Origin of the sequence: Streptomyces sp. NPDC090025, from assembly GCF_044748125.1 — a bacterium.
Classification (GTDB): Bacteria; Actinomycetota; Actinomycetes; order Streptomycetales; family Streptomycetaceae; genus Streptomyces.
The window spans coordinates 256,484-312,690 of record NZ_JBIVFL010000004.1; the positions used below are offsets into that span (position 1 = coordinate 256,484).

Annotated in this window: 51 protein-coding genes and 1 pseudogene; 16 read left to right on the top strand and 36 right to left on the bottom strand. The window is 72.4% G+C overall.

Annotated features, from left to right (window positions below):
• Positions 1-131: 131 nt before the first annotated feature.
• From ACIPXM_RS13750 to ACIPXM_RS13760, 3 genes are all read right to left on the bottom strand, one after another.
• Entirely contained in the window at positions 132-866 is a 735-nt protein-coding gene (locus ACIPXM_RS13750; RefSeq protein ID WP_401655040.1) for an SseB family protein, read from the bottom strand.
• 70 nt (positions 867-936) lie between these two features.
• Entirely contained in the window at positions 937-2,109 is a 1,173-nt protein-coding gene (mycP, locus tag ACIPXM_RS13755; RefSeq protein ID WP_401655041.1) for a type VII secretion-associated serine protease mycosin, read from the bottom strand.
• On the bottom strand, positions 2,106-3,392 hold the full coding sequence (locus tag ACIPXM_RS13760) for a hypothetical protein (RefSeq protein ID WP_401655042.1): 1,287 nt from the start codon (positions 3,390-3,392) through the stop codon (positions 2,106-2,108). Before ACIPXM_RS13760 ends, mycP begins: the two co-directional genes overlap by 4 nt.
• A 116-nt stretch (positions 3,393-3,508) precedes the next feature.
• Here ACIPXM_RS13760 and ACIPXM_RS13765 point away from each other — a divergent pair, with 116 nt between their 5' ends.
• Positions 3,509-4,711: an amino acid deaminase/aldolase gene (locus ACIPXM_RS13765; RefSeq protein WP_401655043.1), complete on the top strand. Its 1,203-nt coding sequence runs from the start codon at positions 3,509-3,511 to the stop codon at positions 4,709-4,711.
• A 37-nt stretch (positions 4,712-4,748) separates the two neighbouring features.
• Here the strand turns inward: ACIPXM_RS13765 and ACIPXM_RS13770 are convergent, their stop codons facing one another.
• Genes ACIPXM_RS13770 through ACIPXM_RS13780 form a run of 3 tightly spaced genes read right to left on the bottom strand, consistent with a single transcriptional unit; the run spans position 4,749 to position 8,362 of the window.
• A complete protein-coding gene (locus ACIPXM_RS13770) occupies positions 4,749-5,579 on the bottom strand; it encodes a 3-oxoacyl-ACP reductase (RefSeq protein WP_401655044.1) in 831 nt (276 codons plus the stop codon).
• Entirely contained in the window at positions 5,576-6,985 is a 1,410-nt protein-coding gene (locus ACIPXM_RS13775; RefSeq protein WP_401655045.1) for an aldehyde dehydrogenase family protein, read from the bottom strand. Before ACIPXM_RS13775 ends, ACIPXM_RS13770 begins: the two co-directional genes overlap by 4 nt.
• A 12-nt stretch (positions 6,986-6,997) precedes the next feature.
• Complete coding sequence (locus tag ACIPXM_RS13780; RefSeq protein ID WP_401655046.1) at positions 6,998-8,362, bottom strand: glutamine synthetase family protein; 1,365 nt, start codon at positions 8,360-8,362, stop codon at positions 6,998-7,000.
• Between the two features lie 78 nt (positions 8,363-8,440).
• Between ACIPXM_RS13780 and ACIPXM_RS13785 the strand changes: the two genes are divergently transcribed.
• From ACIPXM_RS13785 to ACIPXM_RS13805, 5 genes are all read left to right on the top strand, one after another.
• On the top strand, positions 8,441-9,169 hold the full coding sequence (locus ACIPXM_RS13785) for a FadR/GntR family transcriptional regulator (protein WP_401655047.1): 729 nt from the start codon (positions 8,441-8,443) through the stop codon (positions 9,167-9,169).
• Positions 9,170-9,360: 191 nt separating this feature from the next.
• Positions 9,361-10,809 (top strand): ethanolamine permease, encoded by a 1,449-nt coding sequence (gene eat / locus ACIPXM_RS13790; protein WP_401655048.1) that lies wholly within the window; start codon positions 9,361-9,363, stop codon positions 10,807-10,809.
• A 28-nt stretch (positions 10,810-10,837) separates the two neighbouring features.
• Positions 10,838-11,515: a gamma-glutamyl-gamma-aminobutyrate hydrolase family protein gene (locus ACIPXM_RS13795; RefSeq protein ID WP_401655049.1), complete on the top strand. Its 678-nt coding sequence runs from the start codon at positions 10,838-10,840 to the stop codon at positions 11,513-11,515.
• A gap of 47 nt (positions 11,516-11,562) precedes the next feature.
• Complete coding sequence (locus tag ACIPXM_RS13800) at positions 11,563-12,231, top strand: TetR/AcrR family transcriptional regulator (RefSeq protein ID WP_401655051.1); 669 nt, start codon at positions 11,563-11,565, stop codon at positions 12,229-12,231.
• 108 nt (positions 12,232-12,339) lie between these two features.
• Positions 12,340-13,953 carry an amidohydrolase gene (locus tag ACIPXM_RS13805; protein ID WP_401655052.1) on the top strand — a complete coding sequence of 538 codons (1,614 nt, stop codon included), beginning with the start codon at positions 12,340-12,342 and terminating at the stop codon, positions 13,951-13,953.
• A 181-nt stretch (positions 13,954-14,134) separates the two neighbouring features.
• Here ACIPXM_RS13805 and ACIPXM_RS13810 read toward each other — a convergent pair whose 3' ends face one another.
• Complete coding sequence (locus tag ACIPXM_RS13810) at positions 14,135-15,139, bottom strand: LysR family transcriptional regulator (RefSeq protein ID WP_401655053.1); 1,005 nt, start codon at positions 15,137-15,139, stop codon at positions 14,135-14,137.
• 70 nt (positions 15,140-15,209) lie between these two features.
• Here ACIPXM_RS13810 and ACIPXM_RS13815 point away from each other — a divergent pair, with 70 nt between their 5' ends.
• Entirely contained in the window at positions 15,210-16,406 is a 1,197-nt protein-coding gene (locus ACIPXM_RS13815) for a TDT family transporter (protein ID WP_401655054.1), read from the top strand.
• Here the strand turns inward: ACIPXM_RS13815 and ACIPXM_RS13820 are convergent.
• From ACIPXM_RS13820 to ACIPXM_RS13835, 4 genes are all read right to left on the bottom strand, one after another.
• Positions 16,363-17,082 carry a helical backbone metal receptor gene (locus ACIPXM_RS13820; protein ID WP_401655213.1) on the bottom strand — a complete coding sequence of 240 codons (720 nt, stop codon included), beginning with the start codon at positions 17,080-17,082 and terminating at the stop codon, positions 16,363-16,365. The genes ACIPXM_RS13815 and ACIPXM_RS13820 overlap by 44 nt on opposite strands.
• 41 nt (positions 17,083-17,123) lie before the next feature.
• A complete protein-coding gene (locus ACIPXM_RS13825; RefSeq protein ID WP_401655055.1) occupies positions 17,124-17,675 on the bottom strand; it encodes a helix-turn-helix domain-containing protein in 552 nt (183 codons plus the stop codon).
• A gap of 195 nt (positions 17,676-17,870) precedes the next feature.
• The gene (locus ACIPXM_RS13830) at positions 17,871-19,679 is read right to left on the bottom strand and encodes an ABC transporter permease/substrate binding protein (RefSeq protein ID WP_401655056.1); all 1,809 of its coding nucleotides are present in this window, start codon (positions 19,677-19,679) and stop codon (positions 17,871-17,873) included.
• A complete protein-coding gene (locus tag ACIPXM_RS13835; protein ID WP_401655057.1) occupies positions 19,672-20,763 on the bottom strand; it encodes a glycine betaine/L-proline ABC transporter ATP-binding protein in 1,092 nt (363 codons plus the stop codon). The genes ACIPXM_RS13830 and ACIPXM_RS13835 overlap by 8 nt, the downstream gene beginning before the upstream one ends.
• A 250-nt stretch (positions 20,764-21,013) precedes the next feature.
• Between ACIPXM_RS13835 and ACIPXM_RS13840 the strand changes: the two genes are divergently transcribed.
• Positions 21,014-21,922 carry a 5'-3' exonuclease H3TH domain-containing protein gene (locus tag ACIPXM_RS13840; protein WP_401655214.1) on the top strand — a complete coding sequence of 303 codons (909 nt, stop codon included), beginning with the start codon at positions 21,014-21,016 and terminating at the stop codon, positions 21,920-21,922.
• 103 nt (positions 21,923-22,025) lie between these two features.
• Positions 22,026-22,862: a siderophore-interacting protein gene (locus ACIPXM_RS13845; protein WP_401655058.1), complete on the top strand. Its 837-nt coding sequence runs from the start codon at positions 22,026-22,028 to the stop codon at positions 22,860-22,862.
• A 111-nt stretch (positions 22,863-22,973) separates the two neighbouring features.
• Here the strand turns inward: ACIPXM_RS13845 and ACIPXM_RS13850 are convergent, their stop codons facing one another.
• On the bottom strand, positions 22,974-23,615 hold the full coding sequence (locus ACIPXM_RS13850) for a MerR family transcriptional regulator (RefSeq protein ID WP_401655059.1): 642 nt from the start codon (positions 23,613-23,615) through the stop codon (positions 22,974-22,976).
• Between the two features lie 209 nt (positions 23,616-23,824).
• Between ACIPXM_RS13850 and ACIPXM_RS13855 the strand changes: the two genes are divergently transcribed.
• From ACIPXM_RS13855 to ACIPXM_RS13865, 3 genes and pseudogenes are all read left to right on the top strand, one after another.
• Positions 23,825-24,709, top strand: coding sequence for a hypothetical protein (locus ACIPXM_RS13855; protein WP_401655215.1), 885 nt, complete (start codon positions 23,825-23,827; stop codon positions 24,707-24,709).
• Positions 24,706-25,170: an ABA4-like family protein gene (locus ACIPXM_RS13860; protein WP_401655060.1), complete on the top strand. Its 465-nt coding sequence runs from the start codon at positions 24,706-24,708 to the stop codon at positions 25,168-25,170. Before ACIPXM_RS13855 ends, ACIPXM_RS13860 begins: the two co-directional genes overlap by 4 nt.
• A 64-nt stretch (positions 25,171-25,234) precedes the next feature.
• Positions 25,235-25,869 (top strand): annotated as a pseudogene (locus ACIPXM_RS13865) (ADP-ribosylglycohydrolase family protein).
• Here the strand turns inward: ACIPXM_RS13865 and ACIPXM_RS13870 are convergent.
• The 13 genes from ACIPXM_RS13870 to ACIPXM_RS13930 form a co-directional block, all read right to left on the bottom strand.
• A complete protein-coding gene (locus tag ACIPXM_RS13870) occupies positions 25,866-27,281 on the bottom strand; it encodes a cytochrome P450 (RefSeq protein WP_401655061.1) in 1,416 nt (471 codons plus the stop codon). The pseudogene ACIPXM_RS13865 and the gene ACIPXM_RS13870 sit on opposite strands and share 4 nt — an antisense overlap.
• Before the next feature lie 171 nt (positions 27,282-27,452).
• A complete protein-coding gene (locus ACIPXM_RS13875; RefSeq protein ID WP_401655062.1) occupies positions 27,453-30,281 on the bottom strand; it encodes a DEAD/DEAH box helicase in 2,829 nt (942 codons plus the stop codon).
• A gap of 44 nt (positions 30,282-30,325) precedes the next feature.
• Positions 30,326-31,414, bottom strand: coding sequence for a diacylglycerol kinase family protein (locus tag ACIPXM_RS13880; protein WP_401655063.1), 1,089 nt, complete (start codon positions 31,412-31,414; stop codon positions 30,326-30,328).
• A gap of 41 nt (positions 31,415-31,455) precedes the next feature.
• Entirely contained in the window at positions 31,456-32,358 is a 903-nt protein-coding gene (tatC, locus tag ACIPXM_RS13885) for a twin-arginine translocase subunit TatC (RefSeq protein WP_401655216.1), read from the bottom strand.
• A gap of 104 nt (positions 32,359-32,462) precedes the next feature.
• Positions 32,463-32,753, bottom strand: a complete 291-nt coding sequence (tatA, locus tag ACIPXM_RS13890; RefSeq protein WP_401655064.1) for a Sec-independent protein translocase subunit TatA — start codon at positions 32,751-32,753, stop codon at positions 32,463-32,465.
• Between the two features lie 192 nt (positions 32,754-32,945).
• Positions 32,946-33,143, bottom strand: a complete 198-nt coding sequence (locus tag ACIPXM_RS13895) for a hypothetical protein (RefSeq protein WP_401655065.1) — start codon at positions 33,141-33,143, stop codon at positions 32,946-32,948.
• Between the two features lie 103 nt (positions 33,144-33,246).
• Positions 33,247-33,504: a hypothetical protein gene (locus tag ACIPXM_RS13900; protein WP_401655066.1), complete on the bottom strand. Its 258-nt coding sequence runs from the start codon at positions 33,502-33,504 to the stop codon at positions 33,247-33,249.
• A gap of 120 nt (positions 33,505-33,624) precedes the next feature.
• On the bottom strand, positions 33,625-34,587 hold the full coding sequence (locus ACIPXM_RS13905) for a helix-turn-helix transcriptional regulator (protein WP_401655067.1): 963 nt from the start codon (positions 34,585-34,587) through the stop codon (positions 33,625-33,627).
• Positions 34,588-34,603: 16 nt separating this feature from the next.
• Positions 34,604-35,560 carry a helix-turn-helix transcriptional regulator gene (locus ACIPXM_RS13910; RefSeq protein ID WP_401655068.1) on the bottom strand — a complete coding sequence of 319 codons (957 nt, stop codon included), beginning with the start codon at positions 35,558-35,560 and terminating at the stop codon, positions 34,604-34,606.
• Between the two features lie 222 nt (positions 35,561-35,782).
• The gene (locus tag ACIPXM_RS13915) at positions 35,783-36,163 is read right to left on the bottom strand and encodes an FKBP-type peptidyl-prolyl cis-trans isomerase (RefSeq protein ID WP_401655069.1); all 381 of its coding nucleotides are present in this window, start codon (positions 36,161-36,163) and stop codon (positions 35,783-35,785) included.
• Between the two features lie 130 nt (positions 36,164-36,293).
• A complete protein-coding gene (locus tag ACIPXM_RS13920; RefSeq protein WP_401655071.1) occupies positions 36,294-37,232 on the bottom strand; it encodes an FKBP-type peptidyl-prolyl cis-trans isomerase in 939 nt (312 codons plus the stop codon).
• A 141-nt stretch (positions 37,233-37,373) separates the two neighbouring features.
• Positions 37,374-38,735 carry a Pup--protein ligase gene (gene pafA, locus ACIPXM_RS13925; RefSeq protein ID WP_401655072.1) on the bottom strand — a complete coding sequence of 454 codons (1,362 nt, stop codon included), beginning with the start codon at positions 38,733-38,735 and terminating at the stop codon, positions 37,374-37,376.
• A 9-nt stretch (positions 38,736-38,744) separates the two neighbouring features.
• Positions 38,745-40,088, bottom strand: coding sequence for an MFS transporter (locus tag ACIPXM_RS13930; protein WP_401655073.1), 1,344 nt, complete (start codon positions 40,086-40,088; stop codon positions 38,745-38,747).
• A 133-nt stretch (positions 40,089-40,221) separates the two neighbouring features.
• On the opposite strand from ACIPXM_RS13930, the gene ACIPXM_RS13935 reads away from it, so the two are divergent.
• Entirely contained in the window at positions 40,222-41,241 is a 1,020-nt protein-coding gene (locus ACIPXM_RS13935; protein WP_401655074.1) for a LacI family DNA-binding transcriptional regulator, read from the top strand.
• Between the two features lie 84 nt (positions 41,242-41,325).
• Here the strand turns inward: ACIPXM_RS13935 and prcA are convergent, their stop codons facing one another.
• From prcA to arc, 6 genes are all read right to left on the bottom strand, one after another.
• Positions 41,326-42,078 carry a proteasome subunit alpha gene (gene prcA / locus ACIPXM_RS13940; protein WP_401655075.1) on the bottom strand — a complete coding sequence of 251 codons (753 nt, stop codon included), beginning with the start codon at positions 42,076-42,078 and terminating at the stop codon, positions 41,326-41,328.
• A 57-nt stretch (positions 42,079-42,135) separates the two neighbouring features.
• Positions 42,136-42,975, bottom strand: coding sequence for a proteasome subunit beta (gene prcB / locus ACIPXM_RS13945; protein ID WP_401655076.1), 840 nt, complete (start codon positions 42,973-42,975; stop codon positions 42,136-42,138).
• Positions 42,956-43,267 (bottom strand): endonuclease domain-containing protein, encoded by a 312-nt coding sequence (locus ACIPXM_RS13950; RefSeq protein WP_401655077.1) that lies wholly within the window; start codon positions 43,265-43,267, stop codon positions 42,956-42,958. The genes prcB and ACIPXM_RS13950 overlap by 20 nt, the downstream gene beginning before the upstream one ends.
• Before the next feature lie 42 nt (positions 43,268-43,309).
• Positions 43,310-43,522 (bottom strand): ubiquitin-like protein Pup, encoded by a 213-nt coding sequence (locus ACIPXM_RS13955; protein WP_015032443.1) that lies wholly within the window; start codon positions 43,520-43,522, stop codon positions 43,310-43,312.
• Between the two features lie 136 nt (positions 43,523-43,658).
• Complete coding sequence (gene dop, locus ACIPXM_RS13960; protein WP_401655079.1) at positions 43,659-45,179, bottom strand: depupylase/deamidase Dop; 1,521 nt, start codon at positions 45,177-45,179, stop codon at positions 43,659-43,661.
• Positions 45,180-45,355: 176 nt separating this feature from the next.
• Positions 45,356-47,122: a proteasome ATPase gene (gene arc, locus ACIPXM_RS13965; protein ID WP_401655080.1), complete on the bottom strand. Its 1,767-nt coding sequence runs from the start codon at positions 47,120-47,122 to the stop codon at positions 45,356-45,358.
• Positions 47,123-47,375: 253 nt separating this feature from the next.
• Between arc and ACIPXM_RS13970 the strand changes: the two genes are divergently transcribed.
• A complete protein-coding gene (locus ACIPXM_RS13970) occupies positions 47,376-47,687 on the top strand; it encodes a ferredoxin (protein WP_401655081.1) in 312 nt (103 codons plus the stop codon).
• Between the two features lie 99 nt (positions 47,688-47,786).
• On the opposite strand, the gene ACIPXM_RS13975 is transcribed toward ACIPXM_RS13970, so the two are convergent.
• The 3 genes from ACIPXM_RS13975 to ACIPXM_RS13985 all read right to left on the bottom strand — a co-directional run bounded on the left by ACIPXM_RS13975 (position 47,787) and on the right by ACIPXM_RS13985 (position 50,713).
• Positions 47,787-48,350 (bottom strand): hypothetical protein, encoded by a 564-nt coding sequence (locus ACIPXM_RS13975; RefSeq protein ID WP_401655082.1) that lies wholly within the window; start codon positions 48,348-48,350, stop codon positions 47,787-47,789.
• 266 nt (positions 48,351-48,616) lie between these two features.
• Positions 48,617-49,504, bottom strand: a complete 888-nt coding sequence (locus ACIPXM_RS13980; protein ID WP_401655083.1) for a tRNA (adenine-N1)-methyltransferase — start codon at positions 49,502-49,504, stop codon at positions 48,617-48,619.
• Between the two features lie 18 nt (positions 49,505-49,522).
• Positions 49,523-50,713 (bottom strand): site-2 protease family protein, encoded by a 1,191-nt coding sequence (locus ACIPXM_RS13985; RefSeq protein ID WP_401655084.1) that lies wholly within the window; start codon positions 50,711-50,713, stop codon positions 49,523-49,525.
• A 79-nt stretch (positions 50,714-50,792) separates the two neighbouring features.
• Here ACIPXM_RS13985 and ACIPXM_RS13990 point away from each other — a divergent pair, with 79 nt between their 5' ends.
• Together ACIPXM_RS13990 and ACIPXM_RS13995 are read left to right on the top strand one after the other, a co-directional pair.
• On the top strand, positions 50,793-51,821 hold the full coding sequence (locus ACIPXM_RS13990) for a RecB family exonuclease (protein WP_401655085.1): 1,029 nt from the start codon (positions 50,793-50,795) through the stop codon (positions 51,819-51,821).
• 64 nt (positions 51,822-51,885) lie between these two features.
• Entirely contained in the window at positions 51,886-52,557 is a 672-nt protein-coding gene (locus ACIPXM_RS13995) for a response regulator (protein ID WP_401655086.1), read from the top strand.
• A gap of 127 nt (positions 52,558-52,684) precedes the next feature.
• On the opposite strand, the gene ACIPXM_RS14000 is transcribed toward ACIPXM_RS13995, so the two are convergent.
• Positions 52,685-54,262 (bottom strand): ABC transporter substrate-binding protein, encoded by a 1,578-nt coding sequence (locus ACIPXM_RS14000; RefSeq protein ID WP_401655087.1) that lies wholly within the window; start codon positions 54,260-54,262, stop codon positions 52,685-52,687.
• Positions 54,263-54,331: 69 nt separating this feature from the next.
• Positions 54,332-55,921 carry an ABC transporter substrate-binding protein gene (locus ACIPXM_RS14005; RefSeq protein WP_401655088.1) on the bottom strand — a complete coding sequence of 530 codons (1,590 nt, stop codon included), beginning with the start codon at positions 55,919-55,921 and terminating at the stop codon, positions 54,332-54,334.
• Positions 55,922-56,207: the final 286 nt, after the last annotated feature.

A 56,207-nucleotide genomic window follows, 5' to 3' on the forward strand; every position in this document is an offset into this window, starting at 1 on the left:
CCCCCGGGGGGGGGCGGGGGGGGGGCGGGGGGGGGGCGGGGGGGGGGGGCGGGGGGGGGGGCCCCCCCCCCCCCCCGGGGGGGGGGTGGGGGGGCCCCCCCCCCCCCCCCGCCTCCTTTTGTCGTCTCCCGCTACGCCGCCACGTAGAACGGCTCCCCCGGCGGCGTCGCCGACGCCGGCAGCAGGGCCAGGTCCAGGCCGCGGACCAGGCGGGCCCGCAGGGTCTCGTCGGCGGCGAGAGCCTCGGCCACCCGCTGGGCGGCCGCCGCCGGGGCGGCGTCCTCCGCGAGGACCAGGACCAGGGTGCCGTCGGCCTCGCCGGGGCCCAGGTGGGCCCGGAGCACCGCGGGCTCGGCGGCGACGGCGGCGCGGACCGCGTCCCGTACCGCCGGGTCGTCCAGCGGATCGGTGCTGCTGCGGCCCTCCGCGAGGGCCAGCAGCGCGGACCCGGTCACCTGGTAGGGCACCGGTCCGGCCAGGTCGAGGACCAGGGTGTCGGCCTTCTCGTGGGCGAGCGCGGCGAGCGCCTGGTGCAGCGGTACGGCCACCGGCCGGGCGGCCGGGTCCCATCGGGCGAGCGCGGCGGTCGAGGTGAACGCGGGCAGCGCCCGCCGGTCGCCCGCGGTGAGCGTGGGCACCGCCATGTCGCTGGTCTTCTCCTGCTTGAGCCCGGTCACCGGGTCGGTCTCGACCTCGCCGAGGACGGCCACCACGGGCACGAGCAGCCGGGCGTCGGCGAGCGCCGCCAGGACCGGCCCGTGGGCGGTTCTGTCCTCCGCCCAGGCCGCGAGGGCCGCGGCGAGCCGCGGGTCGGCGGTGCCGTCGTCGTCGGAGAAACCGGGATCGGGGATGTTCTTGAGGGCCACGCCCCGAGCCTAACGGCCGGGGACAAACCGGTCGGACCAGGGTGCGGTCGTCCCTCGGAACAGCGGGCCGCTACCGGAACTTACGGCGGCCGCCCCGCCACAGCGCCACCGACGCCGCCAGGAAGAGCAGTCCCGCGCCGCCCGCGAGCGGGGCGAGCAGGCCGACGGGGTGGGACTCCTCGGCGGCGGGGGTGGGTCCCGGACCGAAGTAGCGGGCCGGGTAGCCCGCGACCGCCGCCTTCGGGTCGGCGCCCGTCAGCTTGCCGCCCGCCTCGATCGCGGCGGCCGGGTCGACCGTGCCGTACCCCTTGTCGTCGCTGCGGCCGCCCTTGGGGCGGGATCGCGCGGTGTCCACCAGGAGGTCCTTGACCTGGGCCGGGGTGAGCTGGGGGTGGGCGGAGGTGACCAGCGCGACGGCGCCGGAGACGAAGGCGGCGGCGGCGCTGGTGCCCCAGCCCTCGTAGTAGCGGCGGTCCGGGTCGGCGATCACGATGTCGACGCCCGGCGCGGAGACGGTGGCGTACCAGCGGCTGGTGGAGAACGAGGCATGGGTGCCGAAGCGGTCGACGGCGGCGACCGCGATCACGCCCGGGTAGGCGGCCGGGTAGGAGATGTGGTCGCCCTTCTCGCCGCCGTTCCCGGCGGAGGCGACCACGGAGACGCCCTTGGCGAGGGCGTACTGCACGGCGGCGTCCTCGCCCTTGTCGGGGTGGGCGGACTCGGAGTCGTCGCCGAGCGAGAGGTTGATGACGTCGGCGCCGTGGTCGACGGCCCACCGGATGCCCTCGGCGAGCGCGGTGCCGCGGGTCTTGCGGGCCTTGTCGCGGGCCTTGTCGGTGCCTTCGAGGATGACCCGGACCGGCAGGATCCGGACCTTGGGGGCGATGCCCATGACGCCGTCCTGGCCGCCGGGCCCGTGGCCGTGCCCGGCGATGATCCCGGCCATCGCGGTGCCGTGCCGGGCCCAGGCGCGGTCGCCGCGGCCCGCGCCGAAGCCGACCAGGTCGGTGCCGGTGAGCACGGAGCCCGCCAGGTCGGGGTGGCCGGCGTCGACGCCGGTGTCGAGCACGGCGACGGTGATGCCCTCGCCCTTGGTGGTCTGCCAGGCCCGGCTGGTGTGCAGGGCGTCGAGGCCCCACTGGCGGGCCCGGATGGTGTCGGCGTAGGCGGGCGTGGTGGCCGCCGGGAGCACGGCGAAGGCGGCGGCGAGCAGGGCCGCGGCGGTGCGGCGGGGATGCTTCACCGCTGGTCCTCCTCGACGGCGGCGACGACGGTACGGCGCAGGGCGCGCTCCAGGGCGTCGGCGACGCCCTTCGCCTCGTGGCCGAGTCCGGCCTGGGCGACGGCGGTGGTCCGCTTGGGGGTCATCGCGCGGTCGGCGGGCTCGGGTTCGGCGACCGGGCGGCCGTCGGCGAAGCCGGACACGGAGGTGACGACGACGGGCAGGTCGGGCAGCACGTGCCGGTACCAGCTGGCGCGCTGCGCGGCCCCGAAACCGGCGGCGACGGTCCCGGCGGCGGCGAGCGCGGGCGCGGGTTCGTCGGCGGCGCGGGAGCCGAGGGTGCGCATGGTCTCGGGGTCGGCCTGGGTGAACACCAGGGCGACGGTGACCAGATGGGAGGCGGTGGCGTCGGTGTAGGTGGCGCGCAGCACCCGGTCGCAGCCGGTGGTGGTGAGGGCGGTGTGAAGGGCCCGGGGCAGCACGGCGGGGGTGCAGGGCGCGTCGGCGGCGACCACGATCCGGGTCCAGGTGCGGTCGGCGCCGCCGGGGCCCGCGGCGGGGCCCGCGAGGGTGCGCGGGAAGAGGGTGTCGACGGGCGCGTCGTGCCAGAGGCCGCGGGCCGCCGCGTAGCCGGGCGGCTCGGCGGGTTCCCCGGCGCCGCCGCCCGCGAGCAGGGCGCCGGTGAGCGCGCCGCCGACGAGTCCGAGCGCGAGGACGGCGCAGGCGGCCGCGGCGACGACCCGGCCGGTGCTCCGCTCGCGGACCGGGCGCAGCCGGGTGGTCTGCTCGGCGGGCGTCTCGGGCGGGGTGGGGCGGGTCCAGGTGTCGTGCCGGTACGGGGCGGGGGCCTGGCCCGGCGTCGGCGCGGGGGCGGTGGCGGGGCCCGCACCGGGGGCGCCGGGGGCACCGGGGGCGGTGAGGGGGCCGTCGGCCCGTACGTCACGGATGGCGCGCAGCCGGGTGGTCCGCTCGGCGGGCGTCTCGGGCACGGGCACCCGGACCGGCGGGCGGGCGGGCCGCTCGGGCGGCAGCGGTCCCGCGGTGGGGCGGGGCGGCACGGGGGGCCGGGCGGGGACGGGGGGCCGGGCAGAGGCGGGCGGTGCGGCGGGCCCGGCTGCCGGTGCCGGTGCGGCGGGCGCGGGCCCGGTTGCCGGTGCCGGTGCGGTGGGTGCCGGGGTGGATGCGGGCGCCGCTGCGGATGCGGCGGGTGCCGGTGCGGCCGTGGTGGCGGCCCGCTCGCCCTCGTCCGGCAGCAGGACCTCGGTGATCCGGGACACCCGGGGACGCTGCGGCTCGCTGCTCATCCCCGTCCCCCACCTCGTCCTGCCCGGCAACAATGCGGGCCACTCTACGGGCTGTTCCCGAGGGTGCGGGAACGCAGGGGCTACCCACGCGTAAACCTGTCTGGCAAGCTCGGGCCATGACTCCCCGTGCCGCCGACCGTGCCCGGTACGACCGGGCCACCGCCCATCTCGACGCGCCTGTCGCGATCGTCGATCTGGATGCCTTCGACGCCAATGCCGACGATCTGGTCCGCCGGGCGGGCGGGAAGCCGATCCGGGTCGCGAGCAAGTCGGTGCGGTGCCGTGCGCTGCTCGAGCGGGTGCTCGCCCGCGAGGGTTTCGCGGGCATCATGTCGTTCACCCTGGCGGAGTCGTTGTGGCTGGCCAGGGCCGGGTTCGAGGATGTGCTGCTGGCCTATCCGTCGGCCGACCGGGCCGGGTTCGCGGAGCTCGCGGCGGACCCGAAGCTGGCGGCCGCGGTGACCGTGATGGTCGACGACGTGGCCCAGCTTGATCTGATCGAGGCTTCGCGGGCGGGCGGCACCGAGGAGGTGCGGGTCTGTCTGGAGCTGGACACCGCGCTGCGGCTGCTGGGCGGCCGGATCCGGGTGGGGGCGCTGCGTTCGCCGCTGCACGAGCCCGCGCAGCTGGCGGAGCTGGCCCGCTCGGTCGCGCGGCGGCCGGGATTCCGGCTGGTGGGTCTGATGGGGTACGAGGGGCATGTGGCGGGGGTCGGCGACGCGCTCGCCGGGCGGCCGTTGCGCTCCCGGGCGATCCGGCTGATGCAGGCGACGGCCCGCAAGGAGCTGGCGGTCCGCCGGGCGGCGGCGGTGCGGGCGGTGCGCGCGGTGGCGCCGGAGCTGGAGTTCGTGAACGGCGGCGGCACCGGCAGTGTGCAGCACACGGCGGCCGAGGACGCGGTGACCGAGATCGCGGCGGGCTCGGGGCTCTATGTGCCGCGGCTCTTCGACAACTACACGTCGTTCACGGCCCGTCCGGCGGCGCTGTTCGCGCAGCCGGTGGTGCGGCGCCCGGGGGTGGGCGTGGTGACGGTGCTCGGCGGCGGCTACCCGGCGTCGGGCGCGGCGGGCGCGGACCGGTCCCCGGTCCCGTACCTGCCGGAAGGACTGCGCTACGACCCGCAGGAGGGCGCGGGCGAGGTGCAGACGCCGCTGATCGGTTCGCCCGCGGACGATCTGCGGATCGGCGACAAGGTGTGGTTCCGGCACGCCAAGGCGGGCGAGCTGTGCGAGCGGTTCGACACGCTCCACCTGGTGGCGGGCGACCGGGTGACGGCCTCCGTCCCGACGTACCGGGGCGAAGGCCGCACCTTCCTCTAGCCGCTCGTACGGCCGCTCGTACGGGGAGCCGGGCTGCCTACAGCGGGGTGACGTAGGCGCCCGCGATGCCGCCGTCGACCAGGAAGTCGCTGGCGTTGACGAACGAGGAGTCGTCGCTGGCGAGGAACGCGACGGCGGCGGCGATCTCCTGGGGTTCGGCGAACCGGCCGACCGGGATGTGCACCAGGCGGCGGGCGGCGCGCTCGGGGTCCTTGGCGAACAGTTCCTGGAGCAGCGGGGTGTTCACCGGGCCCGGGCAGAGCGCGTTGACCCGGATGCCCTCGCGGGCGAACTGCACGCCCAGCTCGCGGGACATGGCGAGCACGCCGCCCTTGGAGGCGGTGTAGGAGATCTGGCTGGTGGCCGCGCCCATGATCGCGACGAAGGACGCGGTGTTGATGATGGAGCCCTTGCCCTGGCGGCGCATGTACGGCAGGGCGGCCTTGCAGCAGAGGTAGACCGAGGTGAGGTTGACGTCCTGGACGCGCTTCCACGCCTCCAGGCCGGTCTCCAGGATAGAGTCGTCGTCGGGCGGCGAGATGCCCGCGTTGTTGAAGGCGATGTCGACGGAGCCGTAGGTGTCGTACGCGACCCGGTAGAGGTTCTCGACCTGCTCCGGGTCGGTGACGTCGACCTGGACGAAGGTGCCGCCGACCTCCTCGGCGGCGGCCTTCCCGGCCCGCTCGTCGATGTCGCCGCAGACGACGTGGGCGCCTTCGGAGGCGAGGCGGCGGGCGGTGGCGAGGCCGATGCCGCTGCCGGCGCCGGTGATGACGGCGGTGCGGCCGACGAGACGGCGGCAGACGATCTCCTCGGTGGTCCCGGTGCTCTCGGTGGTCTCGGTGGTCCCGGTGGTCTCGGTGGTCATGCGGTGCGGTCCTCCGTGCTGATGAAGACGTTCTTGGTCTCGGTGAAGGCGGTGAGGGCGTCGGGGCCGAGTTCCCGGCCGAGGCCGGACTGGCCGTAGCCGCCGAAGGGGGTCCAGTAGCGGACGCTGGAGTGGGAGTTGACGGACAGGTTCCCGGCCCGGACGGCGCGCGCGGTGCGCAGCGCGCGGCCGATGTCGCGGGTCCACAGGGAGCCGGAGAGGCCGTACGGGGTGGCGTTGGCGAGCCGTACGGCGTCGGCCTCGTCCTCGAAGGGCAGCACCACGGCGACGGGTCCGAAGATCTCCTCGACGGCGCAGGGCGCCTCTTCGGGGACGCCGGTGAGCAGGGTCGGCGGGTACCAGAAGCCGGGGCCTTCGGGGGCTTTGCCGCGGACGGCGGTGAGGTCGTCGGTGACGTAGGAGCGGACCCGGTCGAGCTGGGCGCGGGAGATCAGCGGGCCCATCTGGGTGCGCTCGTCGAGGGGGTCGCCGACGACGATCTCCTGGACGGCGGGGGCGAGCAGCGCGAGGAAGCGGTCGTGGACGGAGCGCTGGACGAGGATCCGGGTGCGGGCGCAGCAGTCCTGGCCGCTGTTGTCGAGGAAGGCCATGGGGGCGGCGGCCGCGGCGGCTTCCAGGTCGGCGTCGGCGAAGACGATGTTGGGGCTCTTGCCGCCGAGTTCGAGGGTGACCCGCTTCACCTGGTCGGCGGCGCCCGCCATGATCTGCTTGCCGACCCGGGTGGAGCCGGTGAAGACGATCTTGGCGACGCCGGGGTGGGCGACGAGGGCGGCTCCGGCGACCGGTCCGGTGCCGGGCAGCACCTGGAAGAGGTGCTCGGGGAGTCCGGCTTCCAGGGCGAGTTCGGCGAGCCGGAGCGCGGTGAGCGGGGTGGTCTCGGCGGGCTTGAGGACGACGGCGTTGCCCGCGGCGAGGGCGGGTGCGGTGGCCCAGGCGGCGATCGGCATGGGGAAGTTCCAGGGCGCGATGACGCCGATCACGCCGAGGGGTTCGAGGATCGTGAGGTCGAGGCCGCCGGGGACCGGGATCTGCCGGCCGTTCAGCCGCTCGACGCCGCCGGCCGCGTAGTCGAGCAGGTCGCGGACGTTCCCGGCCTCCCAGCGGGCGTTGCCGAGGGTGTGCCCGGCCTCGCGGACCTCCAGGAGGGCGAGTTCTTCGAGGTGGGCGTCGACGACGGTGGCGAAGCGGCGCAGCAGCCGGGCCCGGTCGGCGGGGGCGGCGGCGGCCCAGCCGCGCTGGGCGTCGGTGGCGCGGCGGACGGCGGCGTCGATGTCGGCCGGGGTGGCGGCGGGGACGCGGGCGACGAGCTCCTCGGTGGCCGGGTTGAGGACGTCGAGGAGCTCGGTGCCCTCAGGTGCGGGGTGGTCGTGCGGTGCGTACGGCAACTCTTCTCTTCCTCACATGCGTTCGAAGGAGCGGCGCAGTTCCCAGTCGGTGACGGCGGCGTCGTAGGCGTCGAGTTCGACGCGGGCCATGTTGCGGTAGTGGGCGACGACCTCGGCGCCGAAGGCGGCCTTGGCGATCTCGCTGTTCTCCCAGAGCTCGGCGGCCTCGCGCAGGGTGGTGGGGACGTGCTCGTAGTCGCCGGTGTAGGCGTTGCCGGTGCAGGCGGGCGGGAGTTCGAGGCGCTGCTCGACGCCGTGCAGTCCGGCGGCGACGAGGGCGGCGACGGCGAGGTAGGGGTTCACGTCGCCGCCGGGGACGCGGTTCTCGAAGCGGGTGGAGCGGCCGTGGCCGACGATCCGCAGCGCGCAGGTGCGGTTGTCGTGGCCCCAGGCCACGGCGGTGGGGGCGAAGGAGCCGGGCTGGAAGCGCTTGTACGAGTTGATGTTGGGGGCGAGCAGCAGCGAGAAGTCGCGGAGCGCGGCGAGCTGTCCGGCGAGGAAGTGGCGCATGATCTCGGACATGCCGTCGGGGCCTTCACCGGCCATCACGTTGACGCCGTCGGCGTTCTGCAACGAGAGGTGGATGTGGCAGGAGTTGCCCTCGCGCTCGTTGTACTTGGCCATGAAGGTGAGCGAACAGCCTTCCTGGGCCGCGATCTCCTTGGCGCCGGTCTTGTAGACGGCGTGGTGGTCGCAGGTGACCAGGGCCTCGTCGTACTTGAAGGCGATCTCGTGCTGGCCGGGGTTGCACTCGCCCTTGGCGGACTCGACGGTGAGTCCGGCGCCCGCCATGTCGTTGCGGATGCGGCGCAGCAGCGGTTCGATCCGGCCGGTGCCGAGCACCGAGTAGTCGATGTTGTACTGGTTGGCCGGGGTGAGGCCGCGGTAGTTGGCGTCCCACGCCTGCTCGTAGGTGTCCTTGAAGACGATGAACTCCAGCTCGGTGCCGACGTGGGCGGTGTAGCCGAGGGCGGCGAGCCGGTCGAGCTGGTGGCGCAGGATCTGCCGGGGCGCGGCGACGACGGGTCCGCCGTCGTTCCAGGCGAGGTCGGCGAGGAGCAGGGCGGTGCCCTCGTGCCAGGGGATCCTGCGGAGGGTGGCGAGGTCGGGGCGCATCGCGAAGTCGCCGTAGCCGCGGTCCCAGGAGGACATCTCGTAGCCGTCGACGGTGTTCATCTCGGTGTCGACGGCCAGAAGATAGTTGCAGCCCTCGGTGCCGTGCCGCAGGACCTCGTCGAGGAAGAACGGTGCGGCGAACCGCTTGCCCTGGAGCCGGCCCTGCATGTCGGGGAAGGCCAGGACGACGGTGTCGATCTCGCCGCTCGTGACGAGCGCGCGCAGGGCGTCGACGTCGAGCGGGGGTGTGCGGTCTGCCACGGGATTACTCCTCCTTGGGCCTGCCGGGAGCCATAAGGTATTGCTCAGAACCATTGCTTGGGAAGGGGAAACGGCGACGTGGCCAGTACGAGTGAATCGGCGGACCGGCTGACGCCCGTGCTGCGGCCGGTGCGGGCGGGGAACGGTTTCGAGGAGGCCCTGGAGCAGATCCTCCAGGTGGTCAGGCTCGGTCTGGTGCCGGGCGGCGAGCGGCTGCCCGCGGAACGGGAGCTGGCCGACCGGATGGGCATCAGCCGGGTGACGCTGCGCGAGGTCCTGAAGGTGCTCCAGGAGCAGGGTCTGGTGGAGAGCAGACGCGGCCGCTACGGCGGGACGTTCGTGCTCGACCGGCCGCGGACGGCGGACGAGGCGGAGCTGCGGCGCCGGATCGCGGCCGTCGACATGGAGGACACGCTGCGCTTCCGGGAGGTCCTGGAGGTGGGCGCGGCGGGGCTGTGCGCGGCGCACGGCCTGCCCGAGGCGGGCGCCGAGCGGCTGCGGGCGGCGCTCGCGGCGACCCACGACGCGCCGCTCGGCGACTACCGGCGACAGGACACCCTGCTGCACCTGACGCTGGCCGAGCTGTCCGGTTCGCCGACGCTGACCGCGCAGTACGCGGCGGTCCGGGCGACCGTGAACGACCTGCTCGACTGCATCCCGCTGCTGGTGCGCAACCTGGAGCACTCGCAGCACCAGCACACCGCGCTGGTGGAGGCGGTCCTGGACGGGGACGCGGACGCGGCGCGCGAGGTGATGCGGGAGCACTGCGCGGGCACGGCGGCGCTGCTGCGCGGATTCCTGACCTGAGCGGGCGGGCGGCGGGACCGGAACGGACGGCGCCGGAGCGGACGGGAACGGAGCGGACGGGAACGGGAACGGACCGGAACGGACCGGTCGGCGTAACCCGAAAGTAACGCACGGGACTTGCGCAGCCTCCCCCATCGCCGCAAAGGTATGCCTCCAATCCATTGGGCCCGCAAGGGGAGCTGAGCGCTGCCATGACGCTGGAAGACACCTCAGGCACCACAGGACCGACCACCCCGCCCGACGACTACCTGGCACGGCGCACCCTGCGCCGGGGCAGCGCGGGCTGGCTGCTGCTGACCGGGCTCGGCGTCGCGTACGTCGTCTCCGGCGACTTCTCCGGCTGGAACATCGGCCTCTCCAAGGGCGGCTTCGGCGGACTCGCCGTCGCGACCGTCCTGATGGGCGCGATGTACGCCTGTCTGGTCTTCTCGCTCGCCGAGCTCTCCGCCATCCTGCCCACGGCGGGCGGCGGTTACGGCTTCGCGCGCCGGGCGCTCGGCACCTGGGGCGGATTCCTCACCGGCACCGCGATCCTCATCGAGTACGTGCTGGCGCCCGCCGCCATCTCCATCTTCATCGGCGACTACGTGGAGTCGCTCGGCCTGTTCGGCCTGGAATCGGGCTGGCCGGTCTACCTCGTGTGCTTCGCGCTGTTCATCGGCATCCATCTGTGGGGCGTCGGCGAGGCGCTGCGCTTCAGCCTGATCGTGACCGCCGTCGCGGTGGCCGCGCTGCTGGTCTTCGCGCTCGGCGCGCTCAGCGACTTCCATGTGGACGGCCTGAACGACATCCCGGTCGACCACTCGGCCACCGGGTCGAACTCCTGGCTGCCGTTCGGACTCCTCGGCATCTGGGCGGCGTTCCCGTTCGGCATGTGGTTCTTCCTGGGCGTCGAGGGCGTGCCGCTGGCCGCCGAGGAGGCGAAGGACCCGGTCAGGTCGATGCCCAGGGCGCTCGCCCTGTCGATGGGGATCCTGATCCTGCTCGCCGTGATCACCTTCCTGACCGCGACCGGCGCCCGCGGCTCGGCCGCGATCCAGGAGGCCGGCAACCCGCTGGTCGTCGCGCTCCAGGGCGACGGCGAACCGACCACGCTCAGCCGCTTCGTCAACTACGCGGGCCTCGCGGGCCTGGTGGCGTCCTTCTTCTCGCTCATCTACGCGGGCTCGCGCCAGCTGTTCGCGCTGTCCCGGGCGGGCTATCTGCCCCGCTTCCTGTCCCTCACCAGCCGCCGCAAGTCGCCCTACCTGGGCCTGGTGATCCCGGGCGCGATCGGCTTCGCGCTCGCCGCCGGCACCGGCGACGGCGCCCGGATGCTGAACATCGCGGTGTTCGGCGCGACCATCTCGTACGCCCTGATGGCGCTGTCCCACATCGTGCTGCGCCGCCGCGAACCCGGCCTGGAGCGCCCGTACCGCACCCCCGGCGGGGTGCTGACCTCCTCGGTGGCGTTCGTGCTCGCGCTGTCGGCCCTGGTGGCGACCTTCCTGGTGGACCAGGAGGCGGCGCTGATCGCACTCGGGGTGTACGTGATCGCGCTGGCCTACTTCGCGTTCTACAGTCGCCACCACCTGGTGGCGAAGGCGCCCGAGGAGGAGTTCGCCGCGCTCGCCGCGGCGGAGGCCGAACTCGAACGCTGACCGCCCCACCACCACCGGAGGAACCCCCGTGCCCAAGCCGCTCATCGGCGTGACGACCTACCTGGACCAGGCCCGCTGGGGCGTGTGGGACCTGCCCGCCACACTGCTCCCGGCCGCCTATCCGCGACTGATCCAGGAGAGCGGCGGCCTGACCGCGATGCTGCCGCCGGACGAGCCGGCGGCGGCGGCCGAGACGGTGGCCAGGATCGACGCGCTGGTGGTGGCCGGGGGCGCGGACGTGGAGCCGGTACGGTACGGGGCCGAGCCCGACCCCCGTACCGGCCCGCCCGCGCGGGCCCGCGACTCCTGGGAACTGGCCCTGATCGACGCGGCGCTCGCCGCCGGGATCCCGCTGCTGGGCATCTGCCGGGGGATGCAGCTCCTGAACGTGGCCCTGGGCGGCACCCTGGTCCAGCACCTGGACGGCCACACGGAGGCGGTCGGCGTGATGGGCCGCCACCCGGTCTCCCCGGTCCCCGGCACCCGCTACGCCGAGCTGGTCCCCGAACCGACGTCGGTGCCGACCTACCACCACCAGTGCGTCGACATGCTCGGCAAGGACCTGGTGGCCTCGGCGCACGCGACGGACGGCACGGTCGAGGCGGTGGAGCTGCCGGGCGGGTGGGTGCTCGGCGTCCAGTGGCACCCGGAGATGGGCGAGGACCTCCGCGTGACCCGGGCCCTTGTCGAGGCGGCCCGCGGCTGACGGGCTCACGCTTGCCTATTGGTCATTCAGCCAATAAAGTCGGCGGCATGGACCCGACCCTCCCCCGCAAGCGCGTGCGCAAGTCCCCCGAGGCCCGCCGGGCGGAGATCGTCGAGGCGGCGGCGGGTGTGGCGCTCACCGAGGGCCTGGAGTGCGTCACACTGCGGCGCATCGCGGACGAGCTCGGGGTGCGCCCGGGGCTGATCGGTCACTACTTCCCGTCGGCGGAGAACCTGGTGGCGGAGGCGTTCGGCACGGCGGCGACCGGCGAGCTGGACGCCCTGCTCCCGGCGGACCGGCCGGACGGCACGCCGACCCAGTACCTGGCCCGGTACTTCGCGCTGTCGCGCGGTGAGGCGTACGACGACATCAGCCGCCTCTGGATCAACGCCCGCCATCTCAGCCGCTACCGCCCGGCCCTGCGGGACCGGGTCGGCGAGCAGGAGCGGGCGTCCGACGAGCGCCTGGTGGGGGTGATCCGGGACGGCGTGGCGAGCGGCGAGTTCCGCACCGAGGATCCGCGGGTGACGGCGATCCAGATCCTGGTGGTCCTGGACGGCCTCGGCGTGCACGCGAACACGGACCGCACCGGCCGCCCGGAGGCGATCCTGCGGATGGCCCTGACGACGGCCGAGCGCGAACTCGCCCTCCCCCACGGCGCCCTCACCGAGGCGGCGGAATCCCTGCCGCCCGCCCTCGCCCCACCAGCCCCCTGACCCGCCAGGTCCCCCCTCGCCTCCCCTTCGAACCCTCCACCGCAAGCCCCCACGATCTCTGCCTCTCAAGATCCCTCTCAAGGTCTCCCTCAGGTCTCTGGAGCAACTGTGCAGCCCGTCCTCGCCCTCACCTCGGCCCGCCTCCTCGACCCGGCCTCCGGCGGCTTCCTTCCCGAGACGGCGCTGGCGGTCGCGCCCGACGGACGGATCGCGGCGCTCGGCGACGACCGGGAGATCCGCAGCCTCGCGGGCCCGGCGACCGAGGTGATCGACCTCAAGGGGGCGGTGGTGACCCCGGGCCTGGTGGACGGCCATCTGCACCCCGTCTCCGGCGCGGAGCTCACCGGCGGGCTCGACCTGTCGCTCTGCGCGGACCTCACCGACGTCCGCGCCGCCCTCGCCGCCGCCGTCCGCGAACTGGACCGTGGCGACTGGCTGTTCGCCTGGGGCCTCGACCCCAACACCTTCGGCGGCGAGCCCCTCGGCATCGCCCCCTTCGACGAGGTCCTCGCCGACGTCCCGGCGTTCCTCCTCCTCTTCGACGCCCACTCGGCGCTCGCCAGCCGCCGCGCCCTCGAACTGGCCGGAATCGACGGGCCGCGCACCTTCGACCAGGCATCGGCCGACGTGGTCTGCGACGCGGCCGGCCGGCCCACCGGACTGCTCCTGGAGGACGCGGCCTGCGCCCTGGTGGAGCGGGTCGCGCCGCAGCCGACGAAGGCCGAGCGGCGCGACCGGCTGGCCGCCGCCCTCCGCTCGATGGCGGCGGCCGGCCTGACCGGCGGCCACGTCATGGACGCCAACGGCGAGTCCCTCGACCTCCTCGCCGCACTCGACGCGTCCGGCGACCTCCCGCTGCGCCTCCGGGTGGCGCCCTGGTGCCAGCCGGGCACCGACGCCGACGGCCTGCGCGCGCTCATCGACCAGCAGGGCGAGGGCGGCGCGCGCTGGCGGGTGGACGGCGTGAAGCTGTTCATGGACGGCACCATCGACAACGGCACGGCATGGCTGGAACGCCCCGACTGCCACGGCGAGTCGACCCACGCGTTCTGGCCGGATCCCGACGCCTACACCCGGGTGATCGCCGAACTGCATCGCGCGGGCGTGCCCACCGCGACCCACGCGATCGGCGACGCCGCCGTCCGCCACGCGCTCGACGCGATCGAGAAGGCGGGCAGCGGGGTGCGCCACCGGATCGAGCACATCGAGACGGTCCCGGACGACACCCTCGGCCGCTTCGCCGAACTGGGCGTCGTCGCCTCGATGCAGCCCACCCACTGCTGCGACTTCACCCGCGCCGACCACACCGACAACTGGTCCCGCCGCCTCGGCGAGGAGCGCGCCGCCCGCGCCTGGCGCTGCCGCGACCTGTGGGACTCCGGCGCGACGGTGGTCCTCGGCTCGGACTGGCCCATCGCGCCGTTCCCGCCGCTCTGGGTGATGGCGGGTGCCCGCCACCGCCGCCCCACCCGCGACCTCAGCCAGCCCCCGCACGCCCCCGAGCAGGCCCTCACCGCCCTGGAGGCGCTGCGCGGCATGACCGTCAACCCGGCGTATGCGGCGTCCGCCGCCGACCAGGGCCACCTGTCCCCCGGGGCCCGCGCCGACCTCACGGTCCTCGCCGCCGACCCCCTGACCACCCCGGCCACGGACCTCCCGGACGTCCCCGTCCTCCTCACCACGGTCGACGGCAGCATCACCCACCGCGCGGAAACGGTCTGAGCGGACCCGAGCCAGGAGTGGGGGGACGTGCAGGAGGTCATGTCCGGGACGTAAAGCGTGATGTGTGGCGCGACTGGACACAGCAGAAGCTCTGTACTGGCGTACTCGCGCCGTAAATCATGCAGTCCCGGACATGACCTCCGGAACGGCACCCGCGCCCCCGCCCCCTCGCCCGCCCCGGTCATACCCCCCGCGTCAAAGACAGCAGATCCCGCGCCGGCCCCGTCGGCCGGTGCCCCACCGGCCACACCGCCCGCAGATCCCTCCGCAGCACCACCCCCGCCACCGGCACCGCCGTCAGCCGGTGCGACGCCAGCTCCTCCGTCAGCGCCAGCTCGCTCAGCACCGCGGGACCCGCCCCGCTCACCGCCGCCGCCTTCACCGCCGTCGTCGACGCCAGTTCGAGCAGCGGCCGCGCGAGGCCCCCGTGCTCCGCGAGCGCCGCGTCGAGCACCTGCCGCGTCCCCGACCCCCGCTCCCGCAGCACCAGCGGCGTGACCGCGAGCTCCGCCGGGTCGACGGGCCCGCGCCGCCGCGCCCACGGGTGGGTCGGCGCGGTGACGACGACGAGCCGGTCGTGCCCGACGACCGCGCCGTCGAGACCCTCCGGTACGGCGAGCCCCTCCACGAACCCGAGATCGGCGTCGCCCCCGAGCAGCCGCTCGGCGACGGTCGCCGAGTTCCCGGCGAGCAGCGACACGGCGGTGTCGGGCCGCTGGCCGCGCAGCGCGATGAGCCAGCCGGGCAGCAGATACTCGGCGATGGTCATGGACGCGGCGACCCGAAGCCGCGAGTCCCGGCGGCCCCGCAGTGCCTGGACGCCCGCGTCGAAGGCTTCGGCGGACTCGACGATCCGCCGCGCCCAGTCGGTCACCAGCGCACCGGCGTCGGTGAGCCGGGAGCCGCGCGGGGAGCGGTCGACGAGGGCGACGCCGAGCTGGCGCTCCATGGAGCGGATCCGGCTGCTGGCGGCGGGCTGGGTGATGCCGACGTCGCGGGCGGCGCGGCCGAGGCTGCCGTGCCGGGCGACGGCGAGGAGCAGTTCGAGCGCGCCGAGGTCGGGCACCCGGTGCGAGAGCAGCCCTCCAGCGGCACCACCGGCACCACCGGCGCCCGCCACATCGCCACCCGCGCCCACGCCCGTACCCACGCTCACACCCGTACCCACACCCTTGCCCGCACTCATAAGCCCACCTTATGCCCTCATAGTCACGACATCCCTGGTGGACCCCATGACCTGGAGAGATGGTGGAGGCATGGCAACACTCGCTCCCTTCCGTTCGATCCCCGGCGCGGCCACCTCCGCCGCCCGATGGCCCCAGGTCCGCCACCTCGGACCCAACTGGTACGCGTCGGTGATGGGCACCGCGATCGTCGCGACGGCGGGAGCGACCCTCCCGCTGGACGTGCCAGGGCTGCACACCGCCAGCATGGCCGTGTGGGCGCTGGCGCTCACGATGCTCCTGACCGTCCTCACGGCCCGGACGCTGCACTGGGCGCACCACCGCGACCAGGCCCGCGCCCACCTCCTGGACCCGGCGATGGCGCCGTTCTACGGCTGTCTGTCGATGGCGCTGCTCGCGGTCGGCGGCGGTGCGCTGGTGATCGGCAAGGACGTGATCGGGCTGCCCGCGGCCATCGCGCTGGACACGGTGCTGTTCACGGCCGGTACGGCGGTGGGTCTGGTGGCGGCGGTGGCCGTGCCGTACCTGATGGTGGCCCGGCACCGGATCGACGAGGCGTCCCCGGTGTGGCTGCTCCCGGTGGTCGCCCCCATGGTCTCGGCGGCGCTCGGCCCGCTGCTGATCCCGCACCTGCCCGCCGGGCAGGCCCAGCAGACCCTGCTGTACCTCTGCTACGCGATGTTCGGCATCAGCCTGCTCGCGACCCTGGTGATGCTGCCGCTGGTGTTCGGCCGGCTGGTGACGGGCAGCGCGCTGCCCCTCGCGCTGACCCCCACGCTGTTCCTGGTGCTCGGCCCGCTGGGCCAGTCGACGACCGCGGCGAACAAGCTCGCGGACGTGGCGCCCGGCCTGCTGCCCGCCCCGTACGGGCAGGGTTTCTCGGCCTTCGCGGTGCTGTACGGCGTGCCGGTGCTCGGCTTCGCGATGATGTGGCTGGCGCTGTCCCTGGCCCTGGTGTGGCGGGCCCGCCGCCGTGGCATGGGCTTCGCGATGACGTTCTGGGCGTTCACGTTCCCCGTCGGCACCTGTGTGACCGGCGCGGAGGGTCTGGCGCACCACACCGGGCTCGGTCTGTTCCGGTGGCTGGCGATCGGGCTCTACGTGCTTCTGGTGACGGCCTGGCTGGTGGCCGGGGCGCACACGGTGCGCGGGCTGTTCAGCGGCGCGCTGCTCGCGGGCCCCGCGCCCGCGGCCTGCGCGACCCCCGCCGGGACCGCTACGGCGGCTACCCCCGAAGGGCCCGCGGCAGAGCCCGGGCCGCGGCGCTGAGCGAAGGCCCGTACCAGGTCAGCTGTCGTCCGTCGACGAGCACGGCGCGGAGCCCGGGGAACGCCTCGGGCCCGTCGTCGTGGGTGAAGCGGTAGGGCTCGTCGGGCAGTACGACGAGGTCGGCCCCGGCGGCGTTGAGCCGGTCGACCGGCACGGCCGGGTAGCGCTCGGCGTGGTCCTCGTACACGTTGCGCACGCCGAGCCGCCGCAGCAGGTCCCCGGCGAAGGTGTCCCGGCCGAGCACCATCCAGGGCCGCCGCCAGATCGGCACCACGGCCCGCAGCGGCGGGTCGAGCGGGGTGACGGCGGCCCAGGCGGCCGCCGCCTCGTCCAGCCAGCGCGGCCGGCCGCCGGTGACCCCGCAGGCGTCGAGGACCCGTGCCAGCTCGGTGAACGCCTGGTCGAGGCGGCGCACCTCGGTGACGAGGACGGTGATCCCGGCGGCGCGCAGGGCGTCGAGGTCGGCGGGGCGGTTCTCCTCCTCGTTGGCGACGACGAGGTCGGGGCGGAGCCGTACGACGGCGTCGGTGTCGGGGTTCTTGGTGCCGCCGATCCGGACGGCGCCGCCGAGGTCGGCGGGGTGGGTGCACCAGTCGGTGACGCCGACCAGGGTGCCGGCGGGGGCGGAGACGGCGACGGCCTCGGTCAGCGAGGGCACCAGGGACACCACCCGCATGACACCGGCACCCGTACCCGCGCCCGTACCCCCGCGCGCGCTCACGCCTCCGCGGCCTCGATGTGATCGGCGACGGACACGAACAGCAGCCGGGTGCCGGGCGAGGTGGCGCGCCAGCGGTGCCGGACGCCGCCGGACAGGTAGAGGGTGTCGCCGCGGCCGAGCCGGTGCGCCCGGCCTTCCGCCTCGACCTCGGCGGAGCCGTCGGCGACGTACAGCAACTCGTCGTTGCGGTGCAGGAATTCGCGTCCGGCGTCCTGCTCGCCGGTGCATTCGAGGGCCTGGAGCTGGTGGCGGCCGCGGACGAGCGGGCGCAGTCCTGGAGGCATCTCCCACAGTTCCTCGTCGGAGCGGACGACGTCGATGGTCCTGGCGGCCTCCGCGGCGGCGAGGAGTTCGGTGGCGGTGGTCTCGAGGGCCTCGGCGACGAGCTGGAGCGAGCGGTCGCTGGGCCGGGCCCGTTCGTTCTCGACCTGGCTGAGGAAGGGCACGGACAGGCCGCTGCGCTGGGCGACGACGGCCAGGGTGAGCTGGAGCGCGCGGCGGCGCCGTTTGACGGCCGCGCCCACGCGCAACGACTCCTTGTCGTCCATGTCGGCCCCCTCCCTCAAGGGTCTCGTGGTTCGCGTACTGGTCGGTCAACTGAACCTTACGCAGCTTTGGGCCGGGGTTTCGCGTCGTGGCGAAAAGGGGCGGTCGCCGAACACGTTCGGCGACCGCCCCTTTTCAGCCGGGTACCGGACGGGCGGACCCGGGACCGGTCCCGCCCACTCCGGGTGACGGCCCGGTTACTGCGGCGCGAGCCGCTCCGCGAGCCCCGGGTTCTTGTCCAGCCAGGTGCGTACGGCTTGCTGCTCCTTGCCCTTGCCGGTGTCCTGGATGACCGCCTCCAGGTCGGTGAGCTGCTTCTCGGTGAGCTTGAAGTTCTTCAGCCAGCGACCGATCTCGGGGTTCTCGGCGGCGAAGCCCTTGCGGGCGAGGGTGTGCACGCCGTCGCCCTTGCCCCAGCTGCCCTTGGGGTCGTCGAGCTTCTTGAGGTCGTGGTCGGAGTAGGCCCAGTGCGGCGACCAGAGGGTGACCACGATGGGCTCCTTCTTGTCGTACGCGCGCTTGAGCTCGGCGAGCATGCCGGGCGTGGAGCCGTCGACGACCTCGTACTCGCCGTCCAGGCCGTACTCCTTGAGGACCTTGTCCTTGAGGATGCCCATCATTCCGGCGCTGGGCTCGATGCCGACGATGCGGCCCTTGAACTGTCCGGCCTTGCCCTTGAGGTCGGCGAGGCTGCGGACGTCCTTCATGTACGAGGGGACGGTGAGTTCGAGCGAGGTGGGGCCGTACCAGGCGCCGAGGTCCTCCAGCTTGTTCTGGTACTTCTCCCAGTACTGGGCGTGGGTGACGGGCAGCCAGGAGTCGGTCTCGAAGTCGATCTGGCCGCCGGCGAGGCCGGTGTAGAGCGCGCCGGCCTCCAGCTGCTTGGCGTCGACCTGGTAGCCGCGGCGCTCCAGGAGTTCCTTCCAGAGGTAGGTGGAGGCGATGCCCTCGTCCCACGGGATGTAGCCCATGGTGATCTTCTTGCCGTGGCCGGTGCCGGGGCCCGAGGCGCGGGGGGAGGAGCCGCCGTCGTCGCCGAGGAAGCCCATGCCGCCCGCGGTGAGCGCGAGGACGACGACGCCGACGAGGGCGGTGACGGGCTGCGGGCGGTGGGCCCGGATCCGGGCACCCGCCCTGGCGGCGGTCGCGGCGCGGGCCTTGGCGGCGGCGCGGCGGCCGAGCGGGGAGACCTGGCGGCCGAGGGCGCCGGTCATCCGGTCGAGGTACATGGCGAGGATGACGATGGAGATGCCGGCCTCGAAGCCGAGGCCGATGTCGACGTTGCCGATGGCCCGGTAGACGGCGCCGCCGAGGCCGCCGCCGCCGACCATGCCGGCGATGACGACCATGGAGAGGCCGAGCATGATGACCTGGTTGACGCCCGCCATGATGGTGGGCAGCGCGAGCGGCAGCTGGACCCGCAGCAGGGTGTTGCGCGGGGTGGTGCCGAAGGCTTCGGCGGCCTCGACGAGTTCGCCGTCGACCTGGCGGATGCCGAGTTCGGTCATGCGCACGCCGGGCGGCAGCGCGAAGACGATGGTGGCGATGATGCCGGGGACGACGCCGACGCCGAAGAAGATGATGCCGGGGATCAGGTAGACCATGGCGGGCATGGTCTGCATGAAGTCCAGGACGGGGCGCAGCACGGCGCTGACGGTCTTGGAGCGGGCCGCCCAGATGCCGAGGGGGACGGCGATCACGAGGGTGACGAGGGTGGCGACGAGGACCAGCGACAGGGTCGCCATGGCCTCGTCCCACAGTTCGATGGAGTCGATGAGGGCGAGGCCCGCGAAGGCGAGGACGCCCGCGGTGAGGCCGCGCAGCCACCAGGCGGCGATGGCGAGGATGCCGGCGAAGAGCAGCGGCTGGGGTGCGGACAGGAGGGCGTCGATGCCGTCGTAGAGGCCGGTGACGCCGGTGCTGATGGCGTCGAACAGCCAGGAGAGCTGGGCCTGGAGCCAGTCGACGGTGCTGTCGACCCATTCGCCGAGGGGGAGCCTAGGCATGGGCGGTCACCTCCGGGGTGGTCAGGCCGCCCATGGCGGCGAGCAGCGCGTCCTGCGGTACGACGCCGAGGACGGCGCCGGTGTCGTCGGTGACGGCGACGGGGTGCGGGGCGCGCGCGGAGACCGCGCAGAGTTCGGCGAGCGGGGTGTCGCCGGAGACGGCCTCGCAGGAGCAGTCGGGCGGGCAGTCGCCGGGGGGCACGGCGCCGTCGGTCATGACGGCGGCGGCGGTGAGCACCCGGGTGCGGTCGACGTCCTGGATGAAGGAGGCGACGTAGTCGTTGGCGGGGCGGACCAGGATGTCCTCGGCGGTGCCGAGCTGGACGATCCGGCCGTCGCGCATGACGGCGATGCGGTCGCCGAGGCGCATGGCCTCGTTGAGGTCGTGGGTGATGAAGACGATGGTCTTCTTCAGCTTCTGCTGGAGGACGAGCAGCTGGTCCTGCATGTCGCGGCGGATCAGCGGGTCGAGCGCGCTGAAGGACTCGTCCATGAGGAGCAGGTCGGCGTCGGTGGCGAGGGCGCGGGCGAGGCCGACGCGCTGCTGCATGCCGCCGGAGAGCTCGTCGGGCCAGGACTTCTCCCAGCCGGCGAGGCCGCACAGTTCGAGGGCCTCGGTGGCGCGCTTCTCGCGTTCGGCGCGCGGGACGCCCTGGACCTCGAGGCCGTAGGCGGCGTTCTCGAGGACGCTGCGGTGCGGGAAGAGCGCGAAGTGCTGGAACACCATGCTGATCTTCCGGGAGCGGACCTCGCGCAGTTCACGGGGGGAGAGCGCGGTGAGGTCGCGGTCGTCGAAGAGGACACGGCCGGCGGTGGGGGCGAGCAGGCCGTTGAGCATCCGCAGGAGGGTGGACTTGCCGGACCCCGACAGACCCATGACGACGAAGATCTGGCCGGGTTCGACGGTGAAGGAGGCGTCGATCACGGCGGCCGTGGTGCCTTCGGCGCGGAGCGCGTCGCGGTCGGCGCTCAGGGTGCCGGTCGCCGGTCCGGCGTCGTCGGCGGCGGCGGCGAGTTTGCGGACGGCCTCGTCGGGTCGTCTGCCGAACACCTTGTACAGGTGGTCGGCCTGGAGCCTGGACACATACACCTCACGAGTAGCAAAGGAAAACGGCCCGCCACCCCCGCAGCCGGGCCGTGGAGCGGGACGGGATCGGCCCGTGTGACCCGTCGCGTACGGGGTCGGCCGAGGTAGGCCGGCCCCGTACCGGGTCCGCTCCGGGCTCGCGCCTGCCCCGGTGCTTATGGGGCAAACACGAAGGTGACCCGTGTCACGCGGGGCGGGTGGTGTTGTCGGTGGGGTGCGGCATGATCGGGGTGTGACGCGACGCCTGATGCTCCTCGACACCGCCAGCCTGTATTTCCGCGCCTATTTCGGTGTGCCGGACTCGGTCCGGGCGCCGGACGGGACGCCGGTGAACGCCGTGCGCGGGCTGCTGGACTTCATCGGCCGGCTGGTCCAGGACCACCGGCCGGACGATCTGGTGGCCTGCTGGGACGACGACTGGCGCCCGCAGTGGCGGGTGGACCTGATCCCTTCGTACAAGACGCACCGGGTGGCCGAGGAGACTCCGGCGGGCCCGGACGTGGAGGAGGTGCCGGACACCCTGTCGCCGCAGGTGCCGGTGATCGTGGACGTGCTGGCGGCGCTCGGCATCGCCCGGGTGGGCGCGCCGGGCTTCGAGGCGGACGACGTGATCGGCACGCTGGCCACCCGGGCCGGGGGGCCGGTGGACATCGTGACGGGCGACCGTGACCTGTTCCAGCTGGTCGACGACGCCCGTGGGGTGCGGGTGCTCTATCCGCGCAAGGGCGTGGGCGACTGCGACCTGATGGACGACGAGCTGATCCGTACGAAGTACGGGGTGCGGCCGGACCAGTACGCGGACATGGCGGCGCTGCGCGGGGACGCGAGCGACGGGCTGCCGGGCGTGAAGGGCATCGGGGACAAGACGGCGGCGCAGCTGATCACGGAGTACGGGGATCTGGCGGGGGTCCGGGCGGCGGCGGAGGACCGTACGTCGAAGCTGACCCCGGCGAAGCGGCGCGGGATCGTGGAGGCGGGGTCGTATCTGGACGTGGCGCCGACGGTGGTGCGGGTGGCGCGGGACGTGCCGCTGCCGGAGTTCTCGGCGGCGCTGCCGTCGGCGCCGCGTGATCCGGCGGCGCTCGCCGTGCTGGCGGAGCGCTGGGGGCTCGGGGGTGCGCTCGGCAGGCTGCTGCCGGTCCTGGAGCGGCGCTGACGACAGGCTGCCGGGCCGGGCGGGCGGGTCTGTCGGCGCCGCACCCCGGGGTGTTAACTTAGGCAGACCTAAGTAGTCAGGTCAGGGGAAACGGGAGACCGTCGTGGCAGATCAGCCCGCACGCAAGGCACCGAGGGCGCACGAGGCCCAGGTGGTCCGTACCGAGCGGATCACCCCGCACATGGTGCGGCTGGTGCTCGGCGGTGCCGGGCTCGACGCCTTCGAGCTCGGTGAGTACACCGACCACTATGTGAAGCTGCTGTTCGCCCCGGAGGGCGTCGGCTATCCGGAGCCGTTCGACATGGAGCGGATCCGCGCGGAGTTCCCGCGCGAGCAGTGGCCGACCACCCGGACATACACGGTACGGGCCTGGGACCCGGTGCACCGGGAGCTGACCGTCGACTTCGTGGTGCACGGCGACGAGGGTCTCGCCGGTCCGTGGGCGGCGGGGGCGCAGCCGGGCGACACGGTGCGGTTCCTCGGCCCGGGTGGCGGCTACGCCCCGGACGCGGCGGCCGACTGGCATCTTCTGGTGGGCGACGAGAGCGCGCTCCCGGCGGTCGGCGCGGCCCTTGAGCGGCTGCCCGCGGGGGCGGTCGTGCACGCGTTCCTGGAGATCTCGGACGCGGCGGAGGAGCAGAAGTTCGCGACCGCGCCGGGTGTCGAGGTGACCTGGCTGCACCGGGGCGACCGCCCGGTGGGCGAGGCGCTGATCGACGCGGTGCGCGGTCTTGAGTTCCCGGCGGGCGAGGTGCACGCGTTCGTGCACGGCGAGGCCGGTTTCGTGAAGGACCTGCGCCGTCATCTGCGGATGGAGCGCGAGGTGGCGCGCGAGCGGCTGTCGATCTCGGGCTACTGGCGGCTGGGCAAGACGGACGAGGCGTGGCGCGCGATCAAGCGCGAGTGGAACGAGCAGGTGGAGCGCGAGCAGGAGAACTGACCCGCGCGGCGCGCCCGCGTGAGCGGGTGACGGCCGGCCGCGCGGCCGGATGAGGGGCGGGAGCCGAGGGCTCCCGCCCCTTCGTCGTGCGCGGTCGGTCGCCGGGGCGCCTCAGGCTTCGGTGCCGAAGACCCGGTCGGAGGCGTCGGCATGGGCGAGGCGGCGCAGCGCGGCGAACATGGCGTCGCCGAGGACGGTGCCGACGACCACGCTCTCGACGAGTTCTTCCCGGACGACATTGCGGGACACGTAGTCGAGGTCGGCCCGGGCGACGCGTTCGGCGGCGGCGGCGTAGTCGTCCAGGACCTCGGCGAAGCCGCCGTGCCCGACGTTGTCGAGGGCGGCGAGGGCGATGGCGAGGGATTCGGCGGCCGGGGCGTCGGCGTGGCCGCGCCAGCCGCGCCGTTCGACGAGGGCGTTGACGGTCTCGCGGGCGGCGGCCAGCCGCTCCCCCGGGCCGTCGGTCCCGTCGTCGTACCGCGGGACGACCCGGTCGGCGGCGGTGCCCAGCATGTCGTGCACCGGGCGGCCGGGGTCGTCGACGGCGGCGATCACCTCGCGGATCCCGGCGACGGAGAGTCCGCCGACATCGAGCAGGGCCCGGATCAGGCGGAGCCGCCGGACGTGCGTCTCCTCGTACGCGGCCTGGTTCGGGCTGGTGAGCTGCCCGGCGGGCAACAGCCCTTCCCGTACGTAGTACTTGATCGTCGGCACGGACACTCCGGTCCTGCGACTCAACTCTCCGATGCGCACAGCGTGTTCACCCTCCGGTTCGTGCTCCGGCCTTGCCGACCACCCACCCATCATAGATAGTGGAGCTATCGGATAGCGGTAAGCGCCACTATCCATTCTTGTCTCGGGGGATCGCCATGCCATCCGTCACGCCCGCTCACATATCCGCGCCCCGCGCCGCCCACTGGTCCTCGACCCTGCACCGCCCGCTGTTCTGGTTCGCCGCCGCCATGGGTCTGCTCGCACTCGTCTCGCTCGGCGGACTCGCCCTGGACGACCGGATCCTGGGCGGGGTGCCGATCTGGGCGAAGCCGTTCAAGTTCTCACTCTCGTTCATCGCGTACGCGCTGACCCTCGCCTGGATGCTCACCCTGCTGCCCGGCCACCGGGCCCGCCGGGTCGGCTGGTGGGCCGGGACGGTGCTGGCGGCCACCAGCGCGGGCGAGATGGTCCTGATCACCCTTCAGGTGGTCCGGGGCAAAAAGAGCCACTTCAACAACGAGACACCGTTCGACACCGCGGTCTTCAGCACGATGGGCCTCACCATCGTGGTGCTGTGGCTGGCCGCGCTCCTCATCGCCGTCCTGCTGCTGCGCACCCGGATCCTGGACCGGGCCACCGCCTGGGCGGTGCGGCTCTCCTCCCTCCTCGCCCTCGCCGGGGCGGGCATCGGCTTCCTGATGGTCCGTCCGACCCCGGAACAACTGGCCCAGGACGACCCGCCCCTGATCGGCGCGCACAGCGTGGGCGTCCCGGACGGCGGCCCGGGGCTGCCACTGCTCGGCTGGTCCACCACCGGCGGCGACCTGCGGGCCGCCCACTTCTTCGGAATGCACGCGCTCCAACTCATCCCGCTGCTCCTGCTGTTGCTGACCGCGCTCGCCCCCCGCCTCGCCCGGCTCGGCTCCCCGGCCGTCCGCCTGCGCCTGGTCCTCGTCACCTCCGGCGGGTACGCCGCCGTCTTCGCGCTCCTCACCTGGCAGGCGCTGCGCGGCCAGCCGCTGCTCTCCCCCGACGCCCTCACCCTCACCCTGGCCGCCGGCATCGCCGTCCTGACCCTGTCGGGCACGGCCCTCGCCCTGCGCGCCCCGCACCGCCCGGAGGCCCCCGCATGATCTCCACCGCCCAGCTCTTCGACCTCTCCTTCCTCCTGGTCGCCCCCTTCTGGCTGCTGATGATCCTGGCGCCCGCCTGGCGGGTCACCGAGAAGGCCGCCGCCTCCCCGCTCACCGTCCTCCCGATCCTCGCCGTCTACCTCCTCCTCGCCGTCCCGGTCCTCCCCGAACTCTGGTCGGCGGTCAGCCGCCCCGACCTCGACTCCTTCCGCGCCCTCACCGCCCTGCCCGAGGGCGCCTCCGCGCTCTGGGCCCAAGTACTGGCCTGGGACCTGCTCCTCGGCCAGTGGATCTACCGCGAGTCCCGCCGCCTCGCCCTCTCCCCCTTCCTGACCGGCCCGCTGCTCGTCCTGACCGTCCTGCTCTCCCCCTTCGCCCTGCTCCTCTTCCTCCCGCTGCGCGCGATCCGTTCCAGGACCCTGCCCGACTCCGAGCCCACCGCCCCCGCTAGCCTCACGTGATGTCGACCGGTTCCGGCGGTGGGCCGCCGCCGAACCCAAGGACATCGGGCTGCAGACCGAGGCCGTGCTCCGCGGCGGCGACCCCTGGGACACCGCCGCCGCCCTGCACTTCCAGGTCAACGGCCGCGCCGCGGGCAACGGTTCGCTGATGCGGGCCGCCACCTCCGCCGTCCATTTCGCCGCCGCCGGGCGGGCCGCCACCATGGCCGCCGCCCGCCGGATCGCGGCCCTCACCCACGGCGACCGGGCCGCCTGGGAGGGCACCGCCGTGCTGCACGAGCTGGTGCGGGTCGCGCTGCTCGGCGAGGACCCGCTGGCCGCCGTCCCGGACGCCCTCGCCGAGGTGCCGGAGCCGTACCGGGCCCGGTGGGCGACCGTCCTCGCCCCCGACTGGCACCCCGGGACGCCACCGAGTTCAACGGCGCCGTCTGGCCCTGCCTCGGCTCGGCCCTGTGGGCGCTGCGCACCACCGGGTCGTCCGAGGAGGCGCTCGCCGCCGCGATCGACCTCGGCGGTGACACCGACACCGTCGCCGCCGTCACCGGCACCCTCGCGGGTGCCGTCCACGGCCCGGCGGCCGTCCCGGCCCGCTGGACGTCCGCCCTCCATGTCCCGCTGCCCGGCTTCGGCGACCGCGTGCTGCGCGCCCAGGACCTGACGGACCTCGCCCTGGCCCTGGCCCGTACCCCAGCTGCCTAGGCCGCCCCTCCCCTCGCCCGCACCGTCGCCAGCACGTCCCGGTCCGGCTGCAGGGTCAGGCCGGGGACCGGCAGGATCTCCTCGGCGTCGATGTCCAGCCGGAAGCGGCGGGCCAGCACCGCCAGGATGAGGACCGCCTCGACCATCGCGAACCGGGTGCCGAGACAGACCCGGGGGCCGCCCCCGAACGGGTACCAGGCGTATTCGGGTATCTCCTCGGGCTCCGCGCCCGCGCCTTCGCCCTCCCCCTTGTCCCCCGCCCAGCGCTCGGGGCGGAACTCCAGCGGGTCCCGGAACCACCGGCCGTCCCGGTGGGTGGCCCACTGGCTGCTCCAGATGCGGGTGCCGGGCGCGACCGGGGCGCCGCCGAGGGTGGCGCCCTCGCGGGCGACGCCGGTGATCAGCCAGATGGTCGGGTAGAGCCGCAGGGTCTCCTTCACCACCGCCTGGGTGTAGGTGAGCGAGGCGTAGTCGTCGAAGCCCGGGTCGCGGTCGCCGAGTTCCCGGTCGAGCTCGGCCGCCAGCGCCTCGGCCGCGCGGGGGTTGTGGGAGAGGAGATACCAGGCCCAGACGAGGGTGGAGCTGGTGGTCTCGTGCCCGCCGATGTAGAGGGTGACGGTCTCGTCGCGGATCTCCCGGTCGGAGAGCTGGGCGCCGGTCTCGTCCCGGGCCGCGAGCAGCCGGCTGAGCAGATCGGGGCGGTCGCCTTCGCCGTCCCGGTGGCGGGCCACCACCCGGGAGACCTCGGCGTCGATGACGGCGGTGGCGCGCTTGATCCTGGCCCGGCCCGGGGTGGGCACCCAGTCGGGCAGGATCGCGCCGATGCCGCTGAACTCGGCGCCGATCTCGTGCTGGGCGACGTCCATGGCCCGCCCGATCGCGTCGGCGTCCGCCGCCGTGTCCACGCCGAAGATGGTGCGGACGGCGATCAGCTGGGTGAGGGCTGCCATCTCCTTCTTGATGTCGATCCGCTGCCCGTCGGTCCACCGCCCGGCGGCGGCGACGGCGCACTCGGCCATCGTCGCCGCGTACGACTTGACCTGCCGGGGGCGCACCGAGGGCTGCACCAGGGAGCGCTTGCGCCGCCAGTCGGCGCCCTTGGCGACCACGACCCCGTCGCCGAGCAGGGTGCGGAAGGCGATGCCGAGTTCGGCCTGGTCGAAGGTGCGCTCGACCTCGGTGAGGAGTTCCCCGATGGTGTCGGGGTGGCCGATGAACAGCGAGGGCCTGCGGCCGAAGCGCCAGCGGACGAAGTCCCCGCGGTCACGCAGCCGTTCGAAGAAAGCGAGCGGGTCCTTGCCGAACTCCGGCAGGTTCCCGAGCATCGGGACTCCGCGGGGTCCCGGTACGGTCTTCCGTCCGTCCGCCGTCACCGTGCCGGTGTCGGCGGACGCACCGGCGTGCGTCGTCAAGTCCGTTCCCTCCCATGACCGTTGCCTGGTGGCCCAGGCGTCCTTGCACGACCATGGAAGCGGAACGGACCGACACTCCGCCAGCCCTGTGGATAACCCTTGTCAGATCCCTGCCAGCGGGCCGACCGCCGGCCGGGGACCAGCCGGCCCGCTGACCGGCCGGCCGACCGGCTAGCCCACCGAGCTGTACGCCACGACACCCCTCAGCAGGCTGTCGACGGCCTTGCGCGCGTTCTTCGCGACGGTGCTGTTCTCCCTCGGCGCGGCGGCCGCGATCTGGCCGAGCACGTCGATGACCTGCTTGCACCAGCGGACGAAGTCACCGGCGGGCATCTCCGCCTCACGCAGCACCTCGTCCAGCCCCTTGTCGGAGGCCCACTGGTAGGCGGCCCAGGCGAACCCGAGATCGGGCTCGCGCTGGCCGACTCCCTCGGCCTGGTGGAGCTTGAACTCCTCCTCCAGGGCGTCGAGCCGCCCCCAGATCCGCACCATCTCGCCGAGCGCGGCCTTCGCCTGCCCGGTGGGCACCTTGGGTGCCACGGCGTCGTCGGACTGCCGGGCCTCGAAGACCAGCGCGGAGACGCAGGCGGCGAGCTCGGCCGGGCTCAGGCCCTCCCAGACGCCCTCCCGCAGGCATTCGCTGGCCAGCAGGTCCAGCTCGCCGTAGAGCCGGGCGAGCCGCTTGCCGTTCTCGGTGACCTCGTCGGCGCGCAGATAGTCCAGCTCGGTGAGCAGTGCCACGATCCGGTCGAAGGTGCGCGCGATGGTGTTGGTGCGGCCCTCGATCCGCCGCTCCAGCTGCTTGGTGTCGCGCTGGAGGCGGTGGTGGCGCTCGGCCCACCGGGCGTGGTCCTCGCGCTCGTCGCAGCCGTGGCAGGGATGGGCCCTGATCTCGGTGCGCAGCCGGGCGATCTCGCGGTCGTCGGCGGCGGCCGAGCGCTGCTTGCGGTGCCGCTCGGGGTTGATGTGCCCGGCCTTGCTGCGCAGCGCGCTGGCCAGGTCGCGGCGGGACTGCGGGGAGCGCGGGTTGAACGAGCGCGGGACCCGCATCCGCTCCAGCGGCTCCACCGGCACCGGGAAGTCGATCGAGGCGAGCCGCTTGACCTGCCGTTCGGCGGTGAGCACCAGCGGGCGGGGCCCGTCGTGGTGCTCGAAGCCGCGGTGGCCGTTGGTGCGCCCGGCGGGCACCCCCGGGTCGAGGACCAGGGCGAGCCCGGCGAACTTGCCGGTCGGCACGTGGATGATGTCGCCGGGCTTCAACCGCTCGAGGGAGGCGGCCGCCTCGGCCCTGCGGTGTGCGGCACCCTGCCGGGCCAGGTCGGTCTCGCGGTCCTTGAGCTCGCGGCGGAGCCGCGCGTACTCCTCGAAATCGCCGAGGTGGCAGGTCATGCCCTCCCGGTAGCCCTCCAGGCCCTCCTCGTTCTTCTGGACCTGGCGGGAGATCCCGACGACCGAGCGGTCGGCCTGGAACTGCGCGAAGGAGGTTTCCAGGAGCTCGCGCGAGCGGTGCCGGCCGAACTGGTCGACCAGGTTGACCGCCATGTTGTACGAGGGCTTGAAGCTGGAGCGCAGCGGGTAGGTGCGGGTGCCCGCGAGTCCGGCCAGGTGGCCGGGGTCGAGTCCGCGCTGCCAGAGGACCACGGCGTGGCCCTCGACGTCGATGCCGCGCCGCCCGGCCCGGCCGGTGAGCTGGGTGTACTCGCCGGGGGTGATGTCGGCGTGCTGCTCGCCGTTCCACTTGACGAGCTTCTCCAGGATCACCGTGCGCGCGGGCATGTTGATGCCGAGCGCGAGGGTCTCGGTGGCGAACACGGCCTTGACCAGGCCGCGGACGAACAGCTCCTCGACGACCTCCTTGAAGGTCGGCAGCATGCCGGCGTGGTGCGCGGCGATGCCCCGCTCCAGGGCTTCGAGCCATTCGAAGTAGCCGAGGACGTGCAGGTCCTCGTCGGGGATGGCGGCGGTGCGCTCCTCGACGATCTCGCGGACCCGGCGGCGGCCCTCGTCGTCGTTGAGCCGCAGGCCCGCGTAGAGGCACTGCTGGACGGCGGCCTCGCAGCCGGCCCGGCTGAAGATGAAGGTGATCGCGGGCAGCAGGCCCTCGGCGTCGAGGCGCTCGATGACCTCGGGCCTGCCGGGGGTCCAGATCCGGGAGCGGGAGCGGCGCTCGCGCTCGCGGTCGGCCTCGCGGACCATCTTGCCGCGGCGCCGGTCGCGCGGGTTGTAGGTGCGCGAGTTCTCGGTGCGGGCGAGGCGCAGCAGGTCGGGGTTGACCTCGCGGCGGGACGCGCCGCGGCCGCCGTGGTCGGTCTCCTCCTCGAAGAGGTCGTACATCCGGCGTCCGGCGAGCACGTGCTGCCAGAGCGGCACCGGGCGGCTCTCCGAGACGATGACCTCGGTGTCGCCGCGGACGGTGTCCAGCCAGTCGCCGAACTCCTCCGCGTTGGACACGGTCGCGGACAGCGACACCAGGGTGACCGACTCGGGGAGGTGGATGATCACTTCCTCCCAGACGGCGCCACGGAAGCGGTCCGAGAGGTAGTGGACCTCGTCCATGACCACGTAGCCCAGGCCGGAGAGGGCCTGGGAGCCCGCGTAGAGCATGTTGCGGAGGACTTCGGTGGTCATGACGACGACCGGGGCGTCACCGTTGACGCTGTTGTCGCCGGTGAGCAGGCCGACCTTGTCGGCGCCGTAGCGCTTGACGAGGTCGGCGAACTTCTGGTTGGAGAGCGCCTTGATGGGCGTGGTGTAGAAGCACTTGCGGCCCTGCTGGAGGGCGAGGTGGACGGCGAACTCGCCGACGATGGTCTTGCCGGAGCCCGTGGGGGCGGCGACGAGCACGCCCTTGCCCGCTTCGAGGGCCTGGCACGCCTCGATCTGGAACGGGTCGAGACCGAAGTCGTACATCTCGCGGAAGGGGGCAAGGGCCGTGGCCTGCTCCGCGTTGCGGGCGCGGGCAGCCGCGTACGCCTCGGCTGGTGTGAGGTCCTCTGTCATCTTGTTGTCGAGCCTACCCGCCACCTCTGACAGTGACGCGATCTTTATCGACCGGTTCCGGCGGCTTCCCCGGACGGGCCCCGGGGCGCGAGGACCCGCAGTGCGCCGGGCACGCAGCGGACGGTCAGCGGGAGCGGTCCGAGCGGCTCGCCGTCGGCGTAGCCGGTGATGCCGGGCGCGTCGACGGTGAGGGCGCGGACCCGGTGGCTGGTGACCTTGGGGTGGTCGAGGTGGGTGCCCTTGTAGACCCGTGGGAAGACCTTGATCAGTTCGGTGCGGGAGCAGTCGCCGACGACGGTGACGTCGAGCAGGCCGTCGTCGAGCCGGGCGTCGGCGCAGATCCGCATGCCGCCGCCGTAGGAGGTGCCGTTGCCGACGGCGACGAGGGTGGCGGCGATCCGGGTCTCGGTGCCGTCGTCGAGGGTGAGGCGGTAGGCGAGGGGCCGGAAGGCGGCGAGCTCGGCGAGGATCGCGAGGTCGTAGCGGAAGCGTCCGACGGGCAGCCGCATCCGGTTGCCGCGGTCGTTGACCCGGGAGTCGAAGCCGGAGGCGAGCACGGTCGCGAACCAGCGTCCGCCGTCCTGGCCCGCGGGCCCCGGAGCCGAAACCGGAGCCGGGACCGGAGCAGGAGCCGGAGCAGGGACCGGAGCAGGGACGGGAGCAGGGACCGGAGCAGGGGCAGGAGCAGGGGCAGGCCCCGAAGCCGCCCCCGTACCCGTACCCGTACCCGTACCCGTACCCTCCACCCGCCCCAGGTCGATGGTCCGTCCGCCGTCCGCCAGGGCCGCCACCGCCACCCGCCCGGCCGCCGCCGGGTCACCGGCCGGCAGCCCGAGGCAGCGGGCGAAGTCGTTGCCGGTGCCGACCGGGATCACCCCGAGCGGGATGGCGGTGCCGCCGACGGCCTGGAGGGCGAGCGAGACCATGCCGTCGCCGCCGACCGCGACCAGCGCCCCGGTGCCCTCGGCGACCGCCTCCCTGGCCCGCCGCAGCGCGTCCCCGGCATCCGTGCCGACGACGGTACGGACCCGGTGCCCGGCGTCCTGGAACGCGCGAGCGGCCGGGTGCGCGGCCTGCGCGCCCCGGCCGCGTCCCGCGGTGGGATTGACGAGAAGGGTGATGTCGCTGGTCATGAGGGGTCCCCCCGGACGAAGTGTGGGGGGACCCTACAAGATCAGGTGATGTCGTCGTAACCGTTCAGCCGCTGCGACCTGCCACGGTCCGCCGCGCCGTTCGCCTGCTCGGGCACGGTCCTGCCGCCGCCGACCCGCTCGACCTCGCCGATCGCCTCGGGGGTCAGGTCGAGCTCGGACGCCTCGTCGTCGTCGAGTTCGGCGTCGGGGTTGGCGCGGGCGCGCCGACGGTCGTTCAGGAGCGAGAAGCCCACGGCCGCCCCGTACAGGATGGTGATCGGTCCGGCCAGGGCCAGCATGCCGACCGGGTCGGTGGTCGGGGTGATGACGGCGCCGAAGATGAACACGCCCATGATCACGCCGCGCCACCAGCCGGCCATCCGGCGGCCGGTGAGGACACCGGTGAGGTTGAGCATCACCAGGATCAGCGGCAGCTCGAAGGCGAGACCGAAGACCAGCACCATGCGCAGGGTGAAGTCGAGGACGTCACCGAGCGAGAGGATGTTGGCGGAACCGTCCGGCGTGAGGCTGATGAGCACCTTCACGCTGACGGGAAGGATGAGGTACGCGAGGTAGGCGCCGGCCGCGAAGAGCGGGACCGCGGCGGCCACGAAGGCGTACGTGTACTTCTTCTCGTGCCGGTGCAGACCGGGCGCGACGAAGGCCCAGAGCTGGTAGAGCCAGACCGGGCTCGCGACGACGAGACCCGTCGTCAGGGAGATCTGGATCGTCGTGCTGAACGGCGCCATCAGCGTGTTGAAGGACACGATCGCGCAGTTTCCGCCGGAGCTCGTGACGCCTTCCGCGCACTTGGGCACGGACTGCGTCAGGAAGACCATCAGCTGTTCGCTGTAGACCAGCGCCACGACGGTGACCGCCGCGATGGCCAGCAGGCCCTTCGCCAGGCGGTTGCGGAGTTCACGCAGGTGTTCCACGAGGGGCATCCGGCCCTCGGGATCCCTCTCCTGCTTGCGGGCAGACTTGAGCAACCCACGTCCTCATCTCGTGCGGCGACCGCCGCTCTCTGCGGCGGCCGCGGCGGACCGGGTCAGCGCTTGGTGGTGTCGGACGGCTCGGTCACCGGGCGGGCGCTGGTCACGTCGCCGGGAGCGGCCTGGATGGTGCGGGGCGCGGCCTGGTCCTGGGCCTGGGGGGCGGGGTGCGGCGGGTCGGCCGGGGCGCTCTGCTGGTCCTCGGCCTTCATGGCCTTGGCCTCGCTCTTGAGGATGCGGGCGGACTTGCCCAGCGAACGGGCCATGTCCGGCAGCTTCTTGGCACCGAACAGCAGGATGATCACGACGAGGATCAGAATGATCTCGGTGGGGCCGAGCCTACCCATAGCTGTTTACCTTCTTCACCGAGGCGACATTGGAGTGCGTGCCCGGCGGGTCGGACATGCGTCCGGCCACCGCGCTGCATGCGATCGTAACCCGCAGGAGTAAACGGGCGGCAATGGCCGTGCATACTCCCCATTGCGTACGACGACCGGCCGCCTCGCGGCCTCCCGCCGGTCGGCGCAGCGTCTCGCCGGTCAGCGCAGTGTCTCGCCGGTCCTGGCCAGATCGGTGGCCGCGCGTTCCAGTTCCTCGGAGGCGTCGTGGATCCGCTGTGTGGTGCGGGCCACTTGACGGCCGAGCCGTTCGGCCTCCAGGAACACCTTGAAGCCGAGGACGCCGAGGACGGCGATGCCGAGGAAACCGAGGGCGACGGCGAGCATGGGCCAGAACATGGGACGAGCCTAGACGCTGCCGGGATCCGGTCGGCGCGGGCCCGTACCGGGTCCGGCTCGGGCGGCGGACCGGGGCCGACTCCGGGGGCGGGCGCGGGCGCGGTCAGCGCGGGGTGGTGTGCAGGCGCAGGGTGTTCACGCCGCCGCCGGTGAGGAGTTCGACGATCCGCTCGCCCGCCGGTTTGCGGACCGCGCTGCCGCATTCGGGGCAGGTGAAGGAGTAGAAGGTGGTACGGCGGCTGGCGCCGATCGCGAGCCGCAGGGCACCGGCGGAGAGCTCGAAGCGGGCGCGGCAGTCGGGGCAGGCGGCCTTGAAGAGGACCGGGTCGACCGACACCGCGAGACCGGACATAGCAGACATTTACGCCAACTCTCCCCACTGTGACACGGATATCTGCACCACCTGTACCTGCCTCACGGCCGCCGGACCGACCGGTCGCCGCCGCCCCACCACGGACCGCTCCCCCGGTCCGCGCCGCGCTCAGTCCTCGTACGCCGCCAGTGCCGCGGCGGCCGCCTCGCGCGCGCTGTCCGCGAGCTCGGCGGGGCCGACGATCCGGCCGTCGCTGCCCAGCCGCAGCGCGAGCCGCCGCAGCGAGGCCGGGGCCGGGGTGCGCAGGGTGATCCGCAGCCCGCCGTCGGGAAGTTCCTCGGCCCGGTCGTGCGGGTAGTACTCGGCGACCCAGCGGCCGCCGGGGCCGACCTCGACCACGACCTCGGGGTCCTCGGCCGACGGCTGGACCAGGCCCTCCGACAGGTCGCGCAGCTCGATCTCCGGCGGCGCGGCCGGGTCGTCCAGGATCCGGATCTCGGCGACCCGGTCGAGCCGGAAGGTGCGGCGCGCCTCGGAGAGGCGGCACCACGCCTCCATATAGGTGTGGCCGACGGCGAACAGCCGGATCGGGTCGACCTCGCGCTCGGTGAGCTCGTCGCGGGCGGGCGAGTAGTAGCGCAGCCACAGCCTGCGGCGCTCCGAGATGGCCCGGTCGACCTCGGCGAACACCCCGCCCTCGGACTCGAAGGTCACCGAGAGCCGGGAGCTGGCCCCGGCCGCCTCACCGGCGGCGGCCTCCAGCTTGGCGGTGGCGCGCAGCAGCGCGGCCCGGTCGCCCTCGCGCAGCCCGGGCAGGGTGGCCACCGCGCGGGCGGCCACGAGCAGGGCGGTCGCCTCGTCGGCGGCGAGCCGCAGCGGGGCGGCGGACTCGGCGCCGAGCGCGCTCGGGTTGCGCCACCAGATGCGGTCGCCGTCGGTGTCGATGTCGAGCAGGTCGCCGCCCCGGAAGCTGGTGCCGCACATGGGCAGCACGTCCAGGTCGGAGATCAGCTCGTCCTCGGTGATCCCGAAGGCGCGGGCGACGTCGGCGACGTGCGCGCCGGGGCGCTCACGGAGATAGGTGACGAGGGAGAGCATCCGCCTCGTCTGGTCGATGGCGTTGGCGGCCATGGTCGTTCCTTCCCCCTCAGCCCTTGGCGACGGCGCGCAGCCGGTCCACCACGTCGGCCCGCAGGTCAGCGGGCTCAAGGACGACCACATCGGGCCCGAACTCCACCAGCCAGGCGTCCAGGCCGTGCCCGTACGGGATCTCCAGCTCGTCCCAGCCGTCGGCGCCCTCGGTCACGGACAGCGCGCGCGAGCGCAGCGGGTAGCCGCAACCCGCCCGCAGCCGGATCCGGGCGGAGCGGGTCGCGGTCTCCCCCGCCCAGCTCTCGACGGTCTCGCGGACGGTGACGACGTCGGGCACCGGCGCGGTGAAGGCCCCGGCCCGGGAGCGCACCTTGCCGGTGATCCGGGACAGCCGGAACACCCGCTCGGCACCGCGGTCCCGGTCCCAGCCCGCGAGGTACCAGTGGCCGCGCCAGCACTCCAGGGTCCACGGCTCGACCTGCCGGGTCTCCGGGCGGGCGGCGGTGGCCTTGCGGTAGTCGAAGACGACCGGGCGGCGGTCCCGGCAGGCCAGCATCAGCGGCTCGAACGCGGCCTCGTGCACCGGGATGCGGGGTTCGAGGGCGCTGGCGTGGCTGTCGTACGTGTCCTCCGCCTCCGGCATCCCGGCGGCGCGCAGCTTCTGCAGGGCGCCGCTGGCGGCTCCGGCGAGGCGGGCCTGCTGCCAGACCTTGGCGGCGAGACCGAGCGCGGCGGCCTCCTCGGCGTCCAGGGTGATGGGCGGGAGGCGGTTGGAGTCGCGGCGGGCCAGGTAGCCGGTCTCGCCGTCGAGGTTCTCCACGGTCTCGATGACCAGCCCGAGCTCGCGCAGGTCGTCCTTGTCGCGCTCGAACATGCGGTTGAAGGCGTCCTCGCCGGTGGCTTCCAGGTACGCCTCGATCGAGGCGCGGAGCTCTCGCTTGCTCAGCGGCCGGCGGGTTCCGAGCAGGCACAGCGCAAGATTCATCAGCCGCTCGGCCTTGGCAATCGCCATCGACGCCCCGCACCCTCTTCTGCCGGATTGACTTCTTCGGAACTGGTGAGACTTCTTGAGACCTGTTGAGATCCGTTGAGACCTCCGACGGTACCGCCCCGGGGTGTCCGGACAAAAGCCGGGACCGGCCCCGGCCCGACCCGGTCCGACCGGCCCCCGGGCACGGCCGAGGGCCCCCGCCGTGGTGGCGGGGGCCCTCGGTCACGAGCGCGGACGCGCGGGTCAGCGCTTGCGCACGCTCACGAGGTCGCAGACGAAGATCAGCGTCTCGCCGGGGCCGATCTTGCCACCGGCGCCACGGTCGCCGTAGGCGAGGTGCGCGGGGATGACCAGCTGGCGGCGACCGCCGACCTTCATGCCCTGGACGCCCTGGTCCCAGCCGGCGATGACCATGCCGGCGCCGAGCGGGAACTCCAGCGGGGTACCGCGGTTCCAGGAGGCGTCGAACTCCTCGCCGGAGTCGAAGGACACACCCACGTAGTGGACGTTGACCAGGTCGCCGGCGGCGGCGATCTCGCCGTCGCCCTCCCAGATGTCCTTGATCTCGAGATCGGCCGGCGGCTCGCCGCCCGGGAAGTCGACCTCGGGCTTCTCGATGCTCACTGCAGTGTGCTCCTCATACCGATGAACCGCGCGGTCGAAGATCCGCGCGACCCGGACAGTCTTACATCTCCGCTCCCGGATCCCGGTCAGTTCCCGGGGTCCAGGTCCTGACGTCGGGTCCGGGACCGGGTCACATCTTGGTCAGGATGTCGACGGCGAAGACCAGCGTCGAGTTCTTGGGGATGCCCTGCTTCTCCTGGTCGCCGAACGCCTCCGACGGCGGGGCCACGATCAGGATCCGGCTGCCGACCTTCTTTCCGGCGATGCCGTCCTTCAGACCCTTCAGGGTCAGCTGGCCCAGCGGGAAGTTCGCGGGCTTGCCCCCGGTGTACGTCGAGTCGAAGACCTTGCCGTCCTTCCAGAGGGCGGCGACGTAGTTCACGACCACGGTGTCGGTGTCCTTGACGACCTCGCCCGTGGACTCCAGGACGTAGTTGGACACCAGCTTCGTCGGCGGCGTGGCCTTCGGCACGGTCAGCGTGGGCTGCTTGCCGTCGGTGTTGACGCCGACCTTCGGCAGGTCCTTGTTGTCCTGGGCGACCGGGGTGCCGGTGGCGGACTTCGGGATGGTGACGGCCTTCAGGATGTCGACGACGAACACCAGCGTGGCGTTGGCCTTGATGTCGCCCTGGCCCTGCGCGCCGTAACCGAGCTCCGGCGGGATGCCGATCTCGATGCGGCTGCCGACCTTCTGGCCCTCCAGGCCCTTCTCCCAGCCCTGGATGACCTGGCCCTCGCCGAGCGTCACCGAGAAGGGCTGCTTCCGGTCGAAGCTGTTGTCGAACGGCGTGGTCTCGTCCCACTCCTGGCCGAGGTAGTTCACCGAGAGGGCGTCGCCCTTCTTGGTGACCGCGCCGGAGCCCTCGCTGATCACGTTGACCTTGAGGGACTTGGGCGGGTCGCCCACGCCCTTGGCGAGAGTGGGCTTCTCACCGAACTTGGCACCCGCGGTGATGGCGGGGAGCCCGTTCTTCATGGAACCGGAATCGGAGCCCTTGTCGTCGCTGCCGCAGGCCGCTGTGGAGAGCAGCAGAAGCGGGACGACGAGCAGGCCGGCAAGTCGGCGCACTAGTTCCTCAGATCTCAGACGGCACAGTAGTTGTCCCGACACTCTAGGGGACCTCGCTGTGTCGCCCGCGCTGCGATCGGCCCCGCACGTCGCACGTGCGGGGCCGATGGGCGCGAACCGCGGCCGGAGCCGCCTGTGGAGCTACATTCCGGCGATCAGCTTTTCCACCCGGTCGTCGACCGACCGGAACGGGTCCTTGCACAACACCGTGCGCTGCGCCTGGTCGTTGAGCTTGAGGTGGACCCAGTCGACGGTGAAGTCCCGGCGCTGCTCCTGCGCCCGCCGGATGAAGTCGCCGCGGAGCCGGGCCCTGGTGGTCTGCGGGGGCACCGACTTGCCCTCGAAGATCTTGACGTCGTTGCAGATCCGCGCCGCCTGGCCGTTCTTCTGGAGGAGGTAGTACAGACCGCGGCGGCGGTGGATGTCGTGGTACGCGAGGTCTATCTGGGCGACCCGCGGGTGCGACATCGTCATGTTGTGCTTGGCCCGGTAGCGCTCGATGAGCTTGTACTTCATCACCCAGTCGATCTCGGTCTGGATGCGGTCGAGGTCCTCCTCCTCGATGGCGTCCAGGGTGCGCTCCCACAGCTCCAGGACCTGGGCGACGACTCCGGTGCGGATGCCGCGCCGGTCGACGAAGTCGGCGGCCTTCTCGAAGTACTCGCGCTGGATCTCCAGGGCCGACGCCTCGCGGCCGCTGGCGAGCCGCACCTTGCGCTGGCCGGTGATGTCGTGGCTGACCTCGCGGATGGCCCGGATCGGGTTCTCCAGGGTCAGGTCGCGCATCACGGTGCCCGCCTCGATCATGCGCAGCACCAGGTCGGTGGCGCCGACCTTGAGCAGCATGGTCGTCTCGGACATGTTGGAGTCACCGACGATGACATGGAGCCTGCGGTAGCGCTCGGCGTCCGCGTGCGGTTCGTCGCGGGTGTTGATGATGGGGCGCGAGCGGGTGGTGGCGGAGCTGACGCCCTCCCAGATGTGCTCGGCACGCTGGGAGACGCAGTAGACCGCCCCGCGCGGGGTCTGCAGGACCTTTCCGGCCCCGCAGATCAGCTGACGGGTGACGAGGAAGGGAATGAGGATGTCCGCGAGCCGGGAGAACTCTCCGTGGCGGGCGACGAGATAGTTCTCGTGGCAGCCGTAGGAGTTTCCGGCCGAGTCGGTGTTGTTCTTGAAGAGATAGACGTCGCCCGCGATTCCCTCCTCGTGCAGGCGGCGTTCCGCGTCGACGAGCAGTCCTTCGAGAATGCGCTCGCCGGCCTTGTCGTGGGTGACCAGTTCGACCACGTTGTCGCATTCGGGAGTTGCGTATTCCGGATGCGAACCCACGTCCAGGTACAGGCGGGCGCCGTTCCGCAGGAAGACATTGCTGCTGCGGCCCCATGACACGACACGGCGGAAGAGGTAGCGCGCCACTTCGTCAGGAGACAGTCGGCGCTGTCCCCTGAACGTGCACGTGACGCCGTACTCGTTCTCCAGCCCGAAAATGCGGCGGTCCATGTCTGAACATTACGCCTGAAGCCCTGTGCTGAAACCGGGTTCGACGGCCCCGTTTCGATCATTTTCCGATGAGTGCGGACGGATTTCGGCCCCGGTGTCGTCCGGCCCGGTGCTCCCCGCCGCCCCGCTGACGGCGTGTCGCGTGCCGGGGGCCCGCTCCGGGCCCAGGATCCGGCCGGTGGCGAGCAGCACCAGGAAGGCGACCAGACCGCCGGTTCCGGCCACCGCGAACCCCGCCGGGGTCCCGAAGAGTTCGACGGCGGGACCCGACACGGCGGAGCCGAGCGCGGCCCCGACGCCGAAGGAGGTGACGAGCCAGGAGAACGCCTCGGTGACCGTGCCGCGCGGCGCGTGCCGGTCGACCACGAGGAAGGCGCAGGCGATGGCCGGTGCCAGGAAGACGCCCGCGACCGCGCTGAGGGCGGCCATCGTCACCGGCCCGGGGACCAGCATCAGCGGCAGGTAGCCGAGGGCGAGCAGCAGCACCAGGACCCGCAGCCGCCGCTCCGGCGCCCCCGCCCACTGCCGGGCGCCGTAGAACACGCCGCCGATCAGCGCGCCGAGACCGTTCGCGGCCATCAGCCAGCCGTACACCGCCTGGTCGCCGAGCTCGTCGGCGTACGCCACGGCCGCGACCGTGATGGAGCCGAGGGCGAGGCCCACGAAGAAGAACGCGCCGAGCAGCGCGAGCAGCCCCGGCGAGCGCAGCGCGCCCAGCCAGTGCGCCTCGCGGGGCGCGGAGCGCCAGGTGCGGGACGGCTCGGCGAGGACGACGGAGAGCGCCCCGAGGACGCCCAGCAGGTTGATGACGAGGAGCGCGGCGGCGGGCGACCAGAGCGACACCAGCAGGGTCAGCAGCAGCGGCCCGACGGTGAACATCACTTCCTGGGCGACGGCGTCCAGGGCGTACGCGCGGTGCACCCGGTCCGCACGGCCGAGGACGCTCGGCCACAGGGCGCGCAGGCCGCCTTCAAGGGGCGGCGTGAACAGACCGGCGACGAGCACCGCGAGGTAGGCGACGAACAGGTTGCCGATGCCGGTGAGGGCCAGGACCGCCATGCCGAGCGCCGATATGACGGCGGCGGGCAGCTGGACCTTGGGCTGTCCCTTGAGGTCGACGACACGGCCGAGCAGCGGCTGACCGACCGCGGTGGCCACGCCGTACGCGGCGATCAGACCGCCCGCCAGGGTGTAGCTGCCGCCCTCGGCGCGGGTGAAGAAGGTGATCGCCACCGGCCCGGTGCCGTTGGGGAGCCGGCCGACCAGGGTGCCCGTCAACAGGCGCGCCGCGTGCGGGGCGCGCAGGATGTCGAGGTAGCCGCCCTTCGGTCCGGCGTCGGCCTCGGTGGCCATGTGGTCTCCCCTCCCGGGACGACAGCCCGAGGTTTTACGTATAACGTCGCGGGTCATACGTACCATGTCGGCAGTACACCGGTCCACCCCCGCCCGGGGCTCGGACCCGCACACAGCCGTCGCGGAGGTACGCGTGCACAGCCCGGACACCCTCGGCGCGGGCCGCCCCACCAGCCGAGACGTCGCCCGGGCCGCCGGGGTCTCGCAGGCCACCGTCTCCCTGGTGCTCGGCGACAAATGGCGCGGCCGGGTCTCCGAGCCCACCGCCGCCGCCGTCCGCGAGGCCGCCGCCGCACTCGGCTACCGGCCCAACCTCGCCGCCCGCAATCTGCGCCTCGGCCGCACCAGGACCGCACTGCTCGTCGTCCCCGCGCTCACCAACGAGTTCTTCGCCCGGGTCTACACCGGCGCCGCAGCCGTCGCCGCCCGGCACGGTTTCGGCGTGGTGCTCTATCCCTCCCCCGACGGCGTCGGCCCGGCCAGGGACCCCTTCGCCTCGGCCCGCGCCGCCCTGGACGGCGTCATCGCCTCCTCCATGGCCGCCGACGCGCTGCGCGCCTTCGGCGGCACCGACCTGCCCCTGGTGATGCTGGACAGCGACCCCGCGGACCCCGGCGCCGCCGCCCACGTCAACCTCGACATCGCCGACGGCATGCGCCAGGTCACCGGACATCTGCGCGCGCTCGGCCACCGGCACTTCCTGCACCTGGCGTCCGCCGTGCCGTCCTGGACCTTCGACGTCCGGGCCGCCGCGCTCACCGACGCCCTCGCCGGGGTGGAGGTGACGACCGTACGGGCCCCCCTCGACGTCCAGGGCGCCTTCCGGGCCGCCGAGCGCGCCCTCACCGCCCCAGGCCCCCGGCCCACCGCGGTCGTCTGCGACGACGACATCATCGCCGCGGGCGTCTGCAAGGCCGCCCGCCGCCTGGGCCTGCGGGTGCCCGAGGACCTGTCCGTGACCGGCTTCGACGACCTCGCCCTCGCCACCGCCCTGGAGCCGGAGCTGACCACCGTCTCGCTGCCCGCCGAGCGGATCGGCGAGCGCGGCATGGCGGCGCTCCTCGCCGTCCTGGACGGCCGTGAGCCGGAGCGCGGCGACCTCCCGGTCACCCTGACCGTGCGCGGCTCCTCGGGACCCCCGCCGGGCCGCTGACGCCCGCGTCCACGGCGAAGGGCCCCGGTACCGTGCGGACACGGTGCCGGGGCCCTCGCGCGAGCCGGTGCGCGGACCGGCGGACTACTCGTCCGCGGCCTCGTCCGACGGGTCGTCCGTCTTCACGATCGCCGCGTTGTCGGCGTCCAGAAGGCGCTTCAGCTGCCGCCCGACGATCCGCTTGAACTTCCGCTGCTGCGGCCGGGTGCGGTCGAGCACCGCGACCTCCAGGCGGTCGGCGGGGATCTCCCGCTCACTGCCGTTGGTGTCCCGGGACAGCGCCTGCACGGCCAGCTTCAGCGCCTCGGCGAGGGACATCCCGTCGCGGTGCCGCTGGTCGAGGAAGGAGCTGATCTGCTCCGCGTTGCCGCCGACCGCGACCGAGCCGTGCTCGTCCACGATCGAACCGTCGTGCGGCAGCCGGTAGATCTGGTCGCCCTCGGGCTCGGCGCCCACCTCGGCGACGACCAGTTCCACCTCGTACGGCTTCTCGCCGGCGCTGGAGAAGATGGTGCCGAGCGTCTGGGCGTACACGTTGGCCAGGCCGCGGGCCGTGACGTCGTCACGGTCGTAGGTGTAGCCGCGCAGATCGGCGTAGCGCACGCCGCCGATCCGCAGGTTCTCGTACTCGTTGTACTTGCCGGCGGCGGCGAAGCCGATCCGGTCGTAGATCTCGCTGAACTTGTGCAGCGCGCGGGACGGGTTCTCGCCGACGAAGACGATGCCGTCGGCGTACTGGAGGACGACGAGGCTGCGGCCCCGGGCGATGCCCTTGCGGGCGTACTCGGCCCGGTCGGCCATGGCCTGCTGGGGTGAGACATAGAACGGCGTGGACACCGGCTACCGTCCCTTTCTTCCGGTCGAAAAAGGCTGCGGGCGAACGGCGACGGACGGTCAGAGCAGGGCGGCGCGCGGCCCGTCGGGCTGCTCGAGGCGCCGCTCGGTGATCGACCGGGCCAGCTCGGCGGACTCGTCCTCGGAGAGCCTGCGGAAGCCCTCTTCGGTGATGACGGTGACGATCGGGAAGATCCGCCGGGCCAGGTCCGGGCCGCCGGTCGCCGAGTCGTCGTCCGCCGCGTCGTACAGCGCCTGGACGACGAGGGTGGTGGCCTGCTGCTCGGTCAGGTCGCCCCGGTACAGCTTCTTCATCGACCCGCGCGCGAAGATCGAGCCCGAGCCGGTGGCCGCGTACCCGTGCTCCTCGGAGCGTCCGCCGGTGACGTCGTAGGAGAAGATGCGGCCCTTCTCGCGGCCCTCGTCCCAGCCCGCGAAGAGCGGCACCACGGCGAGGCCCTGCATGGCCATGCCGAGGTTGCTGCGGATCATCGTGGACAGGCGGTTGGCCTTGCCCTCCAGGGAGAGCGTGGCGCCCTCCACCTTCTCGAAGTGCTCCAGCTCCAGCTGGAACAGCTTCACCATCTCCACGGCGAGACCCGCCGTACCGGCGATGCCGACCGCGGAGTACTCGTCGGCCGGGAACACCTTCTCGATGTCCCGCTGCGCGATCATGTTCCCCATGGTCGCCCGCCGGTCACCGGCGAGCACGACCCCGCCGGGGAAGGTGGCGGCGACGATCGTGGTGCCGTGCGGCGCCTCGACGATCCCCTCGGGGAGCTTCCGGTGGCCCGGGAGGAGCTCCGGCGAGTGGTCGGCGAGGAAGTCCATGAACGAGGACGAGCCCGGCGTCAGGAAGGCCGCGGGTAGACGCCCGATGCTACGAGTGTTGGCTTCCACGCGTTCCCTCCAGATATGAGTTGGCCCGACGAACTGTGTCGGGATCGTCTCCCAACGTGCCGATGGCCGAATTGCAGTTGAAGCACCGTACGCCACGGACCCTACCCGTCCCGTGACGATGATCCACATGGACGGCCGGCGCCTTTCGGCAGCCCTGGGGAAGACCGTCCCGCGAGGCCGGGCGGGGCACGGCCCGCGGGAGCACCGCGAGCCATGCCGCACGACCTCCGGGCAAAGCGGACGCTTCGCCCGGTCGCACCTCGCTCCACCACGGACGCTGCTGGAGATCCACGACCTCAGCCCCCCGTCGCGCACCTAGGAACCCAAGGTGTGGCTACTCGCCGCCCTTTTGGACGAAGGAACGCACGAAGTCCTCGGCGTTCTCTTCCAAGACGTCGTCGATCTCGTCAAGCACCGAGTCGACGTCGTCACTCAGCTTCTCCTGGCGTTCCTTGAGGTCGGAGCTCGCCTCCGTGGTGGTCTCCTCGACCTCCTCGGTGGAACGCGTCGCCTTCTGCTGTCCGCCGCCGGTGTCCTTGGTCGCCATATCCTCACCCCGCTCGAATCTGCCCGCTCGATTGGATCTTTACAAGATCAGACCCTACAAGCCGGGACTGACATCGGCCCTGCGGTTTTCCGAATCGCCCGGGCACTGTTCCCATGATTCCCAGCGCCCGGGCATTTCAGCCGCGCTGACCGCCGGAAAGGACCCGGACCAGTTCTTCGGCCGTGCGGCACCGGTCCAGGAGTTCCTTGACGTGATTGCGGGTACCCCGGAGGGGTTCCAGGGTCGGGACCCGCTGGAGGGAGTCGCGGCCGGGCAGGTCGAAGATCACCGAGTCCCAGGACGCGGCCGCCACGTCGTCCGCGTACTGATCGAGGCACCGGCCCCGGAAATAGGCCCTGGTGTCCTCCGGCGGGCGCGTCTCGGCGCGTTCCACCGCTGGCTCGTCCAGGAGCCGCTTCATCCGGCCGCGGGCCACCAGACGGTTGTAGAGGCCCTTCTCCGCGCGCACGTCCGCGTACTGGAGGTCGACCAGGTGCAGCCGGGCCGCGTCCCAGTCCAGGCCGTCGCGGCGCCGGTAGCCCTCCATGAGCTCGCGCTTCGCCAGCCAGTCCAGTTCGCCGGAGAGGCTCATCGGGTCGTTCTCGAGCCGGTTGAGGGTGTCCTCCCAGCGGATCAGGACGTCCTTGGTCTGCTCGTCGGCGTCCGAGCCGTACCGCTCCTCCACGTACTTCCTGGCCAGCTCGAAGTACTCCATCTGGAGTTGCACGGCAGTGAGCGTACGGCCGCTGCGCAGCGTGACCAGGTACTTCAGGGTCGGGTCGTGGGAGACCTGGTGGAGGGTGCGGACGGGCTGGTCGACGGCGAGGTCGACGGTGATGAAGGAGTCCTCGATCATGGAGAGCACCAGCGCGGTGGTGCCCAGCTTGAGGTAGGTGGAGATCTCGGACAGGTTGGCGTCGCCGATGATCACGTGCAGCCGCCGGTACTTCTCGGCGTCGGCGTGCGGCTCGTCCCTGGTGTTGATGATGGGGCGCTTGAGCGTGGTCTCCAGGCCGACCTCGACCTCGAAGTAGTCCGCGCGCTGGCTGATCTGGAAGCCGTGCTCGCGCCCGTCCTGGCCGATGCCGACGCGGCCGGCGCCGGTCACCACCTGGCGGGAGACGAAGAACGGGGTCAGATGGCGCACGATGTCCGAGAACGGGGTCTCCCGTTTCATCAGGTAGTTCTCGTGCGTGCCGTAGGACGCGCCCTTGTTGTCGGTGTTGTTCTTGTAGAGGTGGATCGGCTGGGCCCCGGGGAGCTGGGCGGCCCGCTCGGCGGCCTCGGCCATGATCCGCTCGCCCGCCTTGTCCCAGAGCACGGCGTCGCGGGGGTTGGTGACCTCCGGCGAGCTGTACTCGGGGTGGGCGTGGTCCACGTAGAGCCTGGCACCGTTGGTGAGGATGACGTTGGCGAGGCCGATGTCCTCGTCGGTCAGCTGGCTGGAGTCGGCGACCTCGCGGGCGAGGTCGAAGCCGCGGGCGTCCCGCAGCGGGTTCTCCTCCTCGAAGTCCCAGCGGGCGCGGCGCGCCCGGTGCATCGCCGCCGCGTAGGCGTTGACGATCTGGGACGAGGTGAGCATGGCATTGGCGTTGGGGTGCCCGGGGACGGAGATCCCGTATTCCGTCTCGATGCCCATTACTCGCCGTACGGTCATGCGGCCCTCCTTGCCCGGCGCCGCTCCCCGCGTGTGCGTGGTCCGGCGGTACCCACGAGCCTAGATCGGCCGCGCGTGTACGGGGAGATCGAATGCGATTCGGTGACTGGAATCGGTGGGTGAAAGCACCGGCTGCGGATGCCCGGTTTCCGGACATCCGCAGCCGGTGCGCGTCACTACAGGTACTGACCGGTGTTGGCCACCGTGTCGATGGAGCGACCGGTGTCCGCGCCCTGCTTTCCGGTGACGAGGGTGCGGATGAAGACGATCCGCTCGCCCTTCTTTCCGGAGATTCGGGCCCAGTCGTCCGGGTTGGTGGTGTTGGGCAGGTCCTCGTTCTCCTTGAACTCGTCCACGCATGCCTGGAGGAGGTGGGAGACGCGAATGCCCTTCTGGTCCTGGTCGAGGAATGCCTTGATGGCCATCTTCTTGGCCCGGTCGACGATGTTCTGGATCATCGCGCCGGAGTTGAAGTCCTTGAAGTACAGGACTTCCTTGTCGCCGTTGGCGTACGTGACCTCGAGGAAGCGGTTCTCCTCGGATTCCGCGTACATCTGCTCGACCACGGACTGGATCATTCCGTGGGCGGCGGCCGCCTTCGACCCGCTGTGTTCGGCGAGGTCGTCCGCGTGGAGCGGCAGGGTGGCCGTGAGGTACTTGGCGAAGATGTCCTTGGCCGCCTCGGCGTCGGGACGCTCGATCTTGATCTTCACGTCGAGCCGGCCGGGGCGCAGGATCGCGGGGTCGATCATGTCCTCGCGGTTGGACGCACCGATCACGATGACGTTCTCGAGGCCCTCCACACCGTCGATCTCGGCGAGCAGCTGCGGGACGATGGTGTTCTCCACGTCCGAGCTGACACCGGATCCGCGGGTGCGGAAGAGGGATTCCATCTCGTCGAAGAAGACGATGACGGGGGTGCCCTCGCTGGCCTTCTCCCGGGCACGCTGGAAGACGAGGCGGATGTGCCGCTCGGTCTCGCCGACGTACTTGTTGAGGAGCTCGGGGCCCTTGATGTTCAGGAAGTAGGACTTCCCGGCGGGCTGGCCGGTCACCTCGGCGACCTTCTTGGCAAGGGAGTTGGCGACGGCCTTCGCGATCAGCGTCTTGCCGCAGCCGGGCGGGCCGTAGAGCAGGATGCCCTTCGGGGGCCGCAGTTCGTGCTCCTTGAAGAGGTCCGGGTAGAGGTACGGCAGCTCGACCGCGTCGCGGATCAGCTCGATCTGGTTGCCCAGACCGCCGATCTTGTCGTAGTCGACGTCCGGGACCTCTTCGAGGACCAGCTCTTCGACCTCGCTCTTGGGCACGACCTCGTAGACGTAGCCGGAGCGGGGTTCGAGGAGCAGGGCGTCGCCGGGGCGGATGGTGATGTCGAGCAGCGGCTCGGCGAGCCGCACCACCCGCTCCTCGTCGGTGTGCCCGACGACCAGGGCGCGCTCGCCGTCCTCAAGGATCTCCTTGAGGGTGACGATGTCCCCGGCGCGCTCGAACTCCATGGCCTCGACCACGTTGAGCGCTTCGTTGAGCATGACTTCCTGGCCCCGCCTGAGCTCGTCGAGCTCGACGCTGGGGCTGACGTTCACCCGGAGCTTGCGGCCCCCGGTGAAGATGTCGCAGGTGCCGTCCTCATTGGCCTGCAGGAAGACACCGAAGCCGGCCGGCGGCTGCGCGAGCCGGTCGACCTCCTCCTTGAGGGCCACGATCTGGTCGCGGGCCTCACGGAGGGTATTGGCCAGTCGCTCGTTCTGAGCGGAGACGCCGGCCAGGTTCGACTGCAGCTCGACGATCCGCTCCTCGAGAATCCTCGTATGACGCGGAGAGTCGGCGAGCTTGCGGCGCAGGACGGCGATTTCCTGCTCGAGATAGGCAATCTGACCGCCGGGGTCGTCAGACCCCCGGCCCGGCCGGATGCCGCGGTTGATGTCGTCGTCGTGGGATGCCACGGTCCTCACCTCCTCCAAGGGGAGCTGGACGCTTCCTGACCCTACCTGCGTGGGTGAAGATTGAAACCCCTAGATCAAAAAGACTCCGGGGTGTGTCCGATCTTCACCCTTGCGCTTCCCCTCACGCCAGGGGAATACCCACCGGGGGTCATTGCAAAAGCGCTCGGTTGTATCGTCGTGTGTGGTCAACACCCGTCAGGCGTGGCCTGACTTACCCGCGGCTCTTCCGCGCGAAGCAGAAACGGCAGGAGATATGAGCGTGCAGCACGAGGCCCCGGTCACGGGTGCCGAGGAGGCGCTTGAGGTCTGGATCGATCAGGACCTGTGCACGGGGGACGGAATCTGCGCGCAGTACGCTCCGGAGGTCTTCGAGCTCGACATCGACGGGCTCGCTTATGTGAAGAGCGCGGACGACGAGCTGCTGCAGGAGCCGGGCGCGACGACGCCGGTCCCGCTGACGCTGCTGACCGACGTGGTGGACTCCGCGAAGGAGTGCCCGGGCGACTGCATCCATGTGCGCCGGGTCCGTGACCGGGTCGAGGTCTACGGTCCGGACGCGGAGTGAGCCGGGCCCGGCGGCGGCCGCGCGCCGGGTGACAGGACGTGCGCGAAGAGCATCCCTCAGGGGGTGCTCTTTTCGCGTTCGGGGCCTTCGGGGCCGATGTCAGACGCTGCGTGCCTGGTCGGACGCGGTACGGACGAAGACACCGCCGCGCCAGTCCCAGCGCACCCGCTCGTGCTGGTCGGGGCAGCAGCTGGGGACGTCGGGGGACGAGTAGCCGTCGAGGGTGGCGTGGACGGCCCGGTCGCGGACGGTGAGGCCCGCGACGTTCTTGAGCTCGGTGGGCGCGACGAGGGTGGCCACCACGCGCGCGTGGGCGCCGGTCGCGTCCGTACCGCGGGTGAGCACGTAGACGCCGCTGGGGGGTGTGCCGGAGCCGGCTTCGCAGTGTACGACTGCGACGGTCTCGGGGTTTCCGTCGCCGTCGAGGTCACCGGTGGCGCGCTGGGCGACCGTGCTGGGGGCGCCGCCGCACTGGAGCGGGTAGTGGGCGGTGGCGGCGTCCGGGGCGGGCAGCGGGGCGGCGGGCGCGGCGGTGGCACCGGCCGGTCCCGGTTGGAGGAGTCCGGCGAGGGCGACGACCGCGGCCATGGCCGTGGCGGTGGCCAGCCAGTGCACCGGGCGGGCGTGGGTGTGCGCGAGGTCCGGGGCGGCGGAGGTCTGCACGCGAGGGGTCTCCTGTGGTGGTGCGGGAGGAGTTCGCCCGGTTCCCGTGGGCCGGTGGGCGGCCGGAGGGAACGGGGGAAGGCTTGTGAACCGGCATCGTGCCACACGTCACAGGAGGGCGGAACAGTCGGGGTGGGCCTGTCGTGCAAGGGGCCCGGACACGCCGGTGCCGCCGTCGGGCTCCTCGCGCTCGGGCGGGAACTCGGCGGCGGCACCGGGATGTTGGTGATGCGTGGGTGACGCGTGGGGTTGCTGCGGCGGGGCCGTCAGCCCTTGTTGGGGCCTTCGTAGTCGTCGCCGTAGGCGCCCTTCGCGGGGCGGCGGCGGCGCATCGGCGGCTCGACGCCGTCGGCGAGGCGCCGGGCGGTGACGAGGAAGCCGGTGTGGCCGATCATGCGGTGGTCCGGGCGGACCGCCAGGCCCTCGACGTGCCAGTTGCGGATCATGGATTCCCAGGGCTGCGGCTCGGCGTAGCAGCCGAACTCGCGGATGGACTCCACGGTGCGCGCGAGCTGTGTGGTGGTGGCCACGTAGCAGCAGAGGATGCCGCCGGGGACGAGCGCCTTGGAGACGGCCTCCAGGCACTCCCAGGGGGCGAGCATGTCGAGGATGACGCGGTCGACATCGGTGTCGGACAGGTTGTCCTGGAGGTCGCCGACGGTGAGCTGCCAGGCGGGGTGCGGACCGCCGAAGTAGCGCTCGACGTTCCCCTTGGCGATCTCGGCGAAGTCCTCGCGGCGCTCGTAGGAGTGCAGCATGCCGTCGTCGCCGATGGCGCGCAGCAGGAAGGAGCTGAGCGAGCCGGAGCCGACCCCGGCTTCCACGACGCGCGCGCCGGGGAAGATGTCGGCGAAGGCCAGGATCTGCCCCGCGTCCTTGGGGTAGACCACGGCGGCGCCGCGGGGCATGGACAGGACGTAGTCGGGGAGCAGGGGGCGCAGCGCGAGGTAGGCGACGTTTCCCGTGGTACGGACAACACTGCCCTCGGGAGCACCGATCAGCTCGTCGTGGGGGAAGGAACCCTTGTGGGTGTGGAAATTCTTCCCGGCCTCGAGCGTGAACGTGTAGTGGCGTCCCTTGGGGTCGGTGAGCTGGACCTGGTCCCCGACCTTGAAGGGGCCGCGACGGCGGGCGGCACCGGTCGGTTCGGACATGTGAACAGGGTACCGGTGTCAGGCGGAGGGTCGTGCCATGGCCTTCACGAACGCCTTCTCGACGTCGGCGGTGGAGAGCACGCCGTAGATCGCGCCGGTCTCCTCGACGACCAGGTACTCGGTGGCGGGGCTGGCCCGCAGGTGGTCGAGGAGGGGCTGGCCGGTGAGCTCGGCGGGGACCCGCATGCCGTCGGCGAGGTCCTGGGTGAGGGCGCTGACGGCGACCCAGGGGCGGCGGTGCTGGGGTACGGAGGCGATGGCGGCCTCGCGGACGATGCCGGTGGGGGTGCCGTGGCCGTCGACGACGACGAGGGCGCGGGCGCCCGCCTCGTTGGCGCGGCGCAGCGCCTCGGAGAGCGGGGTGGCGGACTCGACGGGGATGGCGCGGCGGGTGAGGCTGCGGGCCCGGAGCTCGGGGAGGTGTTCGCGCAGCCGGGCCATCCGCAGGCTGTTGCCGGCGCCGGTCCAGATGATGGCGGCGAGGATCGCGGCGAGCAGGGCGTCGGTGACGGTGGTGAAGCCGCCGATGTCGGCTGTGGAGTTGCCGAGGGCTCCGGTGCGGGTGAGCAGCGGGAGGCCGATGAGGACGGTGACGGCGAGGGCGCGGCCGACCCAGGCGGCGGCGACGGTGCCGCTCATGGCGTTGCCGGTGATCTTCCAGACGACGGCGCGCAGCATCCGGCCGCCGTCGAGGGGCAGCCCGGGCAGCAGGTTGAAGATCGCCACGATGAGGTTGGAGATCATCAGCCCGCCGAGCAGCACGCCGGGGACGGTGCCGGGTTCGACGGCGTACAGGGTGAGCCAGAAGAGCCCGGCGAGGATCAGGGAGAGCAGCGGGCCGACGAAGGCGAGGACGAATTCGCGGCCGGGGGTCTCGGTCTCCTTCTCGATCTCGGAGACGCCGCCGAAGAACTGGAGCTGGATGCGGCGGACCGGGAGCTTGAAGCGGAGCGCGGCGAGGGTGTGGGCGAGCTCGTGGACGAGGACGGACCCGTAGAACGCGATCGCGAAGAACAGCGAGACCAGGTAGCGGGCGGCGCCGAGTTCGGGCAGGACGCGTTCGATCTGGTCGCCGAAGACCCAGGTGATGAGGGCGGCGACGAGGAACCAGCTGGGCGCGACGTAGACGGGCACGCCGAAGGGCCGGCCCATGAGGATGCCGCCGCCCGGCTCCTCGGTCCGCTGCGGCTTGGACTCGTCCTGGTTCACGGGTTCCTTTCGTCGCCGGGCCGTTCGGCCCGCGCGCTCGGTCACGGGTCGATCATGCAGCGCGACGGGTCATGCGTCGATGGTATTCCGCTCGCGCCCGCCGGGTGGATCAGGGTCGCGCCGGGGTCCACTGTCGGTGGCGGGCCGTAGGGTTTCTGTCATGAGTACGAGCGAGCAGCCGGCCGCGGGTCCCGCGGTGGCCAGGACACCCATGTCGTTGTCGCCGTCGCGGGCGAGCGACTTCATGCAGTGCCCCCTGCTCTACCGGTTCCGGGTGATCGACCGGCTGCCGGAGAAGCCGAGCGCGGCGGCGACCCGGGGCACGCTGGTGCACGCGGTGCTTGAGCGGCTGTTCGACGCCCCGGCGGCGGAGCGGACGCCGCCGCGGGCGAAGTCGCTGATCCCCGGCCAGTGGGACCGGCTCCTCGCATCGCGGCCCGAGCTGGGCGAGCTGTTCGCGGACGCGGCCGGGGGCGAGGCCGGGACCGAGCTCGCGGCCGCCGACGGCGGTGCCGCGGCCGAGCGCCTTGCGACCTGGCTCCTGGAGGCGGAGGCGCTGGTCGAGCGCTGGTTCACGCTGGAGGACCCGACCCGGCTCGAGCCCGCCGAGCGGGAGCTGTTCGTGGAGACGGAGCTGGCGTCGGGGCTGCGGCTGCGCGGGGTGATCGACCGGGTCGACGTGGCGCCGACCGGCGAGGTCCGGATCGTCGACTACAAGACGGGCAAGGCGCCCCGCCCCGAGTACAGCGAGGGCGCGCTGTTCCAGATGAAGTTCTACGCCCTGGTGGTGTGGCGGCTGAAGAACGTGGTGCCGCGCCGCCTCCAGCTGGTCTACCTGGGCAGCGGCGATGTGCTGACGTACGACCCGGTGGAGGCGGATCTGCTGCGGGTGGAGCGGAAGCTGCACGCGCTGTGGGACGCGATCAAGCTGGCGACGGAGACCGGCGAGTGGCGGCCGCGGCCGACGAAGCTGTGCGGCTGGTGCGACCACCAGGCGGTGTGCCCGGAGTTCGGCGGCACTCCCCCGGTGTATCCGCTGCCGGTGGTGCCCGCGCGCCCGGCGGCGGGCGCTGTCGACGGTCAGGGCAGAATGGACGGGGTGGACTAGACATTCCCCGGGACCCGGGGGTGCCGGTCCACGCCGCCCGTGTAGGCCCGTGAAGGAGTTGTTCGTGGCGATCCGTGTCCTACTGGTCGACGACCAGCCGCTGCTGCGCACCGGTTTCCGGATGATCCTGGAGGCCGAGCAGGACATCGCGGTGGTGGGTGAGGCCGGGGACGGTCTGCAGGCCCTGGACCAGGTGCGGGCGTTGCAGCCCGATGTGGTGCTGATGGACATCCGGATGCCGCGGATGGACGGGGTCGAGGCGACCCGGCAGATCACCGGTCCGGGCCGGGACGGCCCGGCGAAGGTGCTCGTGCTGACCACGTTCGACCTCGACGAGTACGTGGTGGAGGCGCTGAAGGCGGGCGCCAGCGGCTTCCTCCTGAAGGACGCCCCGGCACACGAGCTGGTGCAGGCGATCCGGGTGGTGGCGGCCGGTGAGGCGATGCTGGCGCCGTCGATCACCCGGCGGCTGCTCGACAAGTACTCGGCGCACCTGCCGTCGGGCGAGGAGCAGGTCCCGGACACGCTGAACACGCTGACCGACCGTGAGGTCGAGGTGCTGAAGCTGGTGGCGCGCGGTCTGTCGAACGCGGAGATCGCGGCGGACCTGTTCGTGAGCGAGACGACGGTCAAGACGCACGTCGGTCATGTGCTGACGAAGCTGGGCCTGCGCGACCGGGTGCAGGCGGCGGTGTACGCGTACGAGAGCGGCCTGGTCCGCCCCGGCGCGCAGTAGCCGCACGACGAGCGTACGTACGACGAGGCCGCCCGTACGGGGCGGGTGACCGTACGGCGAAGGGCCCGGCAGACTCCCCGTGTGCCGGGCCCTTCGCGTACCCGCCGGGCGGCGGGCGGCGGGGCGGTCAGCCCTTCTTGATCTCCCAGAAGCGGAAGACGGTGGACGGGTCGAGCGTCCACTCGAGACCGGTGATGTCGTCGTGGGCGACGGCGTACTGCTTGCCCTGCCACAGCGGCAGCAGCGGCACGTCCTCGGCGACGATGTCCTGGATCCGGCCGAAGGCGGCGGCGGTGTTGCCGCGGTCGGCGGCGGAGGCGGTCTTCGGCAGCAGGTCGCCGGTGATGGTGGCGTTCTCGTAGTGGTTGCCGAGGACGTTGCCCTCGCCGAAGAAGGGGGCGGTGAAGTTGTCGGCGTCCGGGTAGTCCGGGATCCAGCCCTTCACATAGACGCCGTACTTGCCGTCGGCGATGTCCTTCTCGTACTGGTCGGTGCCGACCGACTTGACGTCCACGTCGAACAGGCCGCTGGCGTTGAGCTGTTCGGCTATCGCCTTCAGCTCCTGGTCGGTGGAGGGGCCGTAACGGTTGGGCGTGGACCAGAGGGTGAGGGTGACCTTGTCCTTGATCCCGGCGTCCCGCAGCGCCTTCGCGGCCTTGGCCTTGTCGGGGCTGCCGTAGGTGTCGAAGAAGGCGGTGTTGTGGCCCGCGACGCCCGCCGGGACGATCGAGTAGAGCGGTGTGGCGGTCGACTTGTAGACGTTCTGGACCAGGGCCTCGCGGTCGACGAGGTGGGCGATGGCCTTGCGGACGCCGAGCTTGCCGGCGACCGGGTCCTTCATGTTGAAAACGAGGTGCTGCACCTCGGCGCTGCTGCCCTGGATCACCTCGACGCCCTTGTCGCCGCCGGTGGTCTCCAGGGCGGCGATGTCGGCGGCGGGCAGGCCGCGGTAGGCGACGTCGACGTCGCCCGCGGTGAGCGCCTTGCCGAGGGCGGCCTGGTCGCCGCCGAACAGCTTGAGGGTGACGCCGTCGTTCTTGCGCTTGATGTCGCCGTGGTACTCGGGGTTGGCGGAGAACACGGCCTGCCGGTCGCTGAACGCGTCGAGGCGGTAGGGGCCGGAGCCGATGGCCTTGCCGTCGGTGCGCAGCGCGTCGGCGGGGTACTCGCGGTGGTCGACGATGGACCCGGCGCCGGAGGCGATCTTGCTGGGGAAGGTGGCGTCCGGGACCTTCAGCTTGAAGACGACCGTGCGCGGGTCCGGGGTCTCGATGCTCTCGATGGTGGAGAGCAGCGGGGCCGGGCCCGCGGGGTCGTCGATGGTGAGCGCGCGCTCGAAGGAGAACTTGACGTCCTCGGAGGTGAGCGGGTTGCCGTTGGAGAAGGTGAGGCCGTCCTTCAGGGTGCAGGTGTAGACCCGGCTGCCGGACTTGAAGCCGCATTCGTCGGCGGCGTCGGGCTGGGGCTGGGAGCCGCCCTTGGGGAAGGCGAGCAAGGACTGGAAGACGTTGTTGAACAGCAGCCAGGAGCCGGGGTCGTACCCGGCGGCCGGATCGGCGCTGAGGATCTTGTCCGCCATGCCGACCCGCACGGCGGATCCGGAGTCCCCGGAGTCGCCGCCCTGTTCGGTGCCGCAGCCGCTGAGCAGAGTGGCGGCGAGGCCCGCGGCGAGCGGAGCGGTCAGCCACTTGTTGGGTGCCTTCACAGAACTTGCCTCTTGATCTCTTGTTCCGGCCGGCCGCGCGGGCAGTGCGCGGCCGGTACGACGAAGGGGTCAGGCGTTGCCGCGGCCCAGCTCCCACAGGAGCAGGTCGGACGAGGTGTTCAGCGACCATTCGACGCCGGTCAGGCCGTCGCGGGCGGCGACGTACTGCTTGCCCTGCCAGAGCGGGAGCACGGGGACGTCCTTGGCGACGATCTTCTGGATCTGCTCGAAGACCGGGGTCGCGGCGGTGCGGTCGGCCTGGCGGCGCGACTGCGGGATCAACCGGTCACGGACGGACTGGTTGACGTAGGGGGTGTTGAGGAAGTTGTCGGTGTCGAGGAACGGCGCGACGTAGTTGTCCGGGTCCGGGTAGTCCGGGAACCAGCCGAGGCCGTAGACGCCGTAGTCGCCGCGCTTCTGGGCCGGGCGGAACTTGGCCCACTCGGTGCCCTGGATGCGGGCGTCGAACAGCTTGGTGCCGTTGAGCTGGACGGCCAGCGCCTCGAACTCCTTGGCGGTCTCGGCGCCGTAGTGGTCGGTGGTGTAGTGCAGGGTGACCGGGACGGGGGTCTTGACCCCGGCGTCGCGGAGCAGGTCCGCGGCCTTGCCCGGGTCGGGCTCGCCGTAGGTGTCGATGAACGAGGTGGCGTGGCCGGTGATGCTGGAGGGGATGAGCGAGTAGAGCGGCTCGGCGGTGGGGCCGTACACCTTCTCGATGAGGCTGCCGCGGTCGACGACGGCGGCCATGGCCTGCCGGACGGCCTTCTCCTTGACCTCGGGGGCCTTGGTGTTGAAGGCGAGGTAGCGGATCTCGAGGCCGGGGACCTCGGTGAGCTCGATGCCCTCCTGGGGCTTGTCGGTGAGCTCCTTGATCTGCGCCTGCGACATGGCGCGGGCGGCCATGTCGATGTCGTCGGCGCGCAGCGCCTTGTCCATGGCACCGGCGTCGTCGAACGGGCGCAGTTCGATCTTGTCGTTGCGCAGCGTGATGTCGCCGCGGTACTTGGGGTTCTTGGTGAAGACGAACTTCTTCACCTCGTCGCCGTCGACCTCGGTCTTCATGGTGTACGGGCCGGAGCCGTCGACGTCGAAGCCCGGGCGGAGCTCCTTGCCGTCGTACTTGGCCTTGCTGAGGATGCCCGCGACGGGGGTGGACAGCTTGTACGGGAAGGTCGCGTCGGGCGTGCGCAGGTGGAAGATCACGTCGAGCTCGCCCTGGGTCTCGACGGTGTCGATGTTGGCGAGCAGGGCGGCGGTGCCGTTGTCGGACTTGATCGCGCGGACCCGCTCGATGGAGAACTTGACGTCCTCGGCGGTGATCGGGGTGCCGTCGGCGAAGGTGAGTCCCGAGCGGAGCTTGCAGCGGTAGCTCTCGCTCTCCTTGTCGGTGAATCCGCAGCTCTGGGCGGCCTCGGGGACCGGTCGGCCGCTGCCGCGCGGCACGTGCATCAGGGTCTGGACGGTCTGGCGGAGGATGTTCCAGGCGCCGGTGTCGTACGCGAAGGCGGGGTCGAGGGGGGCGGGGGCGTCCTCGGTCGCGACGAACTGGTCCGTGGTGCCGACGACGATCGCTCTGCCCGCATCCCCTCCACCGCAGCCGGCGAGCAGGGGGGTGAGCAGTGCGGCCACGGTGGGCAGCACCAGGGTCTTGCGGTTCATCTGGGACGTTCTCCTCATCCGGCACGGGGTGACGGCCGGTGGTGGTACAGCGGCTTTCGGTCACTCCGCCGGCCGCCCGTTCGGGGCGGTCGATGGGCCGGGACGGGATGCGATCGGTCCTGTGTACGCGGCGACTTGGGTGATCGCGGGGCACGCTGTGGGGCGCGGCGGAGTACTCGCGAAAGCGTAGTGGCCGGTGCCGGTGGTGCCGGACGGCGCGGGTCCGGGGCATGAGCGCAGAGCGATCATGAATGCGGGGCGCTCGATAGTCATGCAGAGGAATGAT

Excerpts from the sequence above, each read along its gene's own strand:
- ACIPXM_RS13760 (WP_401655042.1), bottom strand. The coding sequence starts at position 3,392 with ATGAGCAGCGAGCCGCAGCGTCCCCGGGTGTCCCGGATCACCGAGGTC.
- ACIPXM_RS13765 (WP_401655043.1), top strand. The coding sequence starts at position 3,509 with ATGACTCCCCGTGCCGCCGACCGTGCCCGGTACGACCGGGCCACCGCC.
- ACIPXM_RS13770 (WP_401655044.1), bottom strand. The coding sequence starts at position 5,579 with ATGACCACCGAGACCACCGGGACCACCGAGACCACCGAGAGCACCGGG.
- eat (WP_401655048.1), top strand. The coding sequence starts at position 9,361 with ATGACGCTGGAAGACACCTCAGGCACCACAGGACCGACCACCCCGCCC.
- ACIPXM_RS13800 (WP_401655051.1), top strand. The coding sequence starts at position 11,563 with ATGGACCCGACCCTCCCCCGCAAGCGCGTGCGCAAGTCCCCCGAGGCC.
- ACIPXM_RS13810 (WP_401655053.1), bottom strand. The coding sequence starts at position 15,139 with ATGAGTGCGGGCAAGGGTGTGGGTACGGGTGTGAGCGTGGGTACGGGC.
- ACIPXM_RS13815 (WP_401655054.1), top strand. The coding sequence starts at position 15,210 with ATGGCAACACTCGCTCCCTTCCGTTCGATCCCCGGCGCGGCCACCTCC.
- ACIPXM_RS13820 (WP_401655213.1), bottom strand. The coding sequence starts at position 17,082 with ATGCGGGTGGTGTCCCTGGTGCCCTCGCTGACCGAGGCCGTCGCCGTC.
- ACIPXM_RS13825 (WP_401655055.1), bottom strand. The coding sequence starts at position 17,675 with ATGGACGACAAGGAGTCGTTGCGCGTGGGCGCGGCCGTCAAACGGCGC.
- ACIPXM_RS13830 (WP_401655056.1), bottom strand. The coding sequence starts at position 19,679 with ATGCCTAGGCTCCCCCTCGGCGAATGGGTCGACAGCACCGTCGACTGG.
- ACIPXM_RS13840 (WP_401655214.1), top strand. The coding sequence starts at position 21,014 with ATGCTCCTCGACACCGCCAGCCTGTATTTCCGCGCCTATTTCGGTGTG.
- ACIPXM_RS13855 (WP_401655215.1), top strand. The coding sequence starts at position 23,825 with ATGGGTCTGCTCGCACTCGTCTCGCTCGGCGGACTCGCCCTGGACGAC.
- ACIPXM_RS13860 (WP_401655060.1), top strand. The coding sequence starts at position 24,706 with ATGATCTCCACCGCCCAGCTCTTCGACCTCTCCTTCCTCCTGGTCGCC.
- ACIPXM_RS13875 (WP_401655062.1), bottom strand. The coding sequence starts at position 30,281 with ATGACAGAGGACCTCACACCAGCCGAGGCGTACGCGGCTGCCCGCGCC.
- ACIPXM_RS13880 (WP_401655063.1), bottom strand. The coding sequence starts at position 31,414 with ATGACCAGCGACATCACCCTTCTCGTCAATCCCACCGCGGGACGCGGC.
- tatC (WP_401655216.1), bottom strand. The coding sequence starts at position 32,358 with ATGCCCCTCGTGGAACACCTGCGTGAACTCCGCAACCGCCTGGCGAAG.
- tatA (WP_401655064.1), bottom strand. The coding sequence starts at position 32,753 with ATGGGTAGGCTCGGCCCCACCGAGATCATTCTGATCCTCGTCGTGATC.
- ACIPXM_RS13895 (WP_401655065.1), bottom strand. The coding sequence starts at position 33,143 with ATGTTCTGGCCCATGCTCGCCGTCGCCCTCGGTTTCCTCGGCATCGCC.
- ACIPXM_RS13900 (WP_401655066.1), bottom strand. The coding sequence starts at position 33,504 with ATGTCTGCTATGTCCGGTCTCGCGGTGTCGGTCGACCCGGTCCTCTTC.
- ACIPXM_RS13905 (WP_401655067.1), bottom strand. The coding sequence starts at position 34,587 with ATGGCCGCCAACGCCATCGACCAGACGAGGCGGATGCTCTCCCTCGTC.
- ACIPXM_RS13910 (WP_401655068.1), bottom strand. The coding sequence starts at position 35,560 with ATGGCGATTGCCAAGGCCGAGCGGCTGATGAATCTTGCGCTGTGCCTG.
- pafA (WP_401655072.1), bottom strand. The coding sequence starts at position 38,735 with ATGGACCGCCGCATTTTCGGGCTGGAGAACGAGTACGGCGTCACGTGC.
- ACIPXM_RS13930 (WP_401655073.1), bottom strand. The coding sequence starts at position 40,088 with ATGGCCACCGAGGCCGACGCCGGACCGAAGGGCGGCTACCTCGACATC.
- ACIPXM_RS13955 (WP_015032443.1), bottom strand. The coding sequence starts at position 43,522 with ATGGCGACCAAGGACACCGGCGGCGGACAGCAGAAGGCGACGCGTTCC.
- dop (WP_401655079.1), bottom strand. The coding sequence starts at position 45,179 with ATGACCGTACGGCGAGTAATGGGCATCGAGACGGAATACGGGATCTCC.
- ACIPXM_RS13970 (WP_401655081.1), top strand. The coding sequence starts at position 47,376 with ATGAGCGTGCAGCACGAGGCCCCGGTCACGGGTGCCGAGGAGGCGCTT.
- ACIPXM_RS13980 (WP_401655083.1), bottom strand. The coding sequence starts at position 49,504 with ATGTCCGAACCGACCGGTGCCGCCCGCCGTCGCGGCCCCTTCAAGGTC.
- ACIPXM_RS13990 (WP_401655085.1), top strand. The coding sequence starts at position 50,793 with ATGGTATTCCGCTCGCGCCCGCCGGGTGGATCAGGGTCGCGCCGGGGT.
- ACIPXM_RS14005 (WP_401655088.1), bottom strand. The coding sequence starts at position 55,921 with ATGAACCGCAAGACCCTGGTGCTGCCCACCGTGGCCGCACTGCTCACC.